Origin of the sequence: Salmonella sp. SAL00653, from assembly GCF_046552515.1 — a bacterium.
In the GTDB taxonomy this organism is placed as follows: Bacteria; Pseudomonadota; Gammaproteobacteria; order Enterobacterales; family Enterobacteriaceae; genus Salmonella; species Salmonella enterica.
In genome coordinates, this window is record NZ_JBGDTY010000012.1 from 57,043 (window position 1) to 114,713 (window position 57,671).

54 protein-coding genes and 1 pseudogene (2 of these 55 only partly in view) are annotated in these 57,671 nt (G+C 54.2%); 38 read left to right on the top strand and 17 right to left on the bottom strand.

The annotated features are described in order from the left end of the window. A protein-coding gene (gene yfcD, locus ACLJRU_RS14780) for an NUDIX hydrolase YfcD (RefSeq protein WP_000230215.1) crosses the window boundary here: on the top strand, positions 1–91 show its 3' end. 464 nt of this gene lie to the left of the window's left edge; the window shows 91 of its 555 coding nt (coding positions 465–555); its start codon lies off the left edge, out of view; it ends in the stop codon at positions 89–91. Between the two features lie 5 nt (positions 92–96). Here yfcD and ACLJRU_RS14785 read toward each other — a convergent pair whose 3' ends face one another. Then, positions 97–1,116: a LacI family DNA-binding transcriptional regulator gene (locus ACLJRU_RS14785; protein WP_000026949.1), complete on the bottom strand. Its 1,020-nt coding sequence runs from the start codon at positions 1,114–1,116 to the stop codon at positions 97–99. A 252-nt stretch (positions 1,117–1,368) separates the two neighbouring features. Here ACLJRU_RS14785 and ACLJRU_RS14790 point away from each other — a divergent pair, with 252 nt between their 5' ends. The 5 genes from ACLJRU_RS14790 (at position 1,369) to ACLJRU_RS14810 (ending at position 5,350) form a co-directional block, all read left to right on the top strand. After that, positions 1,369–1,812 (top strand): PTS sugar transporter subunit IIA, encoded by a 444-nt coding sequence (locus ACLJRU_RS14790; RefSeq protein ID WP_000901821.1) that lies wholly within the window; start codon positions 1,369–1,371, stop codon positions 1,810–1,812. Positions 1,813–1,892: 80 nt separating this feature from the next. Further along, a complete protein-coding gene (locus tag ACLJRU_RS14795) occupies positions 1,893–2,165 on the top strand; it encodes a PTS sugar transporter subunit IIB (protein WP_000699818.1) in 273 nt (90 codons plus the stop codon). Positions 2,166–2,185: 20 nt separating this feature from the next. Next, entirely contained in the window at positions 2,186–3,577 is a 1,392-nt protein-coding gene (locus tag ACLJRU_RS14800) for a PTS ascorbate transporter subunit IIC (protein WP_023235100.1), read from the top strand. Beyond that, positions 3,574–4,404 carry a transketolase gene (locus ACLJRU_RS14805; protein WP_001103257.1) on the top strand — a complete coding sequence of 277 codons (831 nt, stop codon included), beginning with the start codon at positions 3,574–3,576 and terminating at the stop codon, positions 4,402–4,404. Before ACLJRU_RS14800 ends, ACLJRU_RS14805 begins: the two co-directional genes overlap by 4 nt. Then, positions 4,397–5,350 (top strand): transketolase family protein, encoded by a 954-nt coding sequence (locus tag ACLJRU_RS14810; protein WP_000593035.1) that lies wholly within the window; start codon positions 4,397–4,399, stop codon positions 5,348–5,350. The genes ACLJRU_RS14805 and ACLJRU_RS14810 overlap by 8 nt, the downstream gene beginning before the upstream one ends. Before the next feature lie 48 nt (positions 5,351–5,398). Here ACLJRU_RS14810 and yfcC read toward each other — a convergent pair whose 3' ends face one another. From yfcC to ackA, 3 genes are all read right to left on the bottom strand, one after another. Beyond that, positions 5,399–6,919, bottom strand: a complete 1,521-nt coding sequence (yfcC, locus tag ACLJRU_RS14815; protein ID WP_031606617.1) for a putative basic amino acid antiporter YfcC — start codon at positions 6,917–6,919, stop codon at positions 5,399–5,401. Between the two features lie 217 nt (positions 6,920–7,136). Beyond that, positions 7,137–9,281, bottom strand: a complete 2,145-nt coding sequence (gene pta, locus ACLJRU_RS14820) for a phosphate acetyltransferase (protein ID WP_000086692.1) — start codon at positions 9,279–9,281, stop codon at positions 7,137–7,139. Between the two features lie 76 nt (positions 9,282–9,357). After that, the gene (ackA, locus tag ACLJRU_RS14825) at positions 9,358–10,560 is read right to left on the bottom strand and encodes an acetate kinase (RefSeq protein ID WP_000095689.1); all 1,203 of its coding nucleotides are present in this window, start codon (positions 10,558–10,560) and stop codon (positions 9,358–9,360) included. A 339-nt stretch (positions 10,561–10,899) separates the two neighbouring features. Between ackA and yfbV the strand changes: the two genes are divergently transcribed. From yfbV to ACLJRU_RS14845, 4 genes are all read left to right on the top strand, one after another. Next, positions 10,900–11,355, top strand: coding sequence for a terminus macrodomain insulation protein YfbV (yfbV, locus tag ACLJRU_RS14830; RefSeq protein WP_000106617.1), 456 nt, complete (start codon positions 10,900–10,902; stop codon positions 11,353–11,355). An 82-nt stretch (positions 11,356–11,437) separates the two neighbouring features. Next, complete coding sequence (locus ACLJRU_RS14835) at positions 11,438–11,932, top strand: YfbU family protein (protein WP_000426134.1); 495 nt, start codon at positions 11,438–11,440, stop codon at positions 11,930–11,932. Beyond that, positions 11,925–12,602 carry a sugar phosphatase gene (locus ACLJRU_RS14840; RefSeq protein ID WP_001555201.1) on the top strand — a complete coding sequence of 226 codons (678 nt, stop codon included), beginning with the start codon at positions 11,925–11,927 and terminating at the stop codon, positions 12,600–12,602. Before ACLJRU_RS14835 ends, ACLJRU_RS14840 begins: the two co-directional genes overlap by 8 nt. Positions 12,603–12,678: 76 nt before the next feature. Continuing rightward, positions 12,679–14,505, top strand: a complete 1,827-nt coding sequence (locus ACLJRU_RS14845; RefSeq protein ID WP_001012856.1) for an SLC13 family permease — start codon at positions 12,679–12,681, stop codon at positions 14,503–14,505. 105 nt (positions 14,506–14,610) lie between these two features. Here ACLJRU_RS14845 and yfbR read toward each other — a convergent pair whose 3' ends face one another. Further along, complete coding sequence (gene yfbR / locus ACLJRU_RS14850; protein WP_000813882.1) at positions 14,611–15,210, bottom strand: 5'-deoxynucleotidase; 600 nt, start codon at positions 15,208–15,210, stop codon at positions 14,611–14,613. A 93-nt stretch (positions 15,211–15,303) separates the two neighbouring features. Next, positions 15,304–16,518 (bottom strand): alanine transaminase AlaA, encoded by a 1,215-nt coding sequence (alaA, locus tag ACLJRU_RS14855; RefSeq protein WP_000074540.1) that lies wholly within the window; start codon positions 16,516–16,518, stop codon positions 15,304–15,306. Between the two features lie 932 nt (positions 16,519–17,450). Here alaA and lrhA point away from each other — a divergent pair. From lrhA to nuoN, 15 genes are all read left to right on the top strand, one after another. Further along, complete coding sequence (lrhA, locus tag ACLJRU_RS14860) at positions 17,451–18,389, top strand: transcriptional regulator LrhA (RefSeq protein WP_038394023.1); 939 nt, start codon at positions 17,451–17,453, stop codon at positions 18,387–18,389. 79 nt (positions 18,390–18,468) lie between these two features. Next, positions 18,469–18,621, top strand: coding sequence for a hypothetical protein (locus tag ACLJRU_RS14865; protein WP_001121022.1), 153 nt, complete (start codon positions 18,469–18,471; stop codon positions 18,619–18,621). A 394-nt stretch (positions 18,622–19,015) separates the two neighbouring features. Then, complete coding sequence (nuoA, locus tag ACLJRU_RS14870) at positions 19,016–19,459, top strand: NADH-quinone oxidoreductase subunit NuoA (RefSeq protein ID WP_000062993.1); 444 nt, start codon at positions 19,016–19,018, stop codon at positions 19,457–19,459. A gap of 15 nt (positions 19,460–19,474) precedes the next feature. Next, positions 19,475–20,137: an NADH-quinone oxidoreductase subunit NuoB gene (nuoB, locus tag ACLJRU_RS14875; protein ID WP_000386728.1), complete on the top strand. Its 663-nt coding sequence runs from the start codon at positions 19,475–19,477 to the stop codon at positions 20,135–20,137. A gap of 86 nt (positions 20,138–20,223) precedes the next feature. Then, positions 20,224–22,026, top strand: a complete 1,803-nt coding sequence (gene nuoC / locus ACLJRU_RS14880) for an NADH-quinone oxidoreductase subunit C/D (protein WP_000247856.1) — start codon at positions 20,224–20,226, stop codon at positions 22,024–22,026. A gap of 2 nt (positions 22,027–22,028) precedes the next feature. Further along, entirely contained in the window at positions 22,029–22,529 is a 501-nt protein-coding gene (gene nuoE, locus ACLJRU_RS14885; protein WP_000545038.1) for an NADH-quinone oxidoreductase subunit NuoE, read from the top strand. Next, positions 22,526–23,863: an NADH-quinone oxidoreductase subunit NuoF gene (nuoF, locus tag ACLJRU_RS14890; protein ID WP_001540514.1), complete on the top strand. Its 1,338-nt coding sequence runs from the start codon at positions 22,526–22,528 to the stop codon at positions 23,861–23,863. The genes nuoE and nuoF overlap by 4 nt, the downstream gene beginning before the upstream one ends. Before the next feature lie 30 nt (positions 23,864–23,893). After that, entirely contained in the window at positions 23,894–26,620 is a 2,727-nt protein-coding gene (nuoG, locus tag ACLJRU_RS14895) for an NADH-quinone oxidoreductase subunit NuoG (protein WP_023235097.1), read from the top strand. Then, a complete protein-coding gene (gene nuoH / locus ACLJRU_RS14900) occupies positions 26,617–27,594 on the top strand; it encodes an NADH-quinone oxidoreductase subunit NuoH (RefSeq protein ID WP_000118515.1) in 978 nt (325 codons plus the stop codon). Before nuoG ends, nuoH begins: the two co-directional genes overlap by 4 nt. Positions 27,595–27,608: 14 nt before the next feature. Beyond that, complete coding sequence (gene nuoI / locus ACLJRU_RS14905) at positions 27,609–28,151, top strand: NADH-quinone oxidoreductase subunit NuoI (RefSeq protein WP_000172747.1); 543 nt, start codon at positions 27,609–27,611, stop codon at positions 28,149–28,151. Positions 28,152–28,161: 10 nt separating this feature from the next. Continuing rightward, positions 28,162–28,716: an NADH-quinone oxidoreductase subunit J gene (gene nuoJ / locus ACLJRU_RS14910; protein ID WP_000393522.1), complete on the top strand. Its 555-nt coding sequence runs from the start codon at positions 28,162–28,164 to the stop codon at positions 28,714–28,716. After that, positions 28,713–29,015: an NADH-quinone oxidoreductase subunit NuoK gene (gene nuoK, locus ACLJRU_RS14915; RefSeq protein WP_000612687.1), complete on the top strand. Its 303-nt coding sequence runs from the start codon at positions 28,713–28,715 to the stop codon at positions 29,013–29,015. Before nuoJ ends, nuoK begins: the two co-directional genes overlap by 4 nt. Continuing rightward, the gene (gene nuoL, locus ACLJRU_RS14920) at positions 29,012–30,853 is read left to right on the top strand and encodes an NADH-quinone oxidoreductase subunit L (RefSeq protein ID WP_001056583.1); all 1,842 of its coding nucleotides are present in this window, start codon (positions 29,012–29,014) and stop codon (positions 30,851–30,853) included. The genes nuoK and nuoL overlap by 4 nt, the downstream gene beginning before the upstream one ends. Positions 30,854–31,166: 313 nt before the next feature. Then, entirely contained in the window at positions 31,167–32,696 is a 1,530-nt protein-coding gene (gene nuoM, locus ACLJRU_RS14925) for an NADH-quinone oxidoreductase subunit M (RefSeq protein WP_001540510.1), read from the top strand. A gap of 6 nt (positions 32,697–32,702) precedes the next feature. Beyond that, positions 32,703–34,160, top strand: a complete 1,458-nt coding sequence (gene nuoN / locus ACLJRU_RS14930) for an NADH-quinone oxidoreductase subunit NuoN (RefSeq protein WP_023235096.1) — start codon at positions 32,703–32,705, stop codon at positions 34,158–34,160. Positions 34,161–34,537: 377 nt separating this feature from the next. On the opposite strand, the gene ACLJRU_RS14935 is transcribed toward nuoN, so the two are convergent. Further along, entirely contained in the window at positions 34,538–34,705 is a 168-nt protein-coding gene (locus ACLJRU_RS14935) for a DUF1877 family protein (RefSeq protein WP_223557573.1), read from the bottom strand. A gap of 459 nt (positions 34,706–35,164) precedes the next feature. On the opposite strand from ACLJRU_RS14935, the gene ACLJRU_RS14940 reads away from it, so the two are divergent. Next, positions 35,165–36,946 (top strand): vWA domain-containing protein, encoded by a 1,782-nt coding sequence (locus ACLJRU_RS14940; protein ID WP_023235095.1) that lies wholly within the window; start codon positions 35,165–35,167, stop codon positions 36,944–36,946. 40 nt (positions 36,947–36,986) lie between these two features. Here ACLJRU_RS14940 and ACLJRU_RS14945 read toward each other — a convergent pair whose 3' ends face one another. After that, on the bottom strand, positions 36,987–37,988 hold the full coding sequence (locus ACLJRU_RS14945; RefSeq protein WP_001540507.1) for a chemotaxis protein: 1,002 nt from the start codon (positions 37,986–37,988) through the stop codon (positions 36,987–36,989). Between the two features lie 65 nt (positions 37,989–38,053). Further along, positions 38,054–38,971 carry a ribonuclease BN gene (rbn, locus tag ACLJRU_RS14950; RefSeq protein WP_000419093.1) on the bottom strand — a complete coding sequence of 306 codons (918 nt, stop codon included), beginning with the start codon at positions 38,969–38,971 and terminating at the stop codon, positions 38,054–38,056. A gap of 60 nt (positions 38,972–39,031) precedes the next feature. Here rbn and ACLJRU_RS14955 point away from each other — a divergent pair, with 60 nt between their 5' ends. From ACLJRU_RS14955 to pmrD, 9 genes are all read left to right on the top strand, one after another. Then, complete coding sequence (locus ACLJRU_RS14955) at positions 39,032–39,493, top strand: GNAT family N-acetyltransferase (protein ID WP_000568155.1); 462 nt, start codon at positions 39,032–39,034, stop codon at positions 39,491–39,493. Positions 39,494–39,547: 54 nt separating this feature from the next. Beyond that, the gene (gene elaB, locus ACLJRU_RS14960) at positions 39,548–39,853 is read left to right on the top strand and encodes a stress response protein ElaB (RefSeq protein WP_001522308.1); all 306 of its coding nucleotides are present in this window, start codon (positions 39,548–39,550) and stop codon (positions 39,851–39,853) included. A 100-nt stretch (positions 39,854–39,953) separates the two neighbouring features. Next, the gene (menF, locus tag ACLJRU_RS14965) at positions 39,954–41,249 is read left to right on the top strand and encodes an isochorismate synthase MenF (RefSeq protein ID WP_000555674.1); all 1,296 of its coding nucleotides are present in this window, start codon (positions 39,954–39,956) and stop codon (positions 41,247–41,249) included. An 85-nt stretch (positions 41,250–41,334) separates the two neighbouring features. Further along, positions 41,335–43,005: a 2-succinyl-5-enolpyruvyl-6-hydroxy-3-cyclohexene-1-carboxylic-acid synthase gene (gene menD, locus ACLJRU_RS14970; protein ID WP_000116391.1), complete on the top strand. Its 1,671-nt coding sequence runs from the start codon at positions 41,335–41,337 to the stop codon at positions 43,003–43,005. Then, positions 43,002–43,760 (top strand): 2-succinyl-6-hydroxy-2,4-cyclohexadiene-1-carboxylate synthase, encoded by a 759-nt coding sequence (gene menH / locus ACLJRU_RS14975; RefSeq protein WP_000979141.1) that lies wholly within the window; start codon positions 43,002–43,004, stop codon positions 43,758–43,760. The genes menD and menH overlap by 4 nt, the downstream gene beginning before the upstream one ends. A 14-nt stretch (positions 43,761–43,774) precedes the next feature. Further along, positions 43,775–44,632 (top strand): 1,4-dihydroxy-2-naphthoyl-CoA synthase, encoded by an 858-nt coding sequence (gene menB, locus ACLJRU_RS14980; protein WP_000640013.1) that lies wholly within the window; start codon positions 43,775–43,777, stop codon positions 44,630–44,632. Next, the gene (menC, locus tag ACLJRU_RS14985; RefSeq protein WP_001255561.1) at positions 44,632–45,594 is read left to right on the top strand and encodes an o-succinylbenzoate synthase; all 963 of its coding nucleotides are present in this window, start codon (positions 44,632–44,634) and stop codon (positions 45,592–45,594) included. Before menB ends, menC begins: the two co-directional genes overlap by 1 nt. After that, positions 45,591–46,958 (top strand): o-succinylbenzoate--CoA ligase, encoded by a 1,368-nt coding sequence (gene menE, locus ACLJRU_RS14990; protein ID WP_023235094.1) that lies wholly within the window; start codon positions 45,591–45,593, stop codon positions 46,956–46,958. Before menC ends, menE begins: the two co-directional genes overlap by 4 nt. Positions 46,959–47,055: 97 nt before the next feature. Beyond that, a complete protein-coding gene (gene pmrD / locus ACLJRU_RS14995; RefSeq protein ID WP_023235093.1) occupies positions 47,056–47,289 on the top strand; it encodes a signal transduction protein PmrD in 234 nt (77 codons plus the stop codon). 18 nt (positions 47,290–47,307) lie between these two features. Here pmrD and arnF read toward each other — a convergent pair whose 3' ends face one another. The 7 genes and pseudogenes from arnF to arnB form a co-directional block, all read right to left on the bottom strand. Continuing rightward, positions 47,308–47,685, bottom strand: coding sequence for a 4-amino-4-deoxy-L-arabinose-phosphoundecaprenol flippase subunit ArnF (arnF, locus tag ACLJRU_RS15000; protein ID WP_000538694.1), 378 nt, complete (start codon positions 47,683–47,685; stop codon positions 47,308–47,310). Beyond that, positions 47,685–48,020, bottom strand: a complete 336-nt coding sequence (gene arnE, locus ACLJRU_RS15005) for a 4-amino-4-deoxy-L-arabinose-phosphoundecaprenol flippase subunit ArnE (protein ID WP_000579485.1) — start codon at positions 48,018–48,020, stop codon at positions 47,685–47,687. The genes arnF and arnE overlap by 1 nt, the downstream gene beginning before the upstream one ends. Beyond that, a complete protein-coding gene (gene arnT, locus ACLJRU_RS15010) occupies positions 48,017–49,663 on the bottom strand; it encodes a lipid IV(A) 4-amino-4-deoxy-L-arabinosyltransferase (protein WP_023235091.1) in 1,647 nt (548 codons plus the stop codon). Before arnT ends, arnE begins: the two co-directional genes overlap by 4 nt. Beyond that, positions 49,660–50,559, bottom strand: a complete 900-nt coding sequence (gene arnD / locus ACLJRU_RS15015; protein WP_000169768.1) for a 4-deoxy-4-formamido-L-arabinose-phosphoundecaprenol deformylase — start codon at positions 50,557–50,559, stop codon at positions 49,660–49,662. The genes arnT and arnD overlap by 4 nt, the downstream gene beginning before the upstream one ends. After that, positions 50,556–52,537 (bottom strand): annotated as a pseudogene (arnA, locus tag ACLJRU_RS15020) (bifunctional UDP-4-amino-4-deoxy-L-arabinose formyltransferase/UDP-glucuronic acid oxidase ArnA). Before arnA ends, arnD begins: the two are co-directional and overlap by 4 nt. Further along, positions 52,534–53,517, bottom strand: coding sequence for an undecaprenyl-phosphate 4-deoxy-4-formamido-L-arabinose transferase (arnC, locus tag ACLJRU_RS15025; protein WP_000458893.1), 984 nt, complete (start codon positions 53,515–53,517; stop codon positions 52,534–52,536). Before arnC ends, arnA begins: the two are co-directional and overlap by 4 nt. A gap of 2 nt (positions 53,518–53,519) precedes the next feature. Continuing rightward, positions 53,520–54,659: a UDP-4-amino-4-deoxy-L-arabinose aminotransferase gene (gene arnB / locus ACLJRU_RS15030; RefSeq protein WP_011264334.1), complete on the bottom strand. Its 1,140-nt coding sequence runs from the start codon at positions 54,657–54,659 to the stop codon at positions 53,520–53,522. 298 nt (positions 54,660–54,957) lie between these two features. On the opposite strand from arnB, the gene pmrG reads away from it, so the two are divergent. Then, positions 54,958–55,563, top strand: a complete 606-nt coding sequence (gene pmrG, locus ACLJRU_RS15035) for a lipopolysaccharide core heptose(II)-phosphate phosphatase PmrG (RefSeq protein WP_001540499.1) — start codon at positions 54,958–54,960, stop codon at positions 55,561–55,563. 44 nt (positions 55,564–55,607) lie between these two features. Here pmrG and nudI read toward each other — a convergent pair whose 3' ends face one another. Beyond that, positions 55,608–56,033, bottom strand: coding sequence for a nucleoside triphosphatase NudI (nudI, locus tag ACLJRU_RS15040; protein WP_001249902.1), 426 nt, complete (start codon positions 56,031–56,033; stop codon positions 55,608–55,610). Between the two features lie 278 nt (positions 56,034–56,311). Between nudI and ACLJRU_RS15045 the strand changes: the two genes are divergently transcribed. Both ACLJRU_RS15045 and ACLJRU_RS15050 read left to right on the top strand, forming a co-directional pair. Further along, on the top strand, positions 56,312–56,854 hold the full coding sequence (locus ACLJRU_RS15045) for a YfaZ family protein (protein ID WP_001670658.1): 543 nt from the start codon (positions 56,312–56,314) through the stop codon (positions 56,852–56,854). A gap of 114 nt (positions 56,855–56,968) precedes the next feature. Continuing rightward, positions 56,969–57,671 carry the 5' portion of a nicotinamide mononucleotide deamidase-related protein YfaY gene (locus ACLJRU_RS15050; protein WP_000935689.1) on the top strand. It continues 494 nt past the right edge of the window, so the window shows 703 of its 1,197 coding nt (coding positions 1–703); the start codon lies at positions 56,969–56,971; its stop codon lies beyond the right edge, outside the window.

Here is a 57,671-nt window from a genome sequence, read left to right on the forward strand (position 1 = left end):
GCCGGACTCGCTCAAAGCGCTGGCGCTGTGGATGACCCGCAACGCCAAAAACGAAGCCGCGCTCCAGGAGAAACCGGAAGAGACGGAATAAGCGTTTTAGCAGCTTTCCCGCATACATAAACTGGAGGCGATGGATTTTCGATCGCTCCAGTTTCCCTGATTTAACCTTTCCAACAGCGCCCGTCCGGCTTCACTGCCAATCTTACGGTGCGGTACGGCCATGGTGGTTAACGGCGGCTGGCAGACCCGGCTGACATCGCTATCGCCAAACCCGACCACCGCTAAATCGTCCGGAACTTTGATCCGCCGTCGTTGGCACTCGTATAACGCGCCGCAGGCCAGCTCATCCGATACGCATACCAGCGCGTCCAGCTCCGGCCACGCCAGTAAAAACTCCGGCAGTTGCGACGCGCCGGTAGAAAAATTGGGCGGCAAGGCGGCATTAATCACCCGGTTTGGCGACATATGGTGGCGAAGCATCGCTTTGTACCAGCCGTGCAGATGTTGCTGAAAAATCCACTGCTCCTGATTGGCGCATAGCAGCCCGATATTCTGATAACCGCGCTGAATCAGCATTTCCGTCAGCTCATACATTGCCGCAACGTTATCAATACCGATATTCATATCAATAGGATCGCTGCGAATCGCGCCCATCTCCATCACCGGGATAGAGGCATTTTTTAGCCACTGGCGCACGGTAGTGCTATGTTCGACGCTAAGCAGAATCGCTGCGGCAATGTTGGAGGCCAGCAGCGTTTCGAGCAGCTTCTCCTCTTGTTCCACGCGATGCTGCGATTCCGCCAGCATAATCTGGTAGCCTGCGGGCTGTAAAATTTGTTGCAGCCCGGCGAACATTTCAGAACACCCCGCTTCCGCAAGGTTCGGTACGACCATTGCGATGGTGTGCGAGGAGGCAGACGCCAGCGCGCTGGCGGCGAGATTAGGCATATAGCCCAGCTCATGCACTGCCGCTTCGATTTTTTCCCGGAGTTTATCAGAGACCTGTTCCGGCGTGCGTAAGGCTCGTGATACGGTCATCGTGCCTACACCGGCAAGTTGGGCTACATCGGCGATAGTCACTTTACCGGTACTGCGCCGTTTACGGGGTATCGACATACAAATTCCTGCGTCATTACAACATGTTGAGATGCTTTTTTATTGTCGTTCTTTGCTTCGCATGACTGGCAGTATACGCCTTAAATCCGCTTTTTTGCTGTGATTTCACACCATGATTTTAATTTGATAGCGCTATCACAATTCTGAGTAATAGTCGCTGGTAGCGCTATCTTTGTGATAACGATCGCAGCTAATATCGAATGGCTTGAATAAAGTTTGTTCATAATTTCATACACCGTGGGGGCGAATAACATGCTGGGAACCTGGTTATCTGACGCAACCATCACGCTACGGGAGAGCGTGGAAACGTGGTCGCAGGCGCTGGAAATTTGCGGCAAACCCCTGCTGGACGCAGGTGTTATCGCACCGGAATACATTACGGCGATTGTTCAGCAGCACCAAAAGCTTGGGCCGTATTATGTATTAGCGCCAGGGTTAGCGATGCCGCATGCGAGGCCGGAAGAGGGGGCGAAAGGGTTAGGTTTATCGTTACTGAAACTACAGCACGGCGTTTCATTTGGCGCAGACGAATTCGATCCGGTTGACATCATTATTATGCTGGCGGCGCCTGATAAGCACAGTCATATCGAAATGATATCGGCGCTGGCGGAATTATTTTCCAGTGATGTAGATATGGAAAAATTACATCAGGCAAAAAACCTGGAGGACATTAAAACGATTATTGACCGTTTTTGATTTTATTCCATTTTCTTGCGGTAAATAACATTACGCCCGTGCGTGATGCAGACCAACTCTACTTTTAAAAGGTGACAATAATGAAAATCATGGCAATTTGCGGTTCCGGCCTGGGTAGTAGTTTTATGGTAGAAATGAACATTAAAAAAGTATTAAAGAAACTCAATATTGACGCTGAAGTAGAACACTCCGATCTCTCATCGGCCACACCCGGGGCTGCCGATCTTTTTGTAATGGCCAAAGATATCGCGGCCAGCGCCAGCGTACCGGAAAGCCAACTGGTGGTGATCAATAACATCATCGACATCAACGAACTGGAAACGCAGCTGCGCGCATGGTTCGCTAAACAATAATTATTGCTGGCGAGGTGGATATGTTTATCCTTGAAACGCTGAATTTTGTTGTTGATATTTTAAAAGTACCCTCGGTGCTTGTAGGGTTAATTGCGCTTATTGGTCTGGTGGCGCAGAAAAAAGCGTTTTCCGATGTGGTAAAAGGCACGATTAAAACCATTTTAGGTTTTATTGTACTTGGCGGTGGCGCAACCGTACTAGTGGGTTCATTAAATCCGCTAGGGGGCATGTTTGAACACGCTTTTAATATTCAGGGTATTATTCCTAATAATGAAGCGATAGTCTCAATCGCGCTGGAGAAATATGGCGCGTCCACGGCGTTAATTATGGCATTTGGTATGGTGGCCAATATTGTCGTGGCGCGCTTTACGCGTCTTAAATATATCTTTTTGACCGGGCATCACACCTTTTACATGGCCTGTATGATTGGCGTAATCCTGACCGTGGCGGGGTTTGAGGGCGTAGGGCTGGTCTTCACCGGATCGCTAATCCTGGGGCTGGTGATGGCCTTCTTCCCGGCGTTGGCCCAACGTTATATGAGGCGGATTACCGGTACCGATGACATTGCGTTTGGTCACTTCGGTACCCTGGGATATGTGCTTTCCGGCTGGATAGGTAGCCTGTGTGGTAAAGGCTCCCGCTCCACGGAAGAGATGAACCTGCCGAAAAACCTCAGTTTTTTACGCGACAGTTCTATCTCGATTTCGCTGACCATGATGATTATCTATCTGATTATGGCAGTCAGCGCAGGGCGTGAGTATGTCGAAGCGACGTTTACGGCGGGCAAAACTATCCTGGTGTACGCCATCATCATGGCAATCACCTTCGCCGCCGGCGTATTCATCATTCTGCAAGGCGTCCGTCTGATTCTGGCGGAAATTGTTCCGGCCTTTACCGGCTTTTCAGAAAAACTGGTGCCAAACGCGCGTCCGGCGCTGGACTGCCCGGTGGTGTATCCCTATGCCCCTAACGCGGTACTGATTGGCTTCCTGTTCAGTTTTCTCGGTGGGCTGGTGGGGCTGTTCCTGCTTGGACAGATGAAGCTTGTGTTAATCCTGCCAGGCGTTGTGCCGCACTTCTTTACCGGCGCGACCGCAGGCGTCTTTGGCAATGCCACCGGCGGTCGCCGCGGGGCGATGATCGGCGCATTTGCTAATGGTCTATTAATCACTTTCCTGCCAGTGCTGTTACTGCCGGTTCTCGGCGCGATCGGCTTCGCCAATACCACGTTCTCGGATGCTGACTTTGGCGTAATCGGTATTTTGCTGGGCAACCTGGCGCGTTATCTGTCGCCGATGGCTATCACGGGGCTGGTGGTGGCGCTATTCGCGCTACTGGTGGCGTACAACGTGTTGGCCAAAAACAAAAAAGCGAATGCCGAAGTGCAGGAAAATAGCGGAGCGAAAGAATGAATGTAACCGAAATCACCCAACTGGCGCGCGATATTCGCGTCGCCACGCTCAAATCCTTAAACCATCTTGGCTTTGGTCACTATGGCGGCAGTATGTCGGTAGTGGAGACTCTGGCGGTTCTGTACGGCGCGGTGATGAAAATCGACCCTGCCGACCCGGACTGGCCGGAGCGCGATTACTTCGTACTGTCGAAAGGCCATGCGGGCCCCGCGTTGTACAGTACCCTGGCGATTAAAGGCTATTTCCCGCTCGAAGAGCTGAATACGCTTAACCAGAACGGCACCCGTCTTCCCAGCCATCCGGATCGGCTAAAAACGCGCGGCGTGGACGCCACGACCGGCTCACTGGGACAGGGCATCTCTATTGCGGGCGGAATGGCGTTGTCGCATAAACTGGCGCGGCGACCCAATCGGGTATTTTGCATTGTCGGCGATGGGGAGCTGAATGAAGGGCAGTGCTGGGAGGCGTTTCAGTTTATTGCCCACCACCGCCTGAATAATCTGACCGTTTTCATTGACTGGAACAAACAGCAGCTTGACGGCGAGCTGGAGGAGATTATCAATCCGTTCGATCTGGAAGGGAAATTCCGCGCGTTTGGTTTCGATGTCGTCACCGTCAAAGGCGATGATATCGCCGGACTACTGGCGGTGGTTCAGCCTGTGCCGCCCGCCGATGCCCGGCCACGGGTAGTGATCCTTGACAGCATTAAAGGGCAGGGGGTGCCATGCCTGGAGCAGTTAACGAATTCTCACCACTTACGCCTGACGGATGGCATGAAGCAGACGCTCAATGAGGCCATTCATCAACTGGAGGTCATGCATGATTAAGCTTGCGCCCGCAGGGCTTAAAGACGATATCGAAATGCGCAAAGTTTACGCCGGTTTTGTCGCCGGGCAGATTGAGGCCGGAAGCCCAATTATTGCGCTTGAGGCTGATTTAATGAGCTCAATGGCGATGGACAGCGTGGCGCGTGACTACCCGCAGCATGTCATTAACTGCGGTATTATGGAGGCGAATGTGATTGGCACTGCGGCGGGGCTGGCGCTGACCGGTCGCAAACCGTTTGTGCATACTTTTACCGCTTTTGCCAGCCGTCGCTGTTTTGATCAGCTCTTCATGGCGCTGGATTATCAGCGTAACAACGTCAAAGTGATCGCCTCCGATGCCGGAGTGACGGCGTGCCATAACGGCGGCACCCATATGTCTTTTGAAGATATGGGGATTGTTCGCGGGCTGGCGCACTCCGTAGTACTGGAGGTGACGGATGCGGTGATGTTCGCGGATATTTTACGCCAGCTAATGGATCTGGACGGTTTTTACTGGCTGCGTACCATCCGTAAGCAGGCGACGAGTATCTATGCGCCAGGCTCTACCTTTACCATTGGCAAGGGCAACGTACTGCGCGAGGGCGATGATATTACGCTTATCGCCAACGGCATTATGGTGGCGGAGGCGCTGGAGGCGGCGCGCCAACTGGAGCAGGAAGGCGTGAGCGCCGCGGTCATTGATATGTTCACCTTAAAGCCTATCGATCGCATGTTGGTGAAAAACTACGCGGAAAAAACGCGGCGTATCGTCACGTGTGAAAACCACAGCATCCATAATGGACTGGGGTCAGCGGTGGCGGAAGTGCTGGTGGAAAACTGCCCGGTGCCGATGCGTCGTGTTGGCGTCAAAGAGCGTTATGGGCAGGTAGGAACGCAGGATTTCTTACAACAAGAGTACGGACTCACTGCCGAAGCGATTGTAGAAGCCGCGAAATCACTGCTTTAATCATGGAGATATTGCCGGATGGCGCTGATGCTCATCCGGCATTTTGGATCAATGATATCCCATCATCTGCGCGCCAATGACGACCACGCTGGACATAATAAACAGTAGTCCCAGCAGCGACGCCCCCACTTTCAGCCAGTTGCGAAAATCGACCCGGCACACGCCCAGCGTGGCCATCAGCGAGGCCGATGTCGGATAGATAATATGGCTGAAGCCATCGCCAAACTGGAAGGCCAGAACAGTCACCTGACGGTTAACGCCGACCAGATCGCCGAGCGGCGCCAGTAATGGCATGGTTAACGCCGCCTGGCCCGAACCGGACGTGACAAAGAAATTAAATACCGCCTGGAAGAGCAGCATAAACCAGGCGGCGATAGCATTATTAAGCCCGCTGATGCCATGCGCGATACTGTTAAGCAACGTATTGAGCACGCTGGGTTCCCCGGCTTCGCCGTTGCCGACCAGCAGCAGAATGCCTTTGGCAAAACCCACCAGCAAGGCGGGCGCGATCATCATCCTCGCCCCTTCGGTGAATGAGGACGCCATCACGTTGACCGTCATACCGTTGAGGCGGAAGATAACGCCGATGAGGCCGATCACCACGCCCATGGTGAAAAACTGGCTGGCGATCTCCGGAATAAACCAGGCGTGGACAATCACGCCCCAGACGACCCAAATCATTACGCCGGTCAGGACCAGTAGTACCAGCCAGTCACCAAAGGTGAAAGGGCGCTGGACGACTTCATCCTGCTGTTCGCGGAAATAGCGATCGGATTCGTGGACGCGGGAAAGCAGCGGATTCTTTTTCACGCGTGAGGCGTAGACCAGCGTAAAAAACAACCCAATCAGCGTGGCGACAACCCAGACCACAATACGCAGCCCGGAACCGGAAAGTACCGGCACGCCGGCAATCCCCTGGGCGACGACTACGCAGAAAGGGTTCATCCACGAACTGGCAAAGCCAATTTGGGTGGCGATATAGGTCACCAGGACGGTGGTAATGCTGTCATAGCCCAGCCTGACCATCAGCGGGGCTATGATAATTGCAAAGGCGACCGCCTCTTCGCCCATGCCAAATACGGCGCCCCCTAACGAAAAGAGAACAAATAGCACCGGAATAAACAGGACTTCGTTGCCCCGCGTGTGGCGAATAAGCGCCAGAATGCCGTTATCCACGGTGCCGGTACGCATCACGATGCCGAATGCGCCGCCAATCACCAACATAAACATAATGATGCCGACGGCAGTGCCGAACTTCGATCCGGATGTTAACCCTTCAAACGGAAAATTCATCAGCCCTGGTCTTTCATCGCCAGTAGTGAAAAATTGTACGCGATGATACTGCGCTTCCCCGGCCTCATTGGTCACAATGCGAAAAGAGTGCGGGTCGACGACCTTGCGGGTTTTTGTCTGACCATCGACCTGATACTGCACTTCCTGGCTATCAAACATCCCAACGGGGACGACCCAGGTGGCGATACTGGTTAAAATGGCGACAAAAAAGATGATGACCAGCGTATCGGGCATTGTCCATTTTCTGGCTGTTTTTGATTCTGTAACGACAGACATGACAGACTATCCCTGTTGCAAAGCAAAGAGGCTAAGTATGAGAAGAAGGGAATAGTTATTCATTGATGCAGCGCAGTTAAGCAAAAAATTCCGCTTTGCAGGGTAAATAGCAGAATGCCGGATGGCGATGCTAACGCGTCTTATCCGGCCTACAACGGTATTTCACCTGTAGGCCGGACAAGGCGTTCACGCCGCCATCCGGCATTAGCTTTTACTGTTACTGCTGCTGTTGAGAAGCCTGGATTGCCGTCAGGGCGATGGTGTAGACGATATCGTCAACCAGCGCGCCACGGGACAGGTCGTTCACCGGCTTGCGCATACCCTGCAGCATCGGCCCGATGGAGATCAGGTCGGCAGAGCGCTGTACCGCTTTGTAGGTGGTGTTACCGGTGTTCAGATCCGGGAAAATGAACACGGTAGCGCGACCCGCAACCGGTGAGTTCGGCGCTTTGGATTTCGCTACGTCAGCCATGACCGCGGCGTCGTACTGCAACGGACCGTCGATCATCAGGTCAGGACGTTTTTCCTGCGCCAGACGCGTCGCTTCACGTACTTTCTCTACGTCGCTGCCCGCGCCAGAGGTGCCGGTGGAGTAGGAGAGCATTGCCACACGCGGTTCGATGCCGAAGGCAATGGCGGAATCCGCAGACTGAATCGCGATTTCTGCCAGCTGCTCTGCGGTCGGGTCTGGGTTGATTGCGCAGTCGCCGTAAACGTAAACCTGTTCCGGCAGTAGCATAAAGAACACAGAAGAGACCAGGGAGCTACCCGGCGCCGTTTTAATAAGCTGCAGCGGCGGACGGATGGTGTTGGCGGTGGTATGAACCGCGCCGGAAACCAGGCCGTCGACTTCGTCTTGCTCCAGCATCAGCGTGCCGAGCACCACGTTGTCTTCCAGCTGTTCGCGGGCAACCGGTTCGGTCATGCCTTTGCTCTTACGCAGCTCAACCAGGCGAGCGACATAGCTTTCACGCACCACTTCCGGATCGACGATTTCAATACCTGCGCCCAGCTCAACGCCCTGAGATGCCGCGACGCGGTTGATTTCATCCGGGTTGCCCAGCAGTACGCAAGTGGCGATGCCGCGTTCAGCGCAGATTGCCGCCGCTTTGACGGTACGCGGTTCGTCGCCTTCCGGCAGCACTACGCGTTTACCGGCTTTACGCGCCAGCTCGGTCAGTTGGTAGCGGAACGCCGGCGGAGAGAGACGACGGCTACGCTCGGAAGTGGCGGTCAGCGACTCGATCCACTCAGCGTTAACGTAGTTCGCGACGTATTCCTGAACTTTCTCGATGCGCTCATGGTCATCAACCGGGACTTCCAGATTGAAGCTTTGCAGGCTCAGCGAAGTCTGCCAGGTGTTGGTGTTCACCATAAAGACCGGCAGACCGGTGGCGAATGCGCGTTCGCACAGTTTAGAAATGCGTGCGTCCATTTCATAGCCGCCGGTCAGCAACAGGGCGCCGATTTCTACGCCGTTCATCGCGGCCAGGCAAGCTGCGACCAGTACGTCCGGACGGTCAGCGGAGGTCACTAACAACGATCCTGCGCGGAAATGTTCCAGCATATGCGGAATACTACGCGCGCAGAACGTAACGGATTTAACGCGGCGGGTTTTGATATCGCCTTCGTTAATGATGGTGGCGTTCAGGTGACGCGCCATATCGATAGCGCGGGTCGCAATCAGGTCGAAGCTCCACGGCACCGCGCCCAGAACCGGCAGCGGGCTGGATTCCTGCAGTTTAGCAGGATCGATTTTGATCACCTGCGCTTTGGAAGAGTCGTCAAAGATCTCCGACAGATCCGGGCGAGTACGGCCTTGTTCATCAACCGGCGCATTCAGTTTGTTGATGATAACGCCGGTGATGTTGGTGTTTTTCGCGCCGCCGAAGCTGCTGCGCGTCAGTTCGATACGCTCGTTCAGCTGTTCTGGCGTGTCGGTACCCTGAGACATGACAAAAACGATTTCCGCATTCAGCGTTTTCGCGATTTCATAGTTCAGAGACTGAGCGAACTGATGTTTACGGGTCGGAACCAGACCTTCAACCAGCACCACTTCCGCGTCTTTGGTATTCGCATGGTAGTTCGCGATGATCTCTTCCATCAGCACGTCTTTCTGGTTGCTGGAAAGCAGAGATTCAACGTGGCTCATCTTCAGCGGTTCAGCCGCCGGCAGGGTAGAGTTCGCGCGAACGATAGTGGTGGTCTGGTCAGGCGCATCGCCGCCAGCGCGAGGCTGGGCGATAGGCTTAAAGACGCTCAGACGAACGCCTTTGCGTTCCATAGCACGGATGACGCCGAGGCTGACGCTGGTCAGGCCGACGCTGGTTCCGGTAGGGATCAGCATAATAATACGGGACACGGTTTATCCTCTTTCGTTACCGTCTTTTGGGGACGGGTTACAAAACAGCACCGCCAGCGAGGCTGGCGGTGTGAAATCAGGCAGTCAGACGGCTCGCGTCCTGCGCGATAACCAGTTCTTCGTTGGTTGGGATCACCACCGCCGGACGGGTACCTTCTTTGTTGATGAAACCAGATTTGCCGAAGCGGGCCGCCAGGTTACGTTCGTGGTCGACTTCAAAGCCCAGCACGCCCAGTTTACCCAGAGACAGTTCGCGAACCATCGCGGCGTTTTCACCGATACCGCCGGTGAACACGACTGCATCCAGACGACCGTCCATCAGAGCGGTGTAAGAACCGATGTACTTCGCCAGGCGGTGGCAGTAAACATCCATCGCACGTTTTGCGTCTTCTTTGGTGGCGTAGTTGTCTTCAACATAACGGCAGTCGCTGGTCACTTCAGTCAGACCCAGCAGACCGGACTCTTTGGTCAGCATTTTGTTGATCTGATCCACGCTCATGCCCAGAGTGTCGTGCAGGTGGAAGATAATCGCAGGGTCGATATCGCCGGAACGGGTACCCATGACCAGGCCTTCCAGCGGGGTCAGACCCATAGAGGTATCCACGCATTTACCGTTACGGATAGCGGAAACAGAACCGCCGTTGCCCAGGTGGCAGGTGATAATGTTCAGTTCTTCTACCGGCTTGTTCAGCATTTTTGCCGCTTCCTGAGTTACATAGAAGTGGCTGGTGCCGTGTGCGCCATAGCGACGAACGCCGTGTTCTTTATACAGGCTGTACGGCAGGGCATACAGGTAAGATTCTTCCGGCATGGTCTGATGGAAGGCGGTGTCGAATACTGCAACGTTTTTATCTTTCAGCTGCGGGAAAGATTTCAGCGCTTCGGCGATACCAATCAGGTGAGCCGGGTTATGCAGCGGTGCGAAAGAGGCGGAATCTTTGATGCCCTGAATGACGGACTCATCAATGACTACGGAGCTGGTATACTTCTCGCCGCCGTGTACGATACGGTGACCAATTGCAGTTAACTGCGCAGACAGTTCTGGTTTTTGTGCCAGAATAGTGTTAACGATAAAGTTCAGCGCTTCACTGTGAGCGGCGCCTGCACCTAAAGCCGCTTCTTGTTTACTGCCGTCCATTTTCCATTTGATGCGTGCTTCTGGCAGATGGAAACATTCGGCTAAACCAGAAAGGTATTCATCACCATTAACTGCATCAATAATTGCAAATTTCAGTGAAGAACTACCGCAGTTCAGAACCAGTACTAACTTACTCGACATGGAAGTACCTATTTATGATACGTGGCTAAAAAAACGTCAGTGAGCCATAGAGCGTAGCGCATGATAGCCCTGACATTTATGATTAACATCATGCGCAGGAGTTTTTTTGGGCATGATGGAAGAAATACCTTTGAGTCTATGCCATTTTGCGTATTTTTCAGCCAATGGCATACTATGTGTAATATTGACGACTCAATGATTTTAAACTACCGGCCTTTGACAGGCCGACACAGGATACCTGATAGTGGGTATCGAAGACAAAATGTTTTGAACGTTGTCCCTCGCAGTTGTTGTTTTGCACAAATTTTTTAAATTTTATATGTGAAGTTGAGGTAGGCCATGTCGACACCGGATAATCGCTCCGTAAATTTTTTTAGCTTATTTCGCCGGGGGCAGCACTACGCGAAGACGTGGCCGATGGAAAAGCGGCTGGCGCCCGTTTTCGTCGAAAACCGCGTCATTCGTATGACGCGCTATGCCATACGATTTATGCCGCCTGTCGCCGTCTTTACATTATGCTGGCAGATAGCGCTGGGCGGTCAGTTAGGCCCGGCCGTGGCGACCGCTCTGTTCGCCCTGAGCTTGCCCATGCAGGGATTATGGTGGTTAGGAAAACGTTCCGTGACGCCGTTACCGCCTTCAATCCTTAACTGGTTTTACGAAGTTCGCGGTAAATTGCAGGAGGCTGGACAAGCGCTGGCGCCGGTAGAAGGAAAGCCGGATTACCAGGCATTAGCTGACACGCTTAAGCGCGCCTTCAAACAACTGGATAAAACTTTCCTGGATGATTTGTAATTGACCCCGGATTACGCATATAAAAGAAGGCATACCAATGCCTTCTTTTTTTCATCGCCATAGCGTGATACAGGAGTTCAAAATGGAAATGACCAACGCGCAACGTCTGATTTTGTCTAACCAGTACAAAATGATGACGATGCTCGATCCCACCAACGCCGAGCGTTACCGTCGCTTACAAACAATTATTGAACGCGGCTACGGCCTGCAGATGCGCGAGCTGGATCGCGAGTTTGGCGAGCTGACGGAAGAGACCTGTCGTACCATCATCGATATTATGGAGATGTACCATGCGCTGCACGTCTCCTGGGCCAACCTCAAAGATACGCAAGCTATCGACGAACGTCGCGTCACCTTCCTGGGGTTTGACGCCGCGACGGAAGCGCGTTACCTCGGCTATGTCCGTTTTATGGTGAATATAGAAGGACGCTACACTCACTTTGACGCCGGGACGCACGGCTTTAATGCCCAGACGCCGATGTGGGAAAAATACCAGCGGATGTTGAATGTCTGGCATGCCTGCCCGCGTCAGTACCACCTGAGCGCGAATGAAATCAATCAAATCATTAATGCCTGAGGAGGCTCGCGTGCAGTGTAAAGGTTTTCTGTTTGATCTGGATGGAACGTTGGTTGACTCATTACCTGCCGTTGAACGCGCGTGGTGTAGCTGGGCCGATCGTTTTAACCTTGCTCATGATGAGGTGCTGGGCTTTATTCATGGCAAACAGGCGATCACCTCGTTGCGGCATTTTATGGCGGGTAAATCGGAGGCGGAAATTGCCGCTGAGTTTACGCGCCTGGAGCAAATAGAAGCCACTGAAACCGCAGGGATCACCGCGTTGCCGGGGGCAGTCGATTTACTCAATCACCTGAATAAAGCGGGCATTCCGTGGGCTATCGTTACCTCCGGTTCAATGCCGGTCGCGCGTGCGCGCCATCAGGTCGCGGGCCTTCCAGCGCCAGAGGTGTTTGTCACCGCCGAACGAGTCAAACGCGGCAAACCGGAGCCGGATGCGTATTTGCTGGGCGCACAACTGCTTGGCCTGGCCCCTCAGGAGTGCGTCGTAGTAGAAGATGCCCCGGCTGGCGTGCTGTCCGGACTGGCTGCGGGCTGCCACGTCATTGCGGTCAATGCGCCGGCCGACACGCCGCGTCTGGCGGATGTTGATTTTGCGTTGGATAGCCTGACGCAATTATCGGTCGCTAAACAACCAAACGGCGATGTGGTGGTGTTAAGAAAGACCTGATCATGATATCGCCCCGCTTTGGCGGGGCATATTTATGGCAGAATCGCGTTATCTTCTCATCTGACAAGGATATGTTGTGAACGGTGAATTGATTTGGGTTCTCTCTTTACTGGCGATTGCCGTCGTGTTGTTTGCGACGGGCAAAGTACGTATGGATGCGGTGGCTTTATTCGTCATTGTTGCTTTTGTCCTTAGCGGTACCTTGACCCTTCCGGAAGCCTTCTCCGGCTTTAGCGATCCGAATGTCATTCTTATCGCCGCCTTATTTATTATTGGCGACGGCCTCGTGCGCACCGGCGTTGCGACGGTGGTCGGTACCTGGCTGGTTAAAATGGCGGGCAGCAGTGAAATCAAAATGCTGGTTTTACTGATGATCACCGTCGCCGGACTTGGCGCTTTCATGAGTTCAACCGGCGTGGTGGCGATCTTTATCCCCGTTGTTCTTAGCGTTTCTATGCATATGCAAACCTCGCCTTCGCGCCTGATGATGCCGCTGAGTTTTGCCGGGCTTATCAGCGGAATGATGACGCTGGTGGCGACGCCGCCGAACCTGGTGGTTAACAGTGAACTGCTGCGTGAAGGCCTGCATGGGTTCAACTTTTTTAGCGTGACGCCGCTGGGGATAGTGGTGTTGGCGCTCGGCATTGTTTATATGCTGGTGATGCGCTTCATGCTAAAAGGCGATGCGCCCGGACAACAGGCCGGTAAGCGGCGCACTTTCCGCGATCTTATCCGCGAGTACCGTCTGACGGGGCGCGCTCGCCGTCTGGCGATTCGCCCCGGTTCGCCAATGGTGGGACAGCGGCTGGACGACCTTAAACTGCGCGAACGTTACGGCGCCAATGTCATCGGCGTTGAACGCTGGCGGCGCTTTCGGCGGGTTATCGTCAATGTGAACGGCGTATCGGAGTTTCGCGCTCGCGACGTTCTGCTGATTGATATGTCGGCGGCGGAGGTTGACCTCAGAGAGTTCTGCGCCGAGCAACTGCTGGAACCGATGGTATTGCGTGGAGAATATTTTTCCGATCAGGCGTTGGATGTTGGCATGGCGGAAATTTCGCTTATTCCGGAGTCTGAACTGATAGGCAAGTCGGTGCGTGAAATCGCCTTCCGTACACGTTACGGGCTGAATGTGGTCGGCCTGAAACGCGACGGCGTCGCGCTGGAAGGATCGCTGGCCGATGAACCGTTATTGATGGGCGATATCATTCTGGTTGTGGGGAACTGGAAGTTAATCAGCCTGCTGGGGCAAAAAGGCCGCGACTTTGTGGTGCTGAATATGCCGGTTGAGGTCAGCGAAGCCTCTCCTGCGCACAGCCAGGCGCCGCACGCCATTTTCTGCCTGGTACTGATGGTGGCGCTGATGTTGACCGATGAAATTCCCAACCCGATCGCGGCGATTATCGCCTGCCTGCTGATGGGGAAATTTCGCTGTATTGATGCTGAAAGCGCGTATAAAGCGATCCACTGGCCGAGTATTATCTTGATTGTGGGTATGATGCCGTTTGCGCTGGCGTTGCAAAAAACCGGCGGCGTCTCTCTGGTCGTGCAAGGATTAATGGATATCGGCGGCGGCTATGGGCCGTATATGATGCTGGGATGCCTGTTCGTGCTGTGCGCCGTCATAGGACTGTTCATTTCTAACACGGCAACGGCGGTGCTGATGGCGCCGATTGCGCTGGCGGCGGCGAAATCGATGGGGGTGTCGCCCTATCCGTTTGCGATGGCGGTGGCGATGGCGGCATCCGCCGCCTTTATGACGCCGGTTTCATCGCCGGTCAATACTCTGGTTCTGGGGCCGGGAAACTATAGCTTTAGCGATTTTGTGAAGCTTGGCGTGCCGTTCACGCTTATTGTGATGGCGGTTTGTATTGTGATGATTCCGATGTTGTTTCCGTTTTAACCCCAGACAGGAAAAGGCCTGATGGCGCTACGCTTATCAGGCCTACGGATATCACGCTACGTCCAGGCCGGATAAGACGTTGACGTCGCCATCCGGCAAAACCGTTTAAAGCGGTGAATCCTGGCTTATCTCGTCAAGAGAGAGATGGAAACTTGGTACGAACACCGCCATAAAATAGTCCATCTCCTGGCTGCGACGTAATTCCAGCGTTTTTTCCAGCCGCGTTTTTGCCAGTCCAAACTCATTGTTTCCCGCTGAGAGCTCCTCCAGGCATTTCAGGTAGGCGCAAAGCGCATCGGCCTGTTTTACGATTGCCTGTTCTTCTTCGCTCCAGGCATTCTCATCAATAAGCGGTGCGAAAATATCGCGTAATTCATCCGGCGCCATATCAACCAGCTTTTGCTGGGCGATTTTTTCGATCGCTTTATATTCCTGGGCTATCTGGGAATTAAAATATTTTACCGGCGTCGGCAGATCGCCGGTCAGTACTTCCGAGGCATCATGATACATCGCCAGAAGCGCGATGCGTTCAGCATTGAGCTGACCGCCAAATTTACGGTTTTTTATCGCCGCCAACGCATGGGCGACCATCGCCACCTGCAGACTATGTTCGGAGACGTTTTCCGTACGCACGTTACGCATCAGCGGCCAGCGGTTAATCAACTTCATGCGGGAGAGATGGGCGAAAAAATGGCTCTGCTTCATAGATTACCTTTTGTTTTCACTGCGGCAGACTTCATTGTGCGGGGAGGCGGATGAAGATGCAATTCAGGCTACCGAAGTAGCCTGAATTTAAGATTATTGATGGTAACCTGAGAGGAAACGCCCAAAACGGTTGATGGCCATCTCCAGGTCATCTTCACGCGGTAGCGTCACAATGCGGAAGTGATCCGGCCACGGCCAGTTAAAGGCGGTACCTTGCACCAGCAGCACCTTTTCCTGTAGCAGGAAGTCCAGCACCATCTTCTGGTCGTCGTGAATATTAAAACGTTTAGCGTCGATCCTGGGGAACATGTACAACGCGCCGCGCGGTTTTACGCAGGAAACGCCGGGGATATCGTTAATCAACTCCCAGGCGCGGTTACGCTGTTCATACAGTCGACCGCCCGGCAGAATAAATTCGCTAATGCTTTGATAGCCGCCGAGCGCGGTCTGAATAGCATGTTGCGCCGGGACGTTGGCGCACAGGCGCATTGAGGCTAACATCTCCAGCCCTTCAATATAGCCTTTCGCATGTTTTTTCGGCCCGTTCAGCACCATCCAGCCCTGGCGGAAGCCGGCGACGCGATAGGTTTTAGACAAACCATTAAAGGTGATGGTCAGCAGATCAGGCGCCAGTGCGGCGATAGAGTGATGCTCGGCATCGTCATAGAGAATCTTGTCATAAATTTCATCGGCGAAGATGATGAGATTATGCTCGCGCGCAATGTTGACAATTTCCATCAACAATTCTTTAGAATAGACGGCGCCAGTAGGGTTGTTTGGATTAATAATGACAATACCACGCGTACGTGGGGTGATTTTGGCGCGGATATCGTCAAGGTCCGGGAACCAGTCGGAAGATTCATCGCAAAGATAATGTACCGCCTTGCCGCTGGAGAGCGATACCGCCGCTGTCCATAACGGATAATCGGGCGCGGGAACCAGCATTTCATCGCCACTGTTAAGCAACGCCTGCATCGCCTGAACGATCAGCTCGGAAACGCCGTTACCGATATAGATATCTTCCACGGTTACATCGCGCATTCCACGGGCCTGATAATGCTGCATAATCGCTTTACGGGCGGAATAAAGCCCTTTCGAGTCGCAATATCCTTGCGCCGTCGGCAAATTACGAATGACATCGACCAGAATTTCGTCCGGCGCTTCGAATCCGAAGGGGGCGGGGTTGCCGATATTCAGTTTAAGAACTTTATTACCTTCTTCCTCAAGGCGTTTTGCTTCTTTCAGAACGGGGCCACGAATGTCATAACAGACATTTTCGAGTTTGCTGGATTTTTCAATGGGGGACATGAATCTTGACCTTTTAGCTGTTATTGCCACTCCCTGCCGTGGAAGTCAGCACGAAACAATGTACTCCCACGACGGTGAGTTTTGAAGAGTGAACAGAAGAAGATTTTGTTTATTTTTAACGCGCTTTCGTGCTGTTTAAAACTTCATAAAATCATTTGGTTAGATGTATTTTCTATTTTTGTTTGTATGTATGGTGTTTTATTCTATATGATTGCGCGTAATGTGGTTTTTTATGTTGTCAGAAATTATCTGTTTTATGAGAGATAAGCATTCATCATTAGTGTCGCGCTGGCTATTTCGGAAATACTGAGTATTAAAGGTAAAATGAGAAGGTTAGACCTTTCCGGCGGCGGGGGGGGTGAAACTATTGTTAAGTATAATTAATGAATGGTAGAAATCTTAATTAATTATTATTTAATATTTAAAAAGCATTTACTAAAGTCGTAATAATATCTTTCTGGTCCGATTAGTATAACATATCCCAGGTTAAGATTATTCGTAATAATACTTATAAATATAGCGGTTTTAGGTTAAGATAATGATCCGAAACGGGGGCGTAGTCTGCGTTGTCTGCTAATTTTCATGACGCGATTTTATACATAACCTATTGTTCAATATATTGTTTTTGTATCTGTGCGTCTCGGTAAACTATTTGACGCTTGTTACAAGATTTACACGTCCATCATTAGCAGAAATCTGTAGACGCCTAAAGGTATGACACATTCTCTTTGATATATCCCGATCAGTTGCATTTGGTATTATATCAGTAAGTAAGAGAAGTGTTTTGGTCGTATTTTCAATTACATTCTAACATTTACCTGGGTAACCAGGCGGTACTGCGAAGGATGCACATTACAAATGGAATTGCTTGTTTCTGAATGCACAGCATTAACCAGGTCAGCCCGATATGACCCGCCAGTAAGTGAAAAATTATGATAAATGCAAATCGTCCGATAATTAACCTCGATCTCGATCTGCTGAGAACGTTCGTGGCCGTTGCCGATCTGAACACCTTCGCCGCGGCGGCGGCGGCGGTATGTCGTACTCAGTCTGCGGTCAGTCAGCAAATGCAGCGTCTTGAGCAACTCGTGGGAAAGGAATTGTTCGCCCGCCATGGCCGTAACAAACTTTTGACCGAACACGGTATCCAGCTTCTGGGGTACGCCAGAAAAATCCTGCGTTTTAATGATGAGGCGTGTTCATCATTAATGTTCAGTAATCTTCAGGGAGTGTTAACAATCGGCGCTTCTGATGAATCAGCTGATACTATCCTGCCTTTTTTGCTTAGCCGAATCAGCTCGGTTTATCCGAAACTCGCGCTTGATGTACGGGTAAAACGCAACGCCTATATGGTGGACATGGTTAAATCGCAGGAAGTAGATTTGGTGGTGACGACTAACCAACCTCATTCGCTGGACTGTCTGAATTTGCGGACCTCGCCCACCCATTGGTATTGTGCGGCTGAGTATGTTTTGCAAAGGGGAGAGCCCGTACCATTAGTCCTGCTGGACGATCCCAGCCCATTCCGCGATATGGTGCTGGAGACGCTAAATGCAGCGGGTATTCCCTGGCGGCTGGCCTATGTGGCGTCTACATTACCGGCGGTACGCGCGGCCGTTAAAGCCAGTCTTGGCGTAACGGCTCGACCTGTCGAAATGATGAGTCCCGACCTTCGCGTGCTGGGCGCCGCAGACGGATTACCGCCTTTGCCGGATACGGAATATCTGTTGTGCCGCGATCCCAATAGCCAGAACGAGCTGGCGATGGTGATTTTCCATGCGATGGAAAGCTATCAAAACCCATGGCATTACAACCAGTTTTCTGCAGAGGGCGGAGATGATCCGCTGATGGTGGAAGGGGGTTTTGAGTAGCTCGCAGGCAAAAGGCGCTAAGTCGTAAATGTAAAAAAGAGCCGCTGGCGATGAAAAAACGCTCAGTGGCTCTTTTTTTGTGCCCATCTGTACGCGCTTAACCGCACAAATTGTAAAAGTTGCGGTAAATCAGCCAGTAGCGATTCGCAGTTCAATGTGGGTAAAAAATAACCAGAACATCCATTTTATGAATTTGCATGTTAAAAAACTAGAGAAATTGTTGCTGTTTTAGGGGGTGAATTAACAAAAGCGTGTCACAGATCAAGAAAATACTCCCATTTAGGGGGAGGCATCTTCACAAATTCCTGTCAAAATAGGTGTGTGTTATTTCTTTTGCTTCACAACGGACACGATTCAACAACATAAAATCCCCCCTGGCCGAAGAGTCATTTTCTCCAGGATGGCACTTAATGTTAATGGTGATGAATTGATGTAAATTAATGTGAAGGAACTTTTGTTAAAGTTGACAAAAGGTTATAGAAAGGAGTAAAAAACCACATCAATTAGCTGTTTTTATCATTTTCTACAGTAATTGTAGGGTTTTTTTTATTCCTCCCCATGAATCGATGTGGCGCCCATCTGCCGTAAAGAGCAGAGAAACTGGCGCTACTTTTGATGAGTAAGCAATGAGTATGTCAACATCCACTGAAGTCATCGCTCATCACTGGGCATTCGCTATCTTTCTTATCGTTGCCATTGGCCTGTGCTGCCTGATGCTGGTAGGCGGTTGGTTTTTGGGCGGTCGCGCACGCGCGAGGCACAAGAACGTTCCGTTTGAATCAGGTATCGACTCGGTCGGCACCGCCCGCTTACGCCTGTCTGCCAAGTTTTACCTGGTAGCCATGTTCTTCGTTATCTTCGACGTTGAAGCGCTGTATCTGTTCGCATGGTCAACTTCTATCCGCGAAAGCGGCTGGGTTGGCTTTGTGGAAGCTGCAATTTTTATTTTTGTGTTACTGGCTGGTCTGGTTTATCTGGCGCGTATTGGCGCGTTGGACTGGACGCCCGCGCGTTCACGCCGCGAGCGTATGAACCCGGAAACGAACAGTATCGCTAATCGTCAACGCTAACCGCGAGGCATTAAGATGGATTATACGCTCACCCGCATAGATCCTAACGGTGAGAATGACCGTTACCCCCTGCAAAAACAGGAGATCGTAACCGACCCCCTGGAGCAGGAAGTTAACAAAAACGTGTTCATGGGCAAACTGCATGACATGGTTAACTGGGGCCGTAAAAACTCAATTTGGCCCTACAACTTCGGCCTTTCTTGCTGCTATGTAGAGATGGTGACCTCTTTTACCGCAGTGCATGACGTTGCCCGTTTCGGCGCGGAAGTGCTGCGTGCGTCGCCACGTCAGGCTGACCTGATGGTGGTGGCCGGTACCTGCTTTACCAAAATGGCCCCGGTTATTCAGCGTCTGTATGACCAAATGCTGGAGCCAAAATGGGTCATTTCTATGGGCGCCTGCGCCAACTCCGGCGGCATGTATGATATTTATTCGGTAGTGCAGGGCGTTGATAAGTTCATCCCGGTGGATGTGTATATCCCTGGCTGTCCGCCGCGTCCGGAAGCGTATATGCAGGCGTTGATGCTGCTGCAAGAATCGATTGGCAAAGAGCGCCGTCCGCTCTCATGGGTGGTGGGCGATCAGGGCGTGTATCGCGCCAATATGCAGCCAGAACGCGAACGTAAACGCGGCGAGCGTATTGCCGTCACGAACCTGCGTACCCCGGACGAGATTTAATTTGCGCCTGTCGGCAGCAGCACTTCACTTCGCTAACCACTATTTTAATAGCGCGAAGCACTGCCGACCACCACGGACCATTTGCAATGGTGAACAATATGACCGACTTAACCGCGCAAGACGCTGCATGGAGTACCCGCGATCATCTTGATGATCCGGTTATCGGCGAACTGCGCAACCGTTTTGGGCCGGATGCCTTTACCGTTCAGGCGACCCGCACCGGTATCCCCGTTGTTTGGGTCAAGCGTGAACAACTACTGGAGGTTGGCGATTTCTTAAAGAAACTGCCGAAACCTTACGTCATGCTGTTTGACTTACACGGCATGGATGAACGCCTGCGTACGCACCGTGACGGGTTACCCGCCGCGGATTTTTCCGTTTTCTACCACCTGATTTCCATTGAGCGTAATCGCGATATCATGCTCAAGGTGGCGTTGTCTGAAAACGACCTGCGCGTGCCGACCTTCACTAAACTTTTCCCTAACGCCAACTGGTACGAGCGTGAGACCTGGGAAATGTTTGGTATTGATATCGAAGGCCACCCGCACCTGACGCGCATCATGATGCCGCAAACCTGGGAAGGCCATCCGCTGCGTAAAGATTATCCGGCGCGCGCGACCGAATTCGATCCGTTTGAGCTGACCAAAGCCAAGCAGGATCTGGAGATGGAAGCGCTGACCTTTAAGCCGGAAGACTGGGGGATGAAGCGCGGGACTGACAACGAGGACTTTATGTTCCTCAACCTCGGCCCGAACCACCCGTCTGCGCACGGTGCGTTTCGCATTATCCTGCAACTTGACGGTGAAGAAATCGTCGACTGCGTGCCGGATATCGGTTATCACCACCGCGGCGCCGAAAAAATGGGCGAGCGCCAGTCCTGGCATAGCTACATTCCCTATACCGACCGTATCGAATATCTCGGTGGCTGCGTCAATGAAATGCCGTACGTGCTGGCGGTAGAAAAGTTGGCAGGGATCACCGTCTCGGATCGTGTGAACGTCATCCGCGTGATGCTCTCCGAACTGTTCCGCATTAACAGTCATCTGCTGTACATCTCGACCTTTATTCAGGACGTCGGCGCGATGACGCCGGTCTTCTTTGCCTTTACCGACCGGCAGAAAATTTATGACCTGGTGGAAGCCATTACCGGTTTCCGTATGCACCCGGCCTGGTTCCGTATCGGCGGCGTCGCGCACGACTTGCCGCGCGGTTGGGATCGCCTGCTGCGAGAGTTCCTTGAGTGGATGCCGAAGCGTCTGGATTCTTACGAGAAAGCCGCGCTGCGTAACACTATTCTGAAAGGGCGTTCGCAGGGCGTTGCCGCTTACGGCGCGAAAGAGGCGCTGGAGTGGGGCACCACCGGCGCAGGGCTGCGCGCGACCGGGATCGACTTCGACGTACGTAAATGGCGTCCATACTCTGGCTACGAAAACTTTGACTTTGAAGTGCCGGTGGGCGGCGGCGTTTCCGACTGCTATACCCGCGTGATGCTGAAAGTGGAAGAGCTGCGCCAGAGTCTGCGCATTCTTCAGCAGTGCCTCGATAACATGCCGGAAGGCCCGTTCAAAGCGGATCACCCGCTGACCACGCCGCCGCCGAAAGAGCGCACGCTGCAACATATCGAAACCCTGATCACCCACTTCCTGCAGGTCTCCTGGGGCCCGGTGATGCCGGCGCAGGAGTCCTTCCAGATGGTGGAAGCGACGAAGGGGATTAACAGTTACTACCTGACCAGCGACGGCAGCACTATGAGCTACCGTACCCGCGTGCGCACGCCGAGCTTTGCGCACCTGCAGCAGATTCCCTCGGCGATCCGCGGTAGCCTGGTCTCCGACCTGATTGTCTATCTGGGTAGTATCGATTTTGTTATGTCAGATGTGGACCGCTAATTATGCACGAGAATCAACAACCACAAACCGAGGCTTTTGAGCTGAGTGCGGCAGAGCGTGAAGCGATAGAGCACGAGAAGCACCACTACGAAGACCCGCGTGCGGCGTCCATTGAAGCGCTGAAAATCGTTCAAAAGCAGCGTGGCTGGGTGCCGGACGGCGCGATCTACGCTATTGCCGATGTGCTGGGTATTCCGGCGAGCGACGTCGAAGGCGTCGCCACATTCTACAGCCAGATTTTCCGTCAGCCGGTCGGTCGCCACGTGATTCGCTACTGCGACAGCGTGGTGTGCCATATCACCGGCTATCAGGGGATTCAGGCCGCGCTGGAAAAAAATCTCAACATCAAACCGGGGCAGACGACCTTTGATGGTCGCTTTACGCTGCTGCCGACCTGCTGCCTGGGGAATTGCGATAAAGGGCCGAACATGATGATTGATGAGGATACTCACAGCCATCTGACCCCGGAAGCCATTCCTGAACTACTGGAGCGGTATAAATGAAAAACGTTATCCGTACTCCCGAAACCCATCCGCTGACCTGGCGTCTGCGCGATGACAAACAGTCGGTCTGGCTGGATGAATATCGTAGCAAAAACGGCTACGAAGGCGCGCGTAAGGCGCTGACCGGCCTGTCTCCGGATGAAATCGTCAGCCAGGTAAAAGACGCCGGTCTGAAAGGGCGCGGCGGCGCGGGCTTTTCCACCGGTCTGAAGTGGAGCCTGATGCCGAAAGATGAATCCATGAACATCCGTTACCTGCTGTGTAACGCCGATGAAATGGAACCGGGCACCTATAAAGACCGTCTGCTGATGGAACAGCTGCCGCACCTGCTGGTGGAAGGCATGCTGATCTCCGCGTTCGCGCTGAAAGCGTATCGTGGTTACATCTTCCTGCGCGGCGAATATATCGAAGCGGCTGTACATCTGCGCCGTGCGATTGCTGAAGCCACCGAGGCCGGGCTGCTTGGCAAAAATATCATGGGCACCGGGTTCGACTTTGAACTGTTTGTCCACACCGGGGCAGGGCGTTACATCTGTGGTGAAGAAACGGCGCTGATTAACTCCCTCGAAGGCCGCCGCGCGAACCCACGCTCCAAGCCGCCCTTCCCGGCGACCTCCGGCGTATGGGGCAAGCCGACCTGTGTGAATAACGTCGAAACGTTGTGTAACGTCCCGGCAATCCTCGCCAACGGCGTGGAGTGGTACCAGAACATCTCGAAAAGCAAAGATGCGGGTACCAAGCTGATGGGCTTCTCGGGCCGCGTGAAGAATCCGGGCCTCTGGGAATTACCGTTCGGCACCACCGCGCGTGAGATCCTCGAAGACTACGCGGGCGGTATGCGCGATGGCCTGAAATTCAAAGCCTGGCAACCGGGCGGGGCGGGAACCGACTTCCTGACCGAGGCGCATCTTGATCTGCCGATGGAATTCGAAAGCATCGGTAAAGCAGGCAGCCGTCTGGGCACCGCGCTGGCGATGGCGGTAGACCACGAAATCGGCATGGTATCGCTGGTGCGTAACCTGGAAGAGTTCTTTGCCCGCGAATCCTGCGGCTGGTGTACGCCATGCCGCGACGGGTTGCCGTGGAGCGTGAAAATTCTGCGCGCGCTGGAGCGTGGCGAAGGCCAGCCGGGGGATATCGAGACACTTGAGCAACTGTGTCGTTTCCTCGGACCGGGTAAAACCTTCTGCGCGCATGCGCCGGGCGCGGTTGAGCCACTGCAAAGCGCAATTAAGTATTTCCGCGAAGAATTCGAAGCTGGCATCAAGCAGCCGTTCAGCAATACCCATTTAATCAATGGTATTCAGCCGAACCTGCTCAAAGAGCGCTGGTGAGTTAACGATTTTTAATTTGGAAGCATGCTAATGGCTACGATTCATGTAGACGGCAAAGAATACGAGGTCAACGGCGCGGACAACCTGCTACAGGCATGTCTGTCCCTCGGCCTTGATATTCCGTATTTTTGCTGGCACCCGGCGCTGGGAAGCGTCGGTGCTTGCCGCCAGTGTGCGGTGAAGCAATACCAAAACGCGGAAGATACGCGTGGTCGCCTGGTGATGTCCTGTATGACGCCAGCCACCGACGGTACCTTTATCTCTATTGACGACGAAGAAGCGAAACAGTTCCGTGAAAGCGTGGTGGAGTGGCTGATGACTAACCACCCGCACGACTGTCCGGTCTGTGAAGAGGGCGGTAACTGCCATCTTCAGGATATGACCGTAATGACGGGCCACAGTTTCCGTCGCTACCGTTTCACCAAACGTACCCACCGCAACCAGGATCTGGGGCCGTTCATCTCTCACGAAATGAACCGCTGCATCGCCTGTTACCGTTGTGTACGTTACTACAAAGATTATGCCGACGGCACCGATCTGGGCGTCTATGGCGCGCATGACAACGTCTACTTCGGGCGTCCGGAAGACGGTACGCTGGAAAGCGAATTCTCCGGTAACCTGGTCGAGATTTGCCCGACCGGCGTCTTCACCGATAAAACGCACTCCGAGCGTTATAACCGTAAATGGGACATGCAGTTTGCGCCAAGCATCTGCCAGCAGTGTTCCATCGGCTGTAACATCAGCCCGGGCGAGCGCTATGGCGAATTGCGCCGTATCGAAAACCGTTACAACGGCACCGTTAACCACTACTTCCTCTGCGACCGCGGTCGTTTCGGCTATGGCTATGTGAACCTGAAAGACCGTCCGCGTCAGCCGGTTCAGCGTCGTGGCGACGACTTCATCACCCTCAACGCCGAGCAGGCGATGCAGGGCGCGGCGGATATTCTGCGCCAGTCGAAGAAAGTGATCGGTATCGGTTCGCCACGCGCCAGCATTGAGAGCAACTTTGCGCTGCGTGAGCTGGTTGGTGCGGAAAACTTCTACACCGGTATCGCGCGCGGCGAGCAGGAACGTCTGCAACTGGCGCTGAAAGTGCTGCGTGAAGGCGGAATTTACACCCCGGCGCTGCGGGAGATCGAATCTTATGACGCGGTACTGGTCTTGGGCGAAGACGTTACCCAGACCGGCGCGCGCGTTGCGCTGGCGGTACGTCAGGCGGTGAAGGGTAAAGCATGTGAAATGGCAGCGGCGCAGAAAGTGGCCGACTGGCAGATTGCGGCCATCCTTAACATCGGCCAGCGTGCCAAACATCCGCTGTTCGTGACCAACGTGGACGACACCCGTCTGGATGATATCGCCGCCTGGACCTATCGCGCGCCGGTGGAAGATCAGGCGCGCCTGGGCTTTGCGATTGCTCATGCGCTGGACAATACAGCGCCTGCGGTTGACGGTATCGACAGCGACTTACAAAACAAAATTGATGTCATTGTGCAGGCGTTGGCCGGCGCGAAAAAACCGCTGATTATCTCCGGCACTAACGCCGGTAGCAGTGAGGTGATTCAGGCGGCCGCCAACGTGGCGAAAGCGCTGAAAGGCCGTGGCGCCGACGTCGGTATTACTATGATTGCCCGCTCCGTGAACAGCATGGGGCTGGGTATGATGGGCGGCGGTTCGCTTGACGATGCGTTGGGCGAGCTGGAAACCGGCAACGCGGACGCGGTGGTGGTGCTGGAAAACGATCTCCACCGTCATGCAAGCGCTACGCGCGTGAACGCCGCGCTCGCCAAAGCGCCGCTGGTGATGGTGGTTGACCATCAGCGCACGGCGATTATGGAAAACGCGCATCTGGTGCTTTCCGCGGCAAGCTTCGCCGAAAGCGATGGTACGGTCATCAACAACGAAGGCCGCGCGCAGCGCTTCTTCCAGGTTTATGATCCGGCCTACTACGATAACAAGACGATTATGCTGGAAAGCTGGCGCTGGCTGCATTCGCTGCACAGCACCGTCGAAAACCGCGAAGTGGACTGGACTCAGCTTGACCACGTGATCGACGCGGTCATTGCCGCCATGCCGCAATTTGCCGGCATTAAAGACGCCGCGCCGGATGCGACCTTCCGCATTCGTGGGCAGAAGCTGGCGCGTGAACCGCATCGTTACAGCGGTCGTACGGCGATGCGCGCCAATATCAGCGTGCATGAACCACGTCAGCCGCAGGATAAAGACACCATGTTCGCCTTCTCAATGGAAGGGAATAACCAACCGACTGCCCCGCGATCTGAAATTCCGTTCGCCTGGGCGCCGGGCTGGAACTCCCCGCAGGCGTGGAACAAATTCCAGGATGAAGTGGGCAGCAAACTGCGTCACGGCGATCCGGGCGTGCGTTTGATTGAAGCGACTGAGGGCGGTCTGGATTATTTCACTACCGTGCCGGCAAGCTTCCAGGCACAGGACGGTCAGTGGCGTATTGTGCCGTATTACCACCTGTTTGGCAGCGACGAATTGTCTCAGCGTTCTCCGGTCTTCCAGATCCGTATGCCGCAGCCGTATATCAAACTTAACCCGGCGGATGCCGCGAAGTTGGGCGTCAATGCCGGGACGCGCGTTTCCTTTAGCTACGATGGCAATACGGTGACGCTGCCGGTTGAAATCTCTGAAGGGTTAGCGGCAGGACAGGTAGGGCTGCCGATGGGTATGCCTGGCATCGCGCCGGTTCTGGCTGGCGCGCGTCTTGAGGATCTGCGGGAGGCGCAACAATGAGTTGGATTACACCGGATCTGATTGAGATCCTGCTGAGCATTCTCAAAGCGGTGGTGATTCTGCTGGTGGTCGTCACCTGCGGGGCCTTCATGAGCTTTGGCGAACGTCGTCTGCTGGGTCTGTTCCAGAACCGTTATGGACCAAACCGCGTTGGCTGGGGCGGCTCGCTCCAGCTGGTCGCGGATATGATCAAGATGTTCTTTAAAGAAGACTGGATCCCGAAATTCTCGGATCGCGTCATCTTTACCCTGGCGCCGATGATCGCGTTTACTTCGCTGCTGCTCTCCTTCGCCATTGTGCCGGTTAGCCCTAATTGGGTGGTGGCCGATTTAAACATCGGGATTTTGTTCTTCCTGATGATGGCCGGTCTGGCGGTTTACGCGGTGCTGTTCGCCGGTTGGTCGAGCAACAACAAATACTCGCTGCTCGGCGCGATGCGCGCGTCTGCCCAAACGGTGAGCTATGAAGTGTTTCTTGGTCTTTCCCTGATGGGCGTGGTGGCGCAGGCCGGTTCATTTAATATGACCGATATCGTCAATAACCAGGCGCATCTGTGGAACGTGATTCCGCAATTCTTTGGGTTTGTTACTTTCGCCATCGCGGGCGTAGCGGTCTGTCACCGTCACCCGTTTGACCAGCCGGAAGCCGAGCAGGAACTGGCGGACGGTTACCACATCGAATATTCCGGTATGAAATTCGGTCTGTTCTTCGTGGGGGAGTACATCGGTATCGTCACCGTTTCCGCGCTGATGGTAACGCTGTTCTTCGGTGGCTGGCATGGCCCGTTCTTACCGCCATTCGTCTGGTTCGCGCTGAAAACCGCGTTCTTCATGATGATGTTCATTTTGATTCGTGCGTCGTTACCGCGTCCGCGTTATGACCAGGTAATGTCCTTCGGCTGGAAAGTTTGCCTGCCGCTGACGCTCATCAACTTGCTGGTAACGGCGGCTGTCATTCTGTGGCAGGCGCAATAAGGGACACAAAGACCATGACCTTAAAAGAATTATTAGTAGGTTTCGGCACTCAGGTACGCAGTATCTGGATGATCGGCCTGCATGCGTTCGCCAAACGCGAAACGCGGATGTATCCGGAAGAGCCGGTCTATTTACCGCCCCGTTACCGTGGCCGTATCGTGCTCACGCGCGACCCGGACGGTGAAGAGCGCTGCGTTGCCTGTAACCTGTGTGCGGTAGCCTGTCCGGTAGGCTGTATCTCTCTGCAAAAAGCGGAGACCAAAGATGGCCGCTGGTATCCGGAATTTTTCCGCATTAACTTCTCACGCTGCATCTTCTGCGGCCTGTGCGAAGAAGCGTGCCCGACCACGGCGATTCAGTTGACCCCGGACTTCGAACTGGGCGAATACAAACGTCAGGATCTGGTGTACGAAAAAGAGGATCTGCTGATTTCCGGTCCGGGCAAATACCCGGAATATAACTTCTACCGGATGGCGGGTATGGCAATCGACGGCAAAGATAAAGGCGAAGCAGAGAACGAAGCCAAGCCTATCGACGTCAAGAGCCTGTTACCGTAAGGAGAGGGCAATGGAATTCGCTTTTTATATCTGTGGCCTGATAGCCATCCTCGCGACCCTGCGAGTGATCACCCATACCAATCCGGTACACGCGCTGTTGTATCTGGTGATATCGCTACTGGCGATTTCCGGGGTGTTCTTTTCGCTGGGCGCTTATTTTGCCGGTGCGCTGGAAATTATCGTCTACGCAGGCGCCATCATGGTGCTGTTTGTGTTCGTGGTGATGATGCTCAACCTCGGCGGCAGCGAAATCGAACAGGAACGCCAGTGGCTGAAACCGCAGGTGTGGATTGGTCCGGCGGTTTTGTCGGCCATTATGCTGGCGGTTATTGTGTACGCCATTCTGGGCGTTAACGACCAGGGCATCGACGGCACGCCGATTAGCGCGAAAGCGGTGGGCATCACGCTGTTCGGGCCTTATGTTCTGGCGGTCGAACTGGCGTCTATGCTGCTGCTGGCAGGCCTGGTAGTGGCGTTCCACGTCGGTCGTGAAGAGCGTGCGGGTGAAGTGCTAAGCAACCGCGCCGATGACCGCGCAAAAAGAAAAACGGAGGAGCGCGCATGATCCCCTTAACACATGGACTGATCCTCGCTGCGATTTTATTCGTCCTGGGTTTAACCGGTCTGGTTATCCGCCGCAATCTGCTGTTTATGCTGATCGGGCTGGAAATCATGATTAACGCCTCCGCGCTGGCCTTTGTGGTCGCCGGGAGCTACTGGGGCCAGACCGATGGTCAGGTGATGTACATTCTCGCCATCAGCCTTGCGGCTGCGGAAGCGAGTATTGGACTTGCGCTGTTGCTGCAACTCCATCGCCGTCGCCAGAACCTGAACATCGATTCAGTAAGTGAGATGCGTGGATGAACATGCTTGCCTTAACCATTATTCTGCCATTGATTGGCTTTGTACTGCTGGCGTTCTCTCGCGGACGCTGGTCGGAAAATCTCTCCGCGACCATTGGCGTGGGCTCCGTTGGTCTGGCGGCGTTGGTGACAGCGTTTGTCGGGATGGATTTCTTCGCCAACGGCAAACAGGCGTTCAGCCAGCCGCTGTGGACGTGGATGTCGGTCGGTAACTTCAACATCGGTTTTAACCTGGTGCTGGACGGCCTGTCGCTGACCATGCTCTCTGTGGTCACCGGCGTCGGCTTCCTGATCCACATGTTCGCGTCCTGGTACATGCGTGGGGAAGAGGGCTACTCTCGCTTCTTCGCTTATACCAACCTGTTTATCGCCAGCATGGTTGTTCTGGTGCTGTCCGATAACCTGCTGTTGATGTACCTCGGCTGGGAAGGCGTGGGCCTGTGCTCTTATCTGTTGATCGGCTTCTATTACAGCGATCCGAAGAATGGCGCAGCGGCAATGAAAGCCTTCGTGGTGACCCGTGTCGGTGACGTGTTCCTCGCCTTCGCGCTGTTCATTCTCTACAACGAACTGGGCACGCTGAACTTCCGCGAAATGGTCGAGCTGGCGCCAGCGCACTTTGCTGACGGCAACAACATGCTGATGTGGGCGACGCTGATGCTGCTGGGCGGCGCGGTCGGTAAATCTGCGCAGCTACCGTTGCAGACCTGGCTTGCCGACGCGATGGCCGGTCCGACGCCGGTCTCCGCGCTGATCCACGCCGCCACCATGGTTACCGCCGGTGTCTACCTGATCGCACGCACGCATGGCCTGTTCCTGATGACCCCGGAAATTCTGCATCTGGTGGGTATTATCGGGGCGATTACGCTGGTCATGGCGGGTTTCGCCGCGCTGGTGCAGACCGACATCAAACGCGTGCTGGCCTATTCCACCATGAGCCAGATTGGCTACATGTTCCTGGCGCTTGGCGTACAGGCGTGGGATGCGGCGATTTTCCATCTGATGACCCATGCGTTCTTCAAAGCGCTGCTGTTCCTGGCGTCCGGTTCCGTCATTCTGGCCTGCCATCACGAACAGAACATCTTTAAGATGGGCGGTCTGCGTAAGTCCATTCCGCTGGTGTATGCCTGCTTCCTGGTGGGCGGCGCGGCGCTGTCGGCGCTGCCGCTGGTCACTGCGGGCTTCTTCAGTAAGGATGAGATCCTGGCTGGCGCGATGGCGAACGGCCATATCAATCTGATGGTGGCAGGTCTGGTCGGCGCGTTCATGACCTCCCTGTACACCTTCCGGATGATTTTCATCGTATTCCACGGTAAAGAACAAATTCATGCTCATGCAGGGAAGGGGATTACCCACCATCTGCCGCTGATTGTCCTGATGATTCTGTCTACCTTTGTTGGCGCGCTGATTGTGCCGCCGCTGCAGGGGGTGCTGCCGCAGACAACTGAACTGGCGTATGGTCGCGTCATGACGCTGGAAATTACCTCTGGCGTAGTGGCGATTGCCGGCATCCTGATTGCCGCATGGCTGTGGCTGGGTAAACGCACGCTGGTGACGTCGATCGCCAACAGCGCGCCGGGCCGTCTGCTGGGGACCTGGTGGTATAACGCCTGGGGCTTTGACTGGCTGTACGACAAAGTATTCGTCAAGCCATTCCTCGGTATCGCCTGGCTGCTGAAGCGCGACCCGCTTAATGCGTTGATGAACATTCCGGCTATCCTTTCCCGTTTTGCAGGCAAAGGCCTAGTACTGAGCGAGAACGGTTATTTGCGCTGGTATGTGGCATCCATGAGCATTGGCGCTGTCGTTGTGCTGGCACTGTTGATGGTACTGCGTTGAGTTTGTTGGCTGGATGAACGACTGCCGGATGGCGCAGTGCTTATCCGGCCTACAAACCCAAAAATAATTTTTAGAATTCGTTGAAAATCTGTTCCTGAAGTACAGGCGTCATCGGCGAAGTCAGACCGGATACCGCCAGCGCACAGCAACCGGAGCGTACTGAAGTACGTGAGGATGATTCGCGAAGCTCACCCCTACGGGGCCGTCCTTACGGACGTTCAAAACGCGCTGCGTTTTGTGTGAGCACTGGTAGGATTTGGGCTGACGAGTGAGATAGCCTGAGCAGGAGTAAATATAAGGGACATACTTAGCTATGTTATTACCCTGGTTGATATTAATCCCCTTTATCGGCGGCTTTCTGTGCTGGCAGACCGAACGCTTTGGCGTGAAGGTGCCGCGCTGGATAGCGCTGATTACCATGGGGCTGACGCTGGCGCTCGGTCTGCAATTGTGGTTGCAGGGCGGCTACTCACTGACGCAATCCGCCGGTATTCCACAGTGGCAATCTGAATTTGTCCTGCCGTGGATCCCGCGTTTTGGCATCTCTATCCATCTGGCGCTCGACGGACTGTCGCTGCTAATGGTGGTGCTGACCGGCCTGCTCGGCGTTCTGGCGGTGCTTTGCTCCTGGCGAGAAATCGAAAAATATCAGGGCTTCTTCCACCTGAACCTGATGTGGATCTTAGGCGGCGTTATCGGCGTGTTCCTGGCCATCGACATGTTCCTGTTCTTCTTCTTCTGGGAAATGATGCTGGTGCCGATGTACTTCCTGATAGCGCTGTGGGGCCACAAAGCTTCTGACGGGAAAACGCGTATCACGGCGGCGACCAAGTTCTTCATCTACACCCAGGCGAGTGGTCTGGTGATGCTGATTGCCATCCTGGCGCTGGTCTTTGTGCACTACAACGCGACCGGCGTGTGGACCTTCAACTATGAAGAGCTGCTGAATACGCCGATGTCCCACGGTGTGGAATATCTGCTGATGCTGGGCTTCTTCATCGCCTTCGCGGTGAAAATGCCGGTGGTTCCGCTGCATGGCTGGCTGCCGGATGCGCACTCCCAGGCGCCGACCGCCGGTTCCGTCGACCTGGCCGGTATCTTGCTGAAAACCGCCGCTTACGGTCTGCTGCGTTTCTCCCTGCCATTGTTCCCGAACGCGTCGGCGGAGTTTGCGCCTATCGCTATGTGGCTTGGCGTTATCGGCATTTTCTACGGCGTGTGGATGGCCTTTACCCAATACGACATCAAGCGCCTGATTGCCTATACCTCCGTTTCCCACATGGGCTTCGTGCTGATCGCTATCTACACCGGCAGTCAGCTGGCGTACCAGGGCGCGGTGATTCAGATGATTGCGCACGGTTTGTCCGCGGCGGGTCTGTTCATTCTGTGTGGCCAGTTGTACGAACGTCTGCATACGCGTGACATGCGTATGATGGGCGGCCTGTGGGGCAAAATGAAATGGTTGCCTGCGCTGTCCATGTTCTTTGCGGTGGCGACGCTCGGGATGCCGGGCACCGGTAACTTTGTCGGCGAATTTATGATTCTGTTCGGCAGCTACCAGGTGGTGCCGGTGATTACCGTGATCTCGACCTTTGGGCTGGTATTCGCCTCTGTATACTCGCTGGCGATGCTGCATCGCGCTTACTTTGGTAAGGCGAAGAGCCAGATTGCCAGTGTAGAACTGCCAGGGATGTCGCTGCGCGAGCTGTTTATCATTCTGTTGCTGGTGGTGCTTCTGGTACTGCTTGGCTTCTATCCGCAGCCGATTCTGGATACCTCGCATTCTGCGATGAGCAACATCCAGCAGTGGTTTGTTAATTCCGTTACTACTACAAGGCCGTAAATCGCCATGACAATAACTCCACAACACCTGATTGCGCTGCTACCGCTGCTGATCGTCGGCTTGACGGTGGTGGTTGTGATGCTCTCCATTGCGTGGCGACGCAATCACTTCCTCAATGCCACGCTGTCGGTCATTGGGCTTAACGCTGCTCTGGTTTCGCTTTGGTTTGTCGGCCAGGCCGGGGCAATGGACGTCACGCCGCTGATGCGCGTTGACGGCTTTGCGATGCTCTACACCGGGCTGGTGCTGCTGGCGAGCCTCGCCACCTGTACCTTTGCCTACCCGTGGCTGGAAGGCTATAACGATAACCAGGAAGAGTTCTACCTGCTGGTGTTAATCGCCAGCCTGGGCGGAATTCTGCTGGCGAACGCTAACCATCTGGCGGCGCTGTTCCTTGGTATTGAACTAATCTCACTGCCGCTGTTCGGCCTGATTGGTTATGCTTTCCGCCAGAAACGCTCGCTGGAAGCCAGTATCAAATACACCATCCTTTCCGCCGCCGCCTCGTCTTTCCTGCTGTTCGGGATGACGCTGGTCTATGCGCAGTCCGGCAACCTGTCTTTCGAAGCGCTCGGTAAGAGCCTCGGCGATGGTATGCTGCACGAGCCGTTGCTGCTGGCGGGCTTTGGCCTGATGATTGTCGGTCTGGGCTTTAAACTCTCTCTGGTGCCGTTCCACCTGTGGACGCCAGACGTATACCAGGGCGCGCCTGCGCCGGTTTCCACCTTCCTGGCGACGGCGAGCAAAATCGCTATCTTCGGCGTGGTAATGCGTCTGTTCCTCTATGCGCCGGTAGGCGACAGCGAAGCGGTACGCGTGGTGCTGGGCATTATCGCCTTTGCCTCTATCATCTTCGGTAACCTGATGGCGCTGAGCCAGACCAACATCAAACGTCTGCTCGGTTACTCTTCTATTTCTCACCTCGGCTATCTGCTGGTGGCGCTGATTGTCCTGCAGAGCGGCGAGATGTCGATGGAAGCGGTAGGCGTTTACCTGGCCGGTTATCTGTTCAGCAGCCTCGGCGCGTTTGGCGTGGTCAGCCTGATGTCCAGCCCGTTCCGCGGCCCGGATGCGGATTCTCTGTACTCTTACCGTGGTCTATTCTGGCACCGCCCGGTTCTTGCCGCGGTGATGACGGTGATGATGCTGTCGCTGGCAGGTATCCCGATGACGCTGGGCTTTATCGGCAAATTCTACGTGCTGGCGGTCGGCGTTCAGGCCAGCCTGTGGTGGCTGGTCGCCGCCGTGGTGGTGGGTTCCGCGATTGGTTTGTACTACTACCTGCGCGTTGCGGTGAGTCTCTACCTGCACGCGCCGCAGCAACCGGGACGCGACGCGCCGACAAACTGGCAGTACAGCGCAGGCGGTATCGTGGTGCTGATCTCCGCGTTGCTGGTGTTGGTACTGGGCGTCTGGCCGCAGCCGCTGATTAGCCTTGTGCAACTGGCGATGCCGCTGATGTAATGCCGCGTTGATGATGTCAATAACCGCCGATTTATCGGCGGTTGAGGCTGATGAGCAATACCTGAGCCTCTAAATGTTGGATTGCATCCAACTTATGAAAACCTGTGACGCATAGAGACCATAGACTCGTTGGGTGAGGCGTAGCCGAAACCCAACACTTTTTCAACGAACACAGAACCAGATGCCGGATAAGGCGTAGTCGCCATCCGGCATCAACGTTGTATTAGTGGCGTAGGTTGGGTGGAGCGAAGCTAACCCAAATTCATACCCAACACGTCCCGACGAACGAAGAGCCGGATGTTGGGCGGTTCCGTAAGCGCCAGCGGTTTCATATGGGTAATTCACAATAATTGTCGAAGTGTTAAACATATGGCCCATTACTCCGCTATAAAAATTATAACGTGACTGTCATTTCTCAGGCATCGCTGATAAAAACTCAGCAGTTTGTCCATTTCTTGCATCAGGCAGTGGAACAATTCTCTCAACTGTTTTCGTGACCCGTTTCCCGGATAAATGTCTATCTCATCGACTTCAATGGGAAAAATTTGATCTGAAGCGTATTTCTGTCAGCGTTTTTCAAGGCGTCCGATCGCGCTCACTTCATTATTTCATGTGACGGCGGCATACAATATCTTTCCATCAATAACGTGAGTGTCTGCACGGCTTAATGGATTGCTGTTTGGTGGGTTGTAAAAGGAAGTATCGGCGAGGGCACAGTGCAGATAGTCCCCCATCTTATATATTCACTTTTGGTAAATCGGTCACCTGTAAATAGTGTTCTTCACGCAGAATCTGTGGGTCGAACGCCAGCAACTGATTAAGCCGTTCATCTTAAACGTAAATATTATTTACCTCAAAAATATAATTATCTTTTTTATTATTGGTGGCTATTAACGCAGGTAAAATTATTTTCTACTTTCGTCATGCTGATAATAAAAGTAAAGCGGAATATAATGCAGGACATCTGCAGAGAATTACCCGAATATAATTGAAAAGGAATTTGTATGCTTAACGGAAAAACATTAATGCTGTTGTTGGGTGGGGTTATTCTCTCGGGCTGTGGGCCGGAGCCCTCCGACCCGCAGGGAAATAATCCGGCTGAGTTAAAACAGAAGCGGACTATCCAGAAAGAAAATAGCGCTCAGGCCGGGGATGACACTGTCCAGAAAAGACAAGCCGAGGCCGCCCAACAGGCTGCGAAAAAAGCAGCCGAATATGCTGAAGCCAAAGCCCTGGCAGATGCCAAAGCGGCATCTCTGGCAACAGCCGAAGCACCGCAATATGTAATGCAGACACGTGCCGCGGCACCAAAAGCGTTCGCTGCACAAGGCGGTAATGTAATGGGGACCGCGCGTTACGAACACTACGATGAAAATCCGATTAAACAGGTAAGTCAGGCGCCGCTCGCCACGTTTAGTCTGAATGTAGACACTGGCAGCTACGCTAACGTGCGGCGCTTTCTGAATCAGGGACAACTGCCGCCGCCGGAAGCCGTGCGGGTAGAAGAGATGCTCAACTACTTTCCCGCCCCTCAGCCCGTTGCGGATAAGCAGGATAACACTAAACCCATTGCGGCCTGTATACCGATGCCATTTGCGGTTAAATACGAACTGGCTCCCTCGCCGTGGAACGCGCAGCGTACGCTATTAAAAGTTGATGTTCAGGCCCGGGACATGCAGACCAGAGATCTACCACCTGCCAACCTGGTTTTTCTCATTGATACTTCCGGCTCTATGCAGCCAGCGGAACGCCTGCCGTTGATCCGGTCGGCGCTAAAACTGTTGGTGAACGATCTGCGTGCGCAGGATAACATCACGATTGTGACCTACGCGGGCGGCACTCACGTCGCGCTGGCGTCTACAGCGGGAAATAACACAACCGCGATTAAAGCGGCAATTGATAATCTGGATGCTTACGGGAGTACCGGTGGTGAAGCGGGATTACGACTAGCCTACGAGCAGGCCGAAAAAGGGTTTATCAAAGGCGGCGTTAACCGCATTTTGTTGACCACCGACGGTGATTTTAACCTCGGTATTACCGATCCCAAAGACATCGAAGCGCTGGTAAAAAAAGAGCGCGAGAAAGGTATTACCTTATCTACGCTGGGCGTCGGCGATGACAATTTCAACGAAGCCATGATGGTGAGAATTGCTGATGTGGGTAACGGCAATTACAGCTACATCGACTCCCTCTCTGAGGCGCAAAAAGTCCTCAAGGATGAGATGCATCAAACGCTGGTCACCGTTGCCAAAGATGTAAAATCGCAAATCGAATTTAATCCGCAGTGGGTGACTGAGTACCGGCAGATTGGTTATGAAAAACGCCAACTGCGCGACGAGGATTTCAATAACGATAAGGTTGATGCCGGTGATATCGGCGCGGGTAAACACGTCACGCTATTCTTTGAACTGACGCTTAACGGGCAGAAAGCCTCGGTGGATAAACTGCGCTACGCCCAGAACAAAGCCGCCTCAAAGACAACAAAATCAAGCGAGCTGGCGTGGATCAAATTGCGCTGGAAAGCGCCGCAGGGCAGCGAAAGTACATTAGCCGAGTTCCCGGTCGTTATGGGAAAGATGCCGATCTTTGCTGACGCCTCTGAAGATTTTCGTTTCCGCGCGGCGGTAGCGGCTTTCGGGCAAAAACTGCGTGGCTCAGAAACGCTGGCAGATACGACCTGGCCGCAAATTATTAAATGGGGTGAACAGGCGCGCGGGGAAGATAGACAAGGCTATCGCGCGGAGTTTATTAAACTGGTAAAACTGGCGGAAGGCTTGTCTCACTAAGCGTCAGGGGATGCCTGTACTGTAGGCATCCCCTGTTACGTCAGGCGCTTTTGCGGCTGATCAGTGGTCCCTGGCTGTTTGTTGCTGCGCGCTCCAGCATTTCCTGAATGACCGAAGAGAGTTCGTTAATCTCAAACTTAGCCACGTAGCCGTCGGCCTTCACCTTACGTATATGATCTTCATTGGCGCTGCCGGAAAGCGAGGAGTGGATAACGACCGGGATCTTTTTCAGCCGTTCATCGGTTTTAATTTTACGCGTTAACGTAAAGCCATCCATCTCCGGCATCTCAAGATCTGTCAGGACCAGCGCGATTTTCTCGCTAATTGGCTTACCTTCGGCCTCCGCTTCCTGCGCCAGTTGCTGGATTCTCTCCCATGCATCCTTGCCGGTCACATGCATCTGGTGCGGAATTCCCATCGCGTTCAGCCCTTTTTCCAGCATCGCGCGGGCGACTTTGGAGTCTTCCGCCACAATGGCTACCGCGCCTGGGGTAATATAAAATTTATTGGTCTTCAGATTGGTGGCGCGCAGATCGTGGCTGGAGGGGACAATATCATAAAGGATCTGCTCAACGTCGAGCACCAGCGCTAGGTTGTTGGTTTCTTTGTTGTCATCCAGGCAGGCAATACTGGTGATGTAGCGACCGTTGACGGCTTTCTCGGCGGTATGCACCTGTTGCCAGTCAAGACGCATAATATTTTCCACCGACTCGACGGCAAATGCCTGTACGCTGCGCGCATATTCGGTGATCAGCAAAATATTCAGCCCGGTTTCCGGCTTGCAGCCCGCTACCGCTGGCAAATCAATCACCGGAATGACCTGATCCCGAATATTGACCATGCCCAATAGCGGCGCTTTCATGCCTGCCGGGCGCGTAAAGGCGGGCATTGGTACGATTTCGCGCAGCTTAAATACATTGATGCCGAACAGCTCTGACTTCTGTTCATGCAGCGATGTACCAAGACGGAATAACAGCAGTTCAAAACGGTTGGACAGGGTTAAATTGGCCCTGTCATCAATATCTTTCTGAAAATTGTCCATCCTAACCTCATTATGAAAGCCTGCCTTTTTTAGTGTTATCGGCAATGAGGACAAAAAATGGAGCGCTAAACCGGGAAAACAGAAAAATCGTAAGCCAGCTCCGTCGCCGGGAAAATAGCGCGGCATTCCGCCAGTAAGCGCTGACAGCCTTTATCGTCATAGCGTGAGCTAATATGGGTCATGATTAGCCGACCAACGGCAGCTTCCCGCGCCAGCGTCGCGGTTTGACGGGTGGAGCTGTGTCCGCGAGCGTTGGCTTTCTCCTCCATTGACGCATCCAGCGTGGTTTCATGAACCATCACATCCACACCCTGCGCCAGCGCGAGGGCGGCCTCGCAGGGCGCGGTATCGCCGAAAATCGCCACTGATTTCCCGGCCACGGCGGGAGCAAGGTAGTCGGCGCCATTGATCTGCCTTCCATCGGCAAGCGTGACGGTTTTTCCTGCCTTCAACGCTTGAAACAGCGGGCCGGGCGTAACGCCTGCGGCTTTTAACGCCCTGGCATTCAGCGCGCCAGGCTTGTCATGTTCAACAACGCGATATCCGTAGCACTCCAGTGGATGCTCCAGCCTGAACGCGGTCACTTTACGCAGACCGTCGTCAAGAATATCACCTGCGCTAATTTCTTCAATTTGCAACGGAAAATCGGTCCATGAACCGCTAAGACGCAGTGTGGTTGCAATAAACTCACGCACGCCTTGAGGTCCGTATACGGTTAGCGGATGGGGGTTCCCCGCCATCGACCGGCTGCATAGCAGACCCGGCAGGCCAAACAAATGATCGCCGTGAAGATGGCTGATAAAAATGCGCTCAAGCTTACCGGGATGAAACGCGGTATTAAGCATTTGATGCTGTGTCCCTTCGCCGCAATCAAAAAGCCATACTCCCGGCTGCGTTGGATGTTGCAGATGTAATAAAATTGCCGTTACATTGCGTGAGCGCGTGGGAACGCCTGCGGACGTACCTAAAAAAATTAATTCCATCTTGTCCATACACGTTTGGTTATCGTTTAACCCAAGATTACCACAACACAGGAGCGCATCATGATTGACTGGCAGGATCTCCACCATAGCGAACTTACCGTTCCTCAACTTTACGCGTTACTCAAATTGCGCTGCGCGGTCTTTGTGGTAGAACAGCGCTGTCCTTACCTGGATGTGGATGGCGATGATTTAGTCGGCGACAATCGGCATATTCTGGGCTGGCATCAGGATGAACTGGTGGCGTATGCGAGGATTCTGAAAAGCGATAACGAATCAGACCCGGTTGTCATTGGCCGGGTGATCGTCAGCGATGCCTGGCGAGGGGCGAAACTGGGCCAGCAATTAATGGCGAAAACGCTGGAATCTTGTGGGCGGCACTGGCCGGATAAGCCGCTATATCTGGGGGCGCAGGCGCATCTGCAACCTTTTTATGCGCGGTTTGGTTTTATTCCCGTCACCGATGTTTATGACGAAGACGGCATTCCGCACCGGGGAATGGCGCGGGAGGTTCATCAGGCATAAACCGAAACCGTTGACTATAGTTAGGAGCAGGTGTTAACACAACGGAGAATGAGAATGTCATATCAATTTGGTGAATCACGTGTTGATGATGATCTGACTTTGCTCAGCGAAACGCTGGAAGAGGTTTTACGTTCCTCAGGCGATCCCGCCGATCAAAAATACATTGAGCTGAAAGCCCGCGCGGAACAAGCGCTGGAAGAGGTGAAAAACCGCGTAAGCCATGCGTCGGATAGCTATTATTACCGGGCAAAGCAGGCCGTTTATAAAGCGGATGACTACGTTCATGAAAAACCCTGGCAGGGTATTGGCGTAGGCGCGGCGGTAGGACTGGTACTTGGACTGCTGCTGGCGCGGCGCTAAATCCCCCCACTGAACAGAATTGCAACCCTCCCTAAATGAGGTACTGCTTTTTTAGGGCAGTACCCCGTATAATGTGGGGTTTTTAACAGGGAGGGTCCGCGTGCATTCTATTACTACTGCGCTGGAAAATCTGACGCGTCAGCTATCGCAAGAGATACCGGCGACGCCAGGGCTTTGCGTTTTCGATGCGCCTTTCCCTTTAAACGATGCCTTCGATGCATTGAGCTGGCTGGCCAGCCAGTCATCCTTTCCGCAATTCTACTGGCAACAGCGCAATGGCGACGAAGAAGCTGCCGTTCTCGGGGCCATCACCGTATTTTCATCGCTCGATCTGGCGCAACGGTTTTTACGTCAGCACGCGCAGCCTGACCTGCGTATTTGGGGGCTGAATGCGTTCGAGCCGAAAGAGGGCTACTTATTGCTGCCGCGGCTGGAGTGGCGACGTAGCGGTGGTACGGCGACCTTACGCTTACATCTGCACAGTGACGTTTCGCTACGCGATGATGCGCGCCAGGCGAAAGCGTTTCTCGCTTCTCTGGTCGGCATTAAGCCTGTTCCGGCGCTACGCCTTTCGCTCACGAGCGAACAACACTGGCCGGACAAAGACGGTTGGGTGAAGCTGATTCAGCAGGCCACCCACACCATTGCGCAAGAGGCGTTTGATAAAGTTGTGCTGGCGCGGGCCACCGACTTACAATTCTCCCGTCCGGTCAATGCCGCCGCGATGATGGCGTCCAGTCGTCGTTTAAATCTCAACTGCTACCACTTTTTTATGGCCTTTTCCGCCGATACCGCCTTTCTGGGATCATCGCCGGAGCGGCTCTGGCGGCGGCGTGAAACGGCGCTGCGTACCGAAGCGCTGGCCGGGACGGTGGCGAACCATCCGGATAACCATAAAGCCTGGCAGCTTGGAGAATGGTTAATGAAAGACGATAAAAACCAGCGAGAAAATATGCTGGTTGTCGAAGACATCTGCCAGCGACTGCAAAACTGCACCCACTCGCTGGATGTGCTGCCGCCGCAGGTGCTCAGACTGCGCAAGGTACAGCATTTGCGCCGCTGTATCTGGACGGCGCTTAATCAGGCGGACGACACGCTCTGCCTGCACCAGTTACAGCCTACCGCAGCGGTCGCCGGGATCCCTCGTGAACCCGCGCGTTGTTTTATAGAACAACATGAGCCGTTCGAACGTGAATGGTATGCCGGGTCGGCAGGCTATCTCTCCACGCGGCAAAGTGAGTTTTGCGTGACGTTACGTTCAGCCAAAGTGACGGCCAATGTGGTGCGATTGTATGCCGGCGCGGGAATCGTCCGCGGCTCCGATCCGGAACAGGAATGGCAGGAAATAGATAATAAAGCGGCCGGGTTACGTACCTTATTGCAGATGGATGCGTAATGAGTCACATATTCCCGACCCATATCAATAATCCATTTTTGCAGCTCTTTATACTTAGTCCCAATGATTGATACCGGACAAACTCATGTCAGTAAGTGCATTTAACCGGCGCTGGGCGGCGGTCATCCTGGAAGCCTTAACCCGTCATGGCGTCAGGCATGTTTGTATCGCCCCTGGTTCCCGTTCCACGCCGCTCACGTTGGCGGCGGCAGAGAATCCTGCTTTTATTCACCATACGCACTTTGATGAGCGTGGGCTTGGTCATCTGGCGTTAGGGCTGGCGAAAGTCAGCCAACAGCCGGTTGCCGTTATTGTCACTTCAGGTACCGCCGTGGCGAACCTCTATCCGGCGTTGATTGAGGCGGGGCTGACGGGCGAGAAGCTCATTTTACTTACCGCCGATCGCCCGCCGGAGCTGATTGACTGCGGCGCCAACCAGGCGATCCGTCAGGCAGGGATGTTTGCCTCGCACCCCTCCCAAACTTTGTCGTTGCCGCGTCCCACGCAGGATATTCCGGCGCGCTGGCTGGTGTCGACCATCGACAATGCGCTCGCCATGCTTCATGCGGGCGCGCTGCACATTAACTGTCCTTTTGCCGAACCGCTGTATGGCGATATGAATGACACCGGTCTGGTCTGGCAGCAGCGTCTCGGCGACTGGTGGCAGGATGAAAAACCCTGGCTGCGCGAAGCGCGTCGACTGGAAAGCGACAAACAGCGCGACTGGTTCTTCTGGCGACAAAAACGCGGCGTTGTCGTCGCCGGGCGTATGAGCGCGGAAGAAGGCAAAAAAGTGGCGCAGTGGGCGCAAACTCTGGGATGGCCATTAATTGGCGACGTATTGTCGCAAACCGGGCAGCCGCTGCCGTGCGCCGACCTGTGGCTCGGCAACGCCAAAGCGGTGACCGAACTGCAGCAGGCGCAAATTGTCGTCCAGCTTGGCAGTAGCCTTACCGGAAAACGCTTACTGCAATGGCAGGCAACCTGCGAGCCGGAAGAGTACTGGGTAATCGACAATATTGAAGGTCGTCTGGACCCTGCGCACCATCGTGGACGCAGACTGGTAGCGAAAATCGCCGACTGGCTGGAACTGCATCCGGCGGAAAAACGTAAACCGTGGTGTGTAGAGATCCCGCGTCTGGCGGAACTGGCGTGGCAACGGGTGGTCGCCCAGCGAGACACCTTTGGCGAAGCGCAGCTGGCGCACCGTATCCGCGACTATCTGCCGGAGCAGGGGCAATTGTTCGTGGGCAATAGTCTGGTGGTGCGTCTGATCGACGCGCTGTCACAGTTGCCGGCCGGCTATCCGGTATACAGCAATCGCGGGGCGAGCGGCATTGACGGCCTGCTTTCCACGGCGGCGGGCGTGCAGCGCGCCAGCGCTAAATCGACGCTGGCTATCGTCGGCGATTTATCCGCGCTGTACGATCTTAACGCGCTGGCGTTACTACGTCAGGTATCCGCGCCGTTTGTGTTGATTGTGGTCAACAATAACGGCGGGCAAATCTTCTCCCTGCTGCCGACGCCGCAAAGCAAACGTGAGCGCTTTTATTTGATGCCGCAAAACGTCCATTTTGACCATGCGGCCGCCATGTTTAACCTGCGCTATCATCGCCCGGAAAACTGGGAAGAACTGGAGTCTGCGCTGGCTGGCGCGTGGCGAACCCCGGCGGCAACGGTGATTGAGCTGGTGGTAAACGATACGGATGGCGCGCAGACGCTGCAGCAACTTTTGGCTCAGGTAAGCCATCTATGATGTTGCACGCGCAGCACATGCCCGGACAGCCTGGGGCGCCCTCGCTGGTTTTCCTGCACGGTTTTTCTGGCGATTGCCGCGAATGGCAGCCAGTTGGCGAACAGTTTCACGGCTGTTCGCGGCTTTATATTGACTTACCGGGACATGGCGGATCTGCGGCTATTCCGGTCGGCAGATTTGCCGATGTCATCAGATTACTGCGCGCTACGTTAATTAGTTACAACATACTAAAGTTTTGGTTGGTGGGATACTCCCTTGGCGGCCGGGTGGCGATGATGGCAGCCTGCCAGGGAATACCAGGCCTGTGCGGCCTGGTGGTCGAAGGCGGTCATCCGGGGCTGCAAAATGAACAGGCGCGCGCTGAAAGACGATTGTCCGACGGGCGCTGGGCAGAGCGTTTTCGTCGTGAACCCCTGACTGAGGTTTTTCACGACTGGTATCAGCAGCCGGTGTTCGCCTCGCTGACGGCGCAGCAAAGGCAGGCGCTGACGGCGCTGCGTAGCCAGAATAACGGCGAAACGCTGGCTGCGATGCTGGAGGCGACATCGCTTGCCGCCCAGCCGGATTTACGCGAGGCGCTCAACGCGCTGGCATTTCCGTTTTATTATTTATGTGGCGAACGCGACAGCAAATTCCGCGCCCTGGCGCAGGAAGTGGCGGCGACATGCCATGTTATTCGTAACGCCGGACACAACGCGCATCGGGAAAACCCCGCTGGCGTGGTAGACAGTCTGGCTCAGATTCTGCGTCTCTGACTAAAGGACACACTATGATCTATCCTGATGAAACAATGCTTTACGCACCGGTAGAATGGCACGACTGCTCGGAGGGTTACACCGACATTCGTTATGAAAAATCCACCGACGGTATTGCAAAAATCACCATTAATCGTCCGCAGGTGCGCAATGCATTTCGTCCGTTGACCGTCAAAGAGATGATTCAGGCGCTGGCGGATGCCCGTTACGACGACAACGTGGGCGTGATTATTCTGACCGGCGAAGGCGATAAAGCGTTTTGCGCGGGCGGCGACCAGAAGGTGCGCGGCGATTACGGCGGTTATCAGGATGACTCCGGCGTGCATCACCTGAACGTGCTGGATTTCCAGCGCCAGATTCGCACCTGTCCAAAACCGGTTGTCGCGATGGTCGCGGGATATTCCATCGGCGGTGGCCATGTGCTGCACATGATGTGTGACCTGACCATCGCGGCGGAAAACGCCATCTTCGGCCAGACTGGTCCGAAAGTTGGCTCCTTTGACGGCGGCTGGGGCGCTTCGTATATGGCGCGTATCGTTGGTCAGAAGAAAGCGCGTGAAATCTGGTTCCTGTGCCGCCAGTACGATGCGCAACAGGCGCTGGACATGGGGCTGGTTAACACCGTCGTTCCGCTGGCGGATCTGGAAAAAGAGACCGTGCGCTGGTGCCGCGAAATGTTGCAAAACAGTCCGATGGCGCTGCGTTGCCTGAAAGCGGCGCTGAATGCCGATTGTGACGGTCAGGCCGGGCTGCAGGAGCTGGCGGGCAACGCTACCATGCTGTTCTACATGACCGAAGAAGGGCAGGAAGGCCGTAACGCCTTTAACCAGAAGCGTCAGCCTGACTTCAGCAAATTCAAACGGAACCCATAATGCGTAGCGCGCAGGTATACCGCTGGCAGATCCCCATGGACGCGGGGGTGGTTCTGCGCGACAGGCGGTTAAAAACTCGCGACGGGCTGTATGTTTGTCTGCGTGACGGCGAGCGTGAGGGATGGGGAGAGATCTCTCCGCTGCCGGGCTTCAGTCAGGAAACGTGGGAAGAGGCGCAGACGGCGCTACTAACATGGGTGAACGACTGGCTTCAGGGGAGCGAGGGATTACCCGAGATGCCTTCGGTCGCGTTTGGCGCAAGCTGCGCGCTGGCGGAACTGACAGGCGTATTGCCGGAGGCGGCGGACTATCGCGCTGCGCCGTTATGCACTGGCGATCCTGACGATTTGGTGCTGCGGCTTGCCGATATGCCCGGCGAGAAAATCGCTAAGGTCAAAGTGGGTCTTTATGAAGCGGTACGCGACGGCATGGTGGTTAATTTGCTGCTGGAGGCGATCCCGGATCTGCATCTGCGTCTGGATGCGAATCGCGCCTGGACGCCGCTAAAAGCCCAACAGTTCGCAAAGTATGTTAATCCGGATTACCGCGCTCGTATCGCCTTTCTCGAAGAACCGTGTAAGACGCGGGATGATTCCCGCGCCTTTGCCCGTGAAACCGGCATCGCGATTGCCTGGGACGAAAGTCTGCGCGAAGCGGATTTCACCTTTGAAGCCGAAGAGGGCGTCAGGGCTGTGGTTATCAAACCTACGCTGACCGGATCGCTTGATAAAGTGCGTGAGCAAGTCGCTGCCGCCCATGCGTTGGGACTGACGGCGGTCATCAGCTCTTCGATCGAGTCCAGCCTCGGCCTGACGCAACTGGCGCGGATTGCCGCCTGGTTGACGCCGGGAACGCTGCCTGGACTGGATACCTTGCATCTGATGCAGGCGCAACAGATTCGCCCCTGGCCCGGTAGCGCGTTGCCTTGTCTGAAGCGTGAGGAGCTGGAACGACTGTTATGACATTCACGGATTGGCCGTGGCGCCACTGGCGTCAGGTTCGCAGTCAGGCGCCCGCTCTGCGCCTGAACGATGAAGTGCTAAGCTGGCGCGCCCTCTGTGAGTGTATTGATGTGCTGGCGGGCGGGTTTGCCGCGCAGGGCGTACGCGAGGGCGATGGTGTCCTGCTGCGCGCCGGGAATCAGCCGCGCACTCTGTTGGCATGGCTTGCGCTGATGCAGTGCGGCGCGCGGGTTCTGCCCGTCAACCCGCAGTTGCCCCAGACATTGCTGGAGGCGCTGGTGCCGAAGTTAACGCTGCGTTTTGCGCTGACACTGGAAGGCGAAAATGCGTTTTCTGGATTAACCGCGTTGCAGATACAAAAGAGTACAGCGGCGTATGCTGTGGCCTGGCAACCGCAGCGTCTGGTTTCCATGACGCTGACATCGGGTTCCACAGGATTGCCAAAAGCGGCTGTACATACGTGCCAGGCGCATCTTGCCAGCGCGCAGGGGGTGCTTTCGCTAATGCCGTTTGGCCCTCAGGATGACTGGCTGCTATCGCTGCCGCTGTTTCATGTATCCGGGCAGGGTATTATGTGGCGTTGGCTCTTTGCCGGGGCGCGCATGACGGTACGCGATAAGCAACCGCTGGAGCAGATGCTGGCAGGGTGTACTCATGCTTCGCTGGTGCCGACGCAGCTGTGGCGGCTGCTGGCGAATCGGGCGGCGGTGATGCTGAAAGCCGTTTTGCTCGGCGGCGCGGTGATTCCGGTTGAACTCACCGACCAGGCCAGCAAACAAGGGATTCGCTGCTGGTGCGGGTATGGGCTCACGGAGTTCGCGTCTACGGTATGCGCCAAAGAGGCCGATGGTTCGGATGATGTTGGCGCGCCGCTTCCTGGCAGAGAGATCAGAATCGTCGATAATGAAGTCTGGCTGCGCGCCGCCAGTATGGCGGAAGGTTACTGGCGTGATGGCAAACTGATCCCGCTGGTTAATGACGAAGGCTGGTTTGCCACGCGCGATCGCGGCGAGCTGAACCACGGCAGGCTAACCATCGCCGGGCGGCTGGACAACCTGTTCTTTAGCGGCGGCGAAGGCATTCAGCCGGAGGAAGTCGAACGCGTTATTAATGCGCATCCGCTGGTGCAACAAGCCTTCGTCGTGCCGGTAGAAGATAAAGAGTTTGGTCATCGTCCCGTTGCGGTTGTGGAGTATGCATCGCAGGCCGGAGACGCGAACCTCGCTGAATGGGTCCGTGATAAGCTGGCGCGTTTTCAACAGCCGGTTCGCTGGTTGACGCTGCCGTCAGAACTGAAAAACGGAGGGATTAAAATATCTCGCCGTGCGCTCCAGCAGTGGGTGTGTAAGATCTGTAAAAATTAATGTTAGGTTAATATACAACCATTCCATCGCTATTGCCGTTTTGTTTATCCGTTGATGTGTAACGTGTTATGAACAATCAGCGTGAAACGGGGGCGCTATGGAATGGTTGGTTAAGAAATCGCATTATGTCAAAAAGAGGGCGTGCCATGTTCTGGTGCTGTGCGATAGCGGCGGTTCGCTAAAAATGATCGCCGAGGCGAATTCCATGATATTACTGAGTCCCGGCGATATCCTGTCGCCTTTACAGGATGCGCAGTATTGTATTAATCGGGAAAAACACCAGACCTTAAAAATCGTTGATGCACGCTGTTATTCCTGCGACGAATGGTAGCGATTGACGCGCAAGCCATCATGATCTGGCGGGCAGAAAAATCAGCATTACCCCCGCCATAATGCACAATACGCCGAGCATCGCTTTTAGGCTGAAAGCGCCTTGCAAACCGGGTAACAACATTGAGGCTACCCAGACAAGCACATAACTGAGACTCAGCAGCGCATAGGCTTTGCTGAGCGCGAGCGTGTGTAATGTTTTCTGCCAGCAGAAGACGGAAACCAGATACCCCGCCAAACCGGCGAATAGTGCCAGGGTCGCGGCATTAAATGCGCCCAGCCCGGAAATAAACGCCAGTGGATGCGCTATCGATGGCAGTCGCATCATGGCGAATCCTAAACTCAACTGGGCGAGGGAGGCAATCGCAACGCTTATCAGTCCCCACATTACGCCCATTATGCCGCACTCCCCAGAATGATAATGCCGCTGATAATTAATGCGACGCCCAACCAGTGGCGGGGCGGAACCTGTTCATGCCAGATTTTCCAGGCCGCCAGCGTGACCCAGACAAAATTCAGACTCAACATCGGGTAAGCAATTCCCACCGGCAGGGTTTGTAGCACCAGCAGCCACAGCACCATCGCTGCACCCATGCATATCAGCGCCAGGCCCAGCCACAGCATGAGGTGACGGCGGCGTCTGCCCGTCGTCAATGGCCGTGTCGCTTGCTTCTGGCAGAGCTGACCGCCAACGCTGAGCAGACTGGCAAGCACCAGAACGATGCCGATCATTTAGGCCGATACTGAATTAACACCAGACGCCCCTGATAATCAACATTGTCCGCAGGGGGAAGGGAAAGAGCGCTGATGTCTTCGTCTTTGTCTATTGAAAGTACTAGCGTAATAATGCCCTCCTGACGATGCTGGTTGAGCCAGGCGTTAAAATCGTCGGCTTTAACGAATTTATTCTGTACATCAGGATAGCTAAGACCATACCTGAGTTCGCCCGCGTGTCCGTAGAGCATAATATCGTCTCGTTTCAGACTCCAGGCCAGCCCGGCGGCGACGCCCACGCTGTCGGCAAGAATATAGCGGCTTGATGCCAAAGGCGCCTGGGTCATTTCGACAAAAAACTGGGGCTGTTTGGATTCCATCACCCTGTCGGGGACGGAAAAGCCGAACAGCAGCGCCAGTCCCAGCGGACAAAACGCGGGTAATAGGTATTTTTGGCTATGACAGAGGCTATACCAGCCCACAAACGCCCAAACAGTAAAGACGCCCCAGACGCAAAACACTTTATAGGTTTCGATATGCGTCCACACCAGCGATTTCAGCGGGCCCCATGAGGAGACGACAAACGCTGTGACGATCCCGACTAACCCGAACACCAGGTTGATCCCGCCGTTGACACGCAGCGCGGCGATGCCTTCTTTTACGTTATGCAGGACGAAGCGCGCCATGAGTATCGCTATCGGTGCGAAACAGGAAAGAACATAGGTGGGCAGTTTCCCTTTCGCAATGCTGAAAAAGAGAAGCGGCATGATCGTCCATCCGAGCAAATAGAATGCGCCGTTTCGCTCGCGCCAGCCCAGTTTAAGCGCGCCAGGCAGTAACCCCAGCCACGGTAAACTTCCCGCGAGCAGTACCGGCAGATAGTACCAGAAAGGGGCCTTATGCTGGGCATCGCTCATGGCGAATCGCTGGATATGCTCCACCCAGAAAAAGTAATGCCAGAAATCGGCTTCGCGCTGCGCAATGGCGATCGCCCAGGGAAGGACAACCACAAAGCAGCTCAAGACCGCCAGCCAGCCGTAAAGCAAAAAGTCCTTCCAGCGTTTCTGGACAATGACCCACGGCAGCACGCTCACCACCGGTACGGCCAGGGCGAGGAAGCCTTTAGTTAATACACCCAGACCGCAGGTTGCGCCCAGTAGCAAAAACATCCCAATCTTGCCCGTTCGGGTCGTGGCCTGCATCCCCTGCCAGAAACAACACATCCCGGCCGTAAGCCAAAGCGCGATCATCGGGTCGAGTACCGCATACGTCCCGATACTGTAAACGGCAAAGAGGGAGAGAAAGATAACGGAGGCGAGCAACGCGGTACGTTTATCCCGCCATAAGCGGAACGTCAGCCACGCCACCAGCGCTGCGGCCAGCAATGTCGTTAAAATAGCGCCAGCCCGCACGCCAAAATTGGTAGCGCCAAAAAGCCACTGACCCAGACTGTTTATCCAGTAACCGGCTATCGGTTTTTCAAAATAACGTAATCCCAGAAAATGCGGCACGATCCAGTCGCCAGACGCCAGCATCTCCCGACTTATTTCGGCATAGCGCGTTTCATCCGGCTGCCAGAGCAGGCGGCTGTTGACAGGAATAACATAGTAGAGCGCGATAAACGCGGCGAAAGCCAGATAATAGCGTATCGATTTCATCATGAGGCGCTCGCTGCCTGTTGACACCCCAGCCAACCTTCACGGCCAGGGATGTGTCCACGTACAATTTGCCCCAACGGCAGAGACTCAGGCGATGCCGGCAGCAGTTCGCCCAGAGGACAAAAGGTGATCCCCGCATCGCGTGCACGAACGAGCAAATCTTCAAACAGCGGCTGATGGACAATACCTTCTACTTCCGCATGGATGGTATATACCGGCGTGCCTTTGTCCTGCAACATACGGGAGATAATCCAGGTATTGAACGACTGCGCCTGAACGGCGGGGCCGATAACCTCATCCCACGTGGGTAAGGTGACCGGGATTTGCGGCGTCCCTGTCTGGCCCGGCATCAGTAGCGGACGGAATAAGGTGGTTCCACGGCAATCGCTGTTATACCTCAGGTTGAACGACTCCTTCGCACGAACAACGCGCCCATCCGCTCGCCAGCCGGCCGCGGCTGAGCAGGTGACGGGTTTTCCGATAATGGCCTCAAGCGCCGTTATGCCGCGCGCAATATCTTCTTCAAGCTGGCGGATACTCCAGTGGCCGCTGTGAGTCTGCCACGCATGGTGATCCCAGGCATGTAGTCCCGTCTCATGGTATGTTGCCGTTTCACGAATAATCCCGGCATTGGCGTTGCCGATATTTTTTCCCGGCCAGGCGGTACCGGCCAGCAGGATATCCCAGCCGTAGAGCGAGGCGGCGTTTGAACGTAGCATTTTCCATAAAAATCGCGGTCTTATCAGACGCCAAAGATGACGTCCCATATTGTCCGGCCCGACGCTGAAGAAAAAGCTGGCCTGAACGCCGTGGCGATGCAATGTCGCCAGCAGCCGGGGAACACCTTCACGCGTTCCTCGCAAGGTATCAACATCAATGCGTAAACCGACTTTCGTCATGATGCGCGTTCCGCGACATCTACGCTGCGCAGAAAGAAGTCCAGCGTTTCTTCAACCGTATCACGCATCGCAATAGACGGCTCCCAGCCCAGACAGCGCCTGGCATTGTCGATACTGGGTTTCCGGTGTGCGACATCCTGATAACCCTTGCCGTAATAACTACGGCTTGCGACGACCTGGAAACCGGCAAACGGTGGGAAATGGCAGCGCAGTGGATGCTTGTCAAAACTATCGAGCAACAGCGTCGCCAGTTCCTGAATACTGGCTTCGTTGTCAGGGGTGCCGATATTAATGATTTTGCCATCGCACCGATCGCCCTCATTCACAATAATGCGGAATAATGCTTCGATCCCGTCACGAATATCGGTAAAACAGCGCTTCTGCTGACCGCCGTCGATAAGCTTGATCGGCGTCCCTTCTACCAGGTTCAGAATCAACTGCGTTATTGCGCGTGAACTGCCGATACGCGCTGCGCTCAGGCTATCCAGCCGCGGCCCCATCCAGTTAAAGGGACGGAAAAGCGTGAAGCGCAATCCCTCTTTTTCGCCATAAGCCCAAATCACCCGGTCGAGAAGCTGTTTGGAAACGGAGTAAATCCAGCGCGGCTTATTCACCGGCCCGACGATCAGATTCGATTTGTCCTCGTCAAAAGAGGCGTCCGTACACATGCCGTACACTTCAGAGGTAGACGGGAAAACCACGCGTTTACGGTATTTCACGCAATAACGGATAATCCGCAGGTTTTCTTCAAAATCAAGTTCAAAGACGCGCAGCGGGTTGCGGGTGTATTCAATCGGGGTTGCAATTGCTACCAGCGGCAGTACGACATCGCATTTTTGACATGATATTCGATCCATTCTGAGTGGATGCTGATATCTCCCTCCACGAAATGAAAGTGAGGGTGGAGCAGGAACCGGCTAATGGCGTTGCTGCCGATATCCATACCGTAGACCTCGTAATTCTCTTCATTCAGTAACCGTTCGGTCAAATGATTGCCGATAAAACCGTTGACGCCGAGGATGAGAACGCGAATGCGACGTTTACCGCTGGTCGCTGGTGGACGGTTCAAACGCGCGCCCGCCACCAGACCAAGCGTCTGTGCAAGCTGCGAGCCCTGTACAGTAATACCGTCTCCGGCCTGGCCGGTAATAATCTCCAGCGCGCCATCGGCGCAGGCGACCCGCAGCGGAGAGACCGAAATTACCGAGCCGGGAAGCACGCCTTGCGCATCCGGACAAATTCGGGAAGACCAGATAGTGAATTTTTGCGAGCCGTTATAGCTGAACGCGCCGGGCCAGGGGGCGGCTACCGCCCGCACCAGGTTATGCACCGTGGAAACCGGTTTGTGCCAGTCGATAAGGCCATCTTCCGGCCTGCGGCGACCATAATATGTAGCGTCAGACTCACGCTGAGGAACAGAAGGTATATCGCCGCATTTCATGGTGGGCAGGATGCTATTAAGCAACTGGCGCGCGGCCTGACATAGCTTATGATGCAGGGTAAGCGCAACATCGTCCTGCGCAATAGCAACGCGTTGACTGGCGACAATCTCTCCGGCGTCGGCACGTTTGACCATACGATGCAGCGTTACGCCCGTTTCGCTTTCGCCGTTAACCAGAACCCAGTTTAGCGGCGCACGGCCACGATAGGCAGGCAATAGAGAACCGTGCAGATTGAACGCGCCAGCCGGGGCGAGGTGCAGAATTTCTTCGCTTAACAGGTTGCGGTAATAGAACGAAAAAATAATATCCGGCGCAAGCTCAGCGATGCGGTCGACCCAGATAGGATGATTTACGTTATCCGGCGCATAAACCGGAATCCCTAATCCTGCCGCCAGCCGGGAGACGGAGCCAAAAAAGGTGTTTTCCGCAGGATTGTCGGCATGAGTAAAAATCGCGGCAATCTCATACCCGGCATCCAGTACGGCCTGCACGCCCTGACATCCCATATCGTGATAGGCAAAAATAACGGCTTTCATTGGTGACTTTCCTCAGTAAACGGCGTGCTTTCCGGGTAGATAACTTGTTGAACAAAATAGCGGGGGCGGGCGCGGACATCGTTATAAATGCGACCAATGTATTCGCCCAGTAGCCCCATACCGATGAATTGCGCGCCGATGAAGGTAAACAGAACGGCAAAGAGCATAAATACGCCTTCCGCCGCCCACTGCGGTCCCAGCGCCAGGCGAAGTACAATAAGCAATACCGACAGACTAAACCCGCCGATGGCGATAACGCTGCCCAGCAGGCTCAACAGGCGCAGCGGCGTCGTCGTCAGACAGGTCACCAGGTCATACATCAGGTTAATGAGACGCATAAAACTGTATTTAGAGTCGCCAAATTCACGTTCAGCGTGATGCACCGGGATTTCGGTAGCCCGACGAGCGAAAATGTTGGCCAGAATAGGGATAAAGGTGCTGCGTTCATGGCAGCGCAACATAGTATCGATAATAGGGCGGCGATAGGCGCGTAACATGCAGCCGTAATCGCCCATCGCTTTGCCCGTTGTGCGCTGGATCAGTAGATTAATGATTTTTGACGCCGATTTGCGAAACAGGCTGTCCTGTCGGTTCTGGCGCACGGTGCCTACCACATCGAACCCTTCATCGGCTTTCGCCACCAGACGTGGGATCTCTTCCGGCGGGTTTTGCAGATCGGCATCCAGCGTAATGATAAGATCGCCGCTTACATGGCTAAACCCCGCCATAATTGCTGCATGTTGACCGTAGTTACGGTTGAGTAAAATAGAGATGATATGGCTATCGGCCTCCTGGGACGCCTTAACCATCAGCTCCGCCGAGCTATCGCTGCTACCATCATCTATCAATAAAATCTCCCACGCTTTGCCCAGGCTCTCGCAGGCGGTGGTGGTGCGTCTTATTAATTCCGGCAGGCTTTCCTGTTCGTTATAGACAGGAATAACCACCGAGACTTTTTTTATGGGGGCGGCGTCAAACATGCTTATTGTCCTGCTATCTGATGAAGGGCGGTAATGACCCGATCAAAGTCACTCTCGGTCATGTCCGGGAAGAGCGGCAGTGAGCAGATCCGTTCGCTGTTCCACTCGGTGTCAGGCAGCGTGAGCGTTGGGAAACGTTCGCGATAATATTTTTGCGTATGCGCGGCGCGGAAATGCAGCCCTGTGCCGATGCCTTTCGTTTTCAGCGATGCCATCAGAGCATCCCGGGTAATACCGCAGCGGGCTTCATCGACCCGGATAATGAATAAATGCCAGGCGTGAATATGCTCCCACGACGGAAGGCTCAGAGGCTGAAAAGGCAGGTCTGCCATTGCCTGGTGGTACTGCGCTGCGATGGCGGCGCGGCGAGCGTTAAGCGCATCCAGTTTCTGTAACTGAGCAAGCGCGATAGCGGCGTTGAGGTCGGGCAAATTATATTTGTAGCCCGGCGCCAGGACTTCCGCTTGTGGCGCGCGTCCTCCGCTCTGTCGATCCCAGGCATCAACGCCAAGCCCGTGAAACTTGAGACTGCGCAGTTTATCGGCGAATTGCGGGTTATCCGTGACGACGATACCGCCTTCAGCGCAGGTAATGTTCTTAATGGCGTGGAAGGAGAAAATCGCGGTGCCCCGGGCGCCAATGTGGAGACCTTTGTAGCTGGTTCCTGTCGCGTGCGCCGCGTCTTCAATCACCGGAATGCCATAACGCTCGCCAAGAGCGTAAATAGCGTCCAGATCGGCGGGCGCGCCAGCGTAGTGGACGGGGATAATTGCTTTGGTTTGTGGCGTAATCGCGGCTTCGATATGTTCAGGTGTGACCATCAGCGTATCGCGATCGACATCGACCATGACGGGGTTCGCGCCGAGTAAAACGATCATATTTAGCGTAGAAACCCACGTCATTGACGGTGTAATGACCTCGTCGCCTTCACCAATGCCCAGCGCCATCAACGCGATGTGCATACCGGCAGTGGCTGAACTGACGGCAACGGCATATTGATTGCCTGTTAGCCGACAAAATGCCGCTTCCAGTTCCTGATTTTTCGGGCCGGTTGTTATCCAACCTGAGTCCAGTACGGTCTTAACGGCAGCGAGCTCTTCCGCGCCCATCGCCGGACGGGAGAAAGGCAAAAAGTCCGACATCATTTTTCCTTCAGCCATTGAAAGCCGCTTTTCAAATATTTCGGCAATAGAAAAGGGCTTATTTTTTAACGCATTTAGCTGAACCCTACTGGATGAAGATTAAATTAATATTAAGAAATTAAGGTGAAGTAAAAAGATAATTTTTAACGGAATTATGCTTTGCTTTCGCCGAAAGTTTAAGGCATTTTATGCATGCCCAAAAGCTGTTTTTATGTTTCTGGTCTGGTCTTCCGTCGCGGAATTTCATTTTAATTGTATTGCTATTAAGTTAGCTGCACTGTCTGCCTGAGAGGTTAATGTGCTGGCATTTACCCTACGCTTTATTAAAAACAAACGCTATCTCGCGACTCTGGCGGGGGCGTTGGTTATTATCGCCGGGTTGACCTCACAACATGCCTGGAGTGGTAACGGTCTACCGCAGATTAACGGTAAAGCGCTGGCGGCGCTGGCGAAGCAGCATCCGGTAGTCGTGTTATTCCGCCATGTCGAGCGGTGCGATCGTTCCGATAATACCTGCCTGTCAGACAGCACGGGGATTACGGTCAACGGTGCGCAAGATGCCAGAGCGCTGGGTAAAGCCTTCAGTGCCGATATACAAAATTACAATCTCTATTCCAGTAATACGGTGCGCACCATCCAGTCGGCAACCTGGTTTTCCGCGGGCAGGTCGCTTACGGTGGATAAAAAAATGATGGATTGCGGCAGCGGTATTTATGCTTCAATCAATACGTTACTGAAAAAGTCGCAGAATAAAAATATAGTCATTTTTACCCATAATCATTGTTTGACGTATATTGCAAAAAATAAGCGCGGCGTAAAGTTTGATCCGGACTATCTTAATGCGCTCGTTATGCATGCGGAAAACGGAAAACTCTTTTTAGATGGTGAATTTGTTCCCGGCTAGCCGCATGTTAAAAGCGTAAAGACAGCCTGAAGCGGCTGTCGTCATTATAATAACCCTTTCAATGCTAATGTGTGGCGTGTCGCTACATTCAAATCATACAGCGCCAGTTCTTCTGGCTTGACCCAGGCGTAGTCCTGAAATTCGTCGTTAATACATATATCGCGATTAGCGGAAACACAGTCGAAGATGAGATAAATCATATAAATCTCTTCTTGTCTGCCATCAGCGTAGGTTTTAACGCGGATATCGTCGCGGAAGGTCCACGGCGTAATATCGCTCAGAATCAGTTGTTCGCCGAGTTCTTCCCGAATCTCCCGACGCAGCGCCTCTTCAATGCGTTCGCCCGGCTCGACCCCGCCGCCCGACAGCGCCCACTGACCGGGAAAGACGCCGCGGTTGTCGGCCATTTTGCACAGCAGATAACAGCCATCATTTTGAATTAATGGGCAAACTATAGTTCGTTGACGCATAAGTCGCTTCCTTAAACCACCAGGTCGTCAGCTTAACAAATCATTCTGCGAAATTCTTTGTGAAAAATGGAAGCGATAACGCAGACTGCGTTTTTTGTTAATCCAGTTGATGCAGGCGTCGCCATGTGATGGCGCAATGATGCGGCATGGCGAAAGTAGTATTTCGTTACAATATGTTTTTGGAATGGTTTTTTAGTGCATTGATTCCTCAGCGTCTGGCAGTACAATTCTGCCGTTTTGGGGAGTTTTTCTTTATGTGCTTGCTGGAAAGGGTAAAAATGAAAAAAAGCATATTATTAGGTTTTGCCGGAATGCTGTTCGTTTCTGCATCGGCGCAGGCCATCAGTATTAGCGGCCAGGCGGGCGAAGATTACACCAACATTGGCGTGGGTTTTGGTACGGAATCGACGGGACTGGCGCTAAGCGGCAACTGGATGCACAACGATGATGATGGCGATGCTGCGGGCGTGGGTCTGGGGCTGAACATTCCGGTGGGACCGCTGCTGGCGACGGTCGGCGGTAAAGGTATTTATACCAATCCGAAAGACAGCGATGAAGGCTATGCGGCGGCTGTCGGCGGTGGGCTACAATGGAAAATCGGCAACAGCTTCCGTCTGTTCGGCGAGTATTATTATTCACCAGATTCGCTGTCCAGCGGTATCGACAGTTATGAAGAAGCGAATGCAGGCGCGCGTTTCACCATTATGCGCCCGCTGAGCATTGAAGCCGGTTATCGTTACCTGAACCTGGCGGGTAAAGACGGCAACCGCGATAATGCGATTGCTGACGGCCCTTATGTTGGCGTAAACGCCAGCTTTTGATGCTAACGGCGCGGCAATCGTCGCGCCATATTCCTCTTTTTCCCGTCATTCTTCTTTCCACGTCCTATTCCTCTTTGCGTTATAGTGTTTTCATCATAAGAGCAGGAGAACACAATGCTAAATGTGGAAATGCTATCCACCGGGGATGAGGTGTTGCACGGACAAATCGTTGACACCAATGCCGCCTGGCTGGCTGATTTTTTCTTTCATCAGGGCGTTCCGTTATCACGGCGAAATACGGTAGGCGATAACCTGGACAGTCTGGTCGCTATCTTGCGTGAACGCAGTCAACATGCTGATGTTTTGATTGTTAATGGCGGGTTAGGGCCGACCAGCGATGATTTAAGCGCGCTCGCCGCGGCAACGGCAAAAGGCGAAGGATTAGTACTGCACCAGGCGTGGCTGACCGAAATGGAACGTTACTTTCAGCAGCGCGGTCGCGTGATGGCGCCGAGCAACCGTAAACAGGCGGAACTGCCTGCCAGCGCGGAGTTTATTAATAATCCGGTCGGCACGGCCTGTGGATTTGCGCTACAGCTCAACCGCTGCCTGATGTTTTTCACCCCCGGCGTACCGTCGGAATTTAAGGTTATGGTGGAGAAGGAAATCTTACCGCGGTTACGCGCGCGTTTTTCGCTGCCGGAGCCGCCGCTTTGCCTGCGGTTAACGACTTTTGGACGTTCAGAAAGCGACCTCGCGCAGCGTCTCGATTCACTGCCGTTGCCGCCCGGCGTGACGATGGGGTATCGCTCATCAATGCCGATCATTGAACTGAAATTGACCGGCCCGGCGACGCAACGGGAGGCGATGCTGGCGT

Bases quoted from the DNA above. Each gene is read 5' to 3' on its own strand.
- ACLJRU_RS14785 (WP_000026949.1), bottom strand. From the start codon at position 1,116: ATGTCGATACCCCGTAAACGGCGCAGTACCGGTAAAGTGACTATCGCC.
- ACLJRU_RS14790 (WP_000901821.1), top strand. From the start codon at position 1,369: ATGCTGGGAACCTGGTTATCTGACGCAACCATCACGCTACGGGAGAGC.
- ACLJRU_RS14795 (WP_000699818.1), top strand. From the start codon at position 1,893: ATGAAAATCATGGCAATTTGCGGTTCCGGCCTGGGTAGTAGTTTTATG.
- ACLJRU_RS14800 (WP_023235100.1), top strand. From the start codon at position 2,186: ATGTTTATCCTTGAAACGCTGAATTTTGTTGTTGATATTTTAAAAGTA.
- ACLJRU_RS14805 (WP_001103257.1), top strand. From the start codon at position 3,574: ATGAATGTAACCGAAATCACCCAACTGGCGCGCGATATTCGCGTCGCC.
- ACLJRU_RS14810 (WP_000593035.1), top strand. From the start codon at position 4,397: ATGATTAAGCTTGCGCCCGCAGGGCTTAAAGACGATATCGAAATGCGC.
- yfcC (WP_031606617.1), bottom strand. From the start codon at position 6,919: ATGTCTGTCGTTACAGAATCAAAAACAGCCAGAAAATGGACAATGCCC.
- ackA (WP_000095689.1), bottom strand. From the start codon at position 10,560: ATGTCGAGTAAGTTAGTACTGGTTCTGAACTGCGGTAGTTCTTCACTG.
- yfbV (WP_000106617.1), top strand. From the start codon at position 10,900: ATGTCGACACCGGATAATCGCTCCGTAAATTTTTTTAGCTTATTTCGC.
- ACLJRU_RS14835 (WP_000426134.1), top strand. From the start codon at position 11,438: ATGGAAATGACCAACGCGCAACGTCTGATTTTGTCTAACCAGTACAAA.
- ACLJRU_RS14840 (WP_001555201.1), top strand. From the start codon at position 11,925: ATGCCTGAGGAGGCTCGCGTGCAGTGTAAAGGTTTTCTGTTTGATCTG.
- yfbR (WP_000813882.1), bottom strand. From the start codon at position 15,210: ATGAAGCAGAGCCATTTTTTCGCCCATCTCTCCCGCATGAAGTTGATT.
- alaA (WP_000074540.1), bottom strand. From the start codon at position 16,518: ATGTCCCCCATTGAAAAATCCAGCAAACTCGAAAATGTCTGTTATGAC.
- lrhA (WP_038394023.1), top strand. From the start codon at position 17,451: ATGATAAATGCAAATCGTCCGATAATTAACCTCGATCTCGATCTGCTG.
- nuoA (WP_000062993.1), top strand. From the start codon at position 19,016: ATGAGTATGTCAACATCCACTGAAGTCATCGCTCATCACTGGGCATTC.
- nuoB (WP_000386728.1), top strand. From the start codon at position 19,475: ATGGATTATACGCTCACCCGCATAGATCCTAACGGTGAGAATGACCGT.
- nuoC (WP_000247856.1), top strand. From the start codon at position 20,224: ATGGTGAACAATATGACCGACTTAACCGCGCAAGACGCTGCATGGAGT.
- nuoE (WP_000545038.1), top strand. From the start codon at position 22,029: ATGCACGAGAATCAACAACCACAAACCGAGGCTTTTGAGCTGAGTGCG.
- nuoF (WP_001540514.1), top strand. From the start codon at position 22,526: ATGAAAAACGTTATCCGTACTCCCGAAACCCATCCGCTGACCTGGCGT.
- nuoG (WP_023235097.1), top strand. From the start codon at position 23,894: ATGGCTACGATTCATGTAGACGGCAAAGAATACGAGGTCAACGGCGCG.
- nuoH (WP_000118515.1), top strand. From the start codon at position 26,617: ATGAGTTGGATTACACCGGATCTGATTGAGATCCTGCTGAGCATTCTC.
- nuoI (WP_000172747.1), top strand. From the start codon at position 27,609: ATGACCTTAAAAGAATTATTAGTAGGTTTCGGCACTCAGGTACGCAGT.
- nuoJ (WP_000393522.1), top strand. From the start codon at position 28,162: ATGGAATTCGCTTTTTATATCTGTGGCCTGATAGCCATCCTCGCGACC.
- nuoK (WP_000612687.1), top strand. From the start codon at position 28,713: ATGATCCCCTTAACACATGGACTGATCCTCGCTGCGATTTTATTCGTC.
- nuoL (WP_001056583.1), top strand. From the start codon at position 29,012: ATGAACATGCTTGCCTTAACCATTATTCTGCCATTGATTGGCTTTGTA.
- nuoM (WP_001540510.1), top strand. From the start codon at position 31,167: ATGTTATTACCCTGGTTGATATTAATCCCCTTTATCGGCGGCTTTCTG.
- nuoN (WP_023235096.1), top strand. From the start codon at position 32,703: ATGACAATAACTCCACAACACCTGATTGCGCTGCTACCGCTGCTGATC.
- ACLJRU_RS14940 (WP_023235095.1), top strand. From the start codon at position 35,165: ATGCTTAACGGAAAAACATTAATGCTGTTGTTGGGTGGGGTTATTCTC.
- ACLJRU_RS14945 (WP_001540507.1), bottom strand. From the start codon at position 37,988: ATGGACAATTTTCAGAAAGATATTGATGACAGGGCCAATTTAACCCTG.
- rbn (WP_000419093.1), bottom strand. From the start codon at position 38,971: ATGGAATTAATTTTTTTAGGTACGTCCGCAGGCGTTCCCACGCGCTCA.
- ACLJRU_RS14955 (WP_000568155.1), top strand. From the start codon at position 39,032: ATGATTGACTGGCAGGATCTCCACCATAGCGAACTTACCGTTCCTCAA.
- elaB (WP_001522308.1), top strand. From the start codon at position 39,548: ATGTCATATCAATTTGGTGAATCACGTGTTGATGATGATCTGACTTTG.
- menD (WP_000116391.1), top strand. From the start codon at position 41,335: ATGTCAGTAAGTGCATTTAACCGGCGCTGGGCGGCGGTCATCCTGGAA.
- menH (WP_000979141.1), top strand. From the start codon at position 43,002: ATGATGTTGCACGCGCAGCACATGCCCGGACAGCCTGGGGCGCCCTCG.
- menB (WP_000640013.1), top strand. From the start codon at position 43,775: ATGATCTATCCTGATGAAACAATGCTTTACGCACCGGTAGAATGGCAC.
- menC (WP_001255561.1), top strand. From the start codon at position 44,632: ATGCGTAGCGCGCAGGTATACCGCTGGCAGATCCCCATGGACGCGGGG.
- menE (WP_023235094.1), top strand. From the start codon at position 45,591: ATGACATTCACGGATTGGCCGTGGCGCCACTGGCGTCAGGTTCGCAGT.
- pmrD (WP_023235093.1), top strand. From the start codon at position 47,056: ATGGAATGGTTGGTTAAGAAATCGCATTATGTCAAAAAGAGGGCGTGC.
- arnF (WP_000538694.1), bottom strand. From the start codon at position 47,685: ATGGGCGTAATGTGGGGACTGATAAGCGTTGCGATTGCCTCCCTCGCC.
- arnE (WP_000579485.1), bottom strand. From the start codon at position 48,020: ATGATCGGCATCGTTCTGGTGCTTGCCAGTCTGCTCAGCGTTGGCGGT.
- arnT (WP_023235091.1), bottom strand. From the start codon at position 49,663: ATGATGAAATCGATACGCTATTATCTGGCTTTCGCCGCGTTTATCGCG.
- arnD (WP_000169768.1), bottom strand. From the start codon at position 50,559: ATGACGAAAGTCGGTTTACGCATTGATGTTGATACCTTGCGAGGAACG.
- arnC (WP_000458893.1), bottom strand. From the start codon at position 53,517: ATGTTTGACGCCGCCCCCATAAAAAAAGTCTCGGTGGTTATTCCTGTC.
- arnB (WP_011264334.1), bottom strand. From the start codon at position 54,659: ATGTCGGACTTTTTGCCTTTCTCCCGTCCGGCGATGGGCGCGGAAGAG.
- nudI (WP_001249902.1), bottom strand. From the start codon at position 56,033: ATGCGTCAACGAACTATAGTTTGCCCATTAATTCAAAATGATGGCTGT.
- ACLJRU_RS15045 (WP_001670658.1), top strand. From the start codon at position 56,312: ATGAAAAAAAGCATATTATTAGGTTTTGCCGGAATGCTGTTCGTTTCT.